42 protein-coding genes, 3 tRNA genes and 2 pseudogenes (1 of these 47 running past the window's edge) are annotated in these 57,671 nt (G+C 55.7%); 17 read left to right on the forward strand and 30 right to left on the reverse strand.

Annotated elements, in window-relative coordinates:
* Window positions 1-100: 100 nt before the first annotated feature.
* The 3 genes from E9531_RS13265 to E9531_RS13275 form a co-directional block, all read right to left on the reverse strand.
* Window positions 101-175 (reverse strand) — tRNA-Thr (locus tag E9531_RS13265).
* Between the two features lie 53 nt (window positions 176-228).
* Window positions 229-302 (reverse strand) — tRNA-Gly (locus tag E9531_RS13270).
* Window positions 303-344: 42 nt separating this feature from the next.
* Window positions 345-430 (reverse strand) — tRNA-Tyr (locus E9531_RS13275).
* Between the two features lie 93 nt (window positions 431-523).
* On the opposite strand from E9531_RS13275, the gene E9531_RS13280 reads away from it, so the two are divergent.
* Window positions 524-3,874 (forward strand): hybrid sensor histidine kinase/response regulator, encoded by a 3,351-nt coding sequence (locus tag E9531_RS13280; RefSeq protein ID WP_136574258.1) that lies wholly within the window; start codon window positions 524-526, stop codon window positions 3,872-3,874.
* 108 nt (window positions 3,875-3,982) lie between these two features.
* Here E9531_RS13280 and ssb read toward each other — a convergent pair whose 3' ends face one another.
* The 9 genes from ssb to E9531_RS13325 form a co-directional block, all read right to left on the reverse strand.
* The gene (gene ssb / locus E9531_RS13285; RefSeq protein WP_136574259.1) at window positions 3,983-4,498 is read right to left on the reverse strand and encodes a single-stranded DNA-binding protein; all 516 of its coding nucleotides are present in this window, start codon (window positions 4,496-4,498) and stop codon (window positions 3,983-3,985) included.
* 284 nt (window positions 4,499-4,782) lie between these two features.
* The gene (locus E9531_RS13290; protein WP_136574260.1) at window positions 4,783-6,456 is read right to left on the reverse strand and encodes a tetratricopeptide repeat protein; all 1,674 of its coding nucleotides are present in this window, start codon (window positions 6,454-6,456) and stop codon (window positions 4,783-4,785) included.
* Window positions 6,457-6,676: 220 nt separating this feature from the next.
* Window positions 6,677-7,897, reverse strand: coding sequence for an MFS transporter (locus E9531_RS13295; protein ID WP_136574261.1), 1,221 nt, complete (start codon window positions 7,895-7,897; stop codon window positions 6,677-6,679).
* 217 nt (window positions 7,898-8,114) lie between these two features.
* Window positions 8,115-8,555 (reverse strand): DUF1841 family protein, encoded by a 441-nt coding sequence (locus tag E9531_RS13300; protein WP_136574262.1) that lies wholly within the window; start codon window positions 8,553-8,555, stop codon window positions 8,115-8,117.
* Between the two features lie 2 nt (window positions 8,556-8,557).
* On the reverse strand, window positions 8,558-14,950 hold the full coding sequence (locus tag E9531_RS17820; protein WP_244610110.1) for a hybrid sensor histidine kinase/response regulator: 6,393 nt from the start codon (window positions 14,948-14,950) through the stop codon (window positions 8,558-8,560).
* 120 nt (window positions 14,951-15,070) lie between these two features.
* Window positions 15,071-17,287: a methyl-accepting chemotaxis protein gene (locus E9531_RS13310; protein WP_136574263.1), complete on the reverse strand. Its 2,217-nt coding sequence runs from the start codon at window positions 17,285-17,287 to the stop codon at window positions 15,071-15,073.
* 20 nt (window positions 17,288-17,307) lie between these two features.
* On the reverse strand, window positions 17,308-17,871 hold the full coding sequence (locus E9531_RS13315) for a chemotaxis protein CheW (RefSeq protein WP_136574264.1): 564 nt from the start codon (window positions 17,869-17,871) through the stop codon (window positions 17,308-17,310).
* Window positions 17,868-18,245, reverse strand: a complete 378-nt coding sequence (locus tag E9531_RS13320) for a response regulator transcription factor (RefSeq protein ID WP_136574265.1) — start codon at window positions 18,243-18,245, stop codon at window positions 17,868-17,870. The genes E9531_RS13315 and E9531_RS13320 overlap by 4 nt, the downstream gene beginning before the upstream one ends.
* A gap of 27 nt (window positions 18,246-18,272) precedes the next feature.
* Window positions 18,273-18,659, reverse strand: a complete 387-nt coding sequence (locus tag E9531_RS13325; RefSeq protein ID WP_136574266.1) for a response regulator — start codon at window positions 18,657-18,659, stop codon at window positions 18,273-18,275.
* Window positions 18,660-19,217: 558 nt separating this feature from the next.
* On the opposite strand from E9531_RS13325, the pseudogene hemL reads away from it, so the two are divergent.
* The 3 genes and pseudogenes from hemL (at window position 19,218) to E9531_RS13340 (ending at window position 22,065) form a co-directional block, all read left to right on the forward strand.
* Window positions 19,218-20,589, forward strand: a pseudogene (hemL, locus tag E9531_RS13330) (glutamate-1-semialdehyde 2,1-aminomutase).
* Between the two features lie 31 nt (window positions 20,590-20,620).
* Entirely contained in the window at window positions 20,621-21,217 is a 597-nt protein-coding gene (locus E9531_RS13335; protein WP_136574267.1) for a Maf family protein, read from the forward strand.
* On the forward strand, window positions 21,214-22,065 hold the full coding sequence (locus tag E9531_RS13340; RefSeq protein WP_136574268.1) for an SAM-dependent methyltransferase: 852 nt from the start codon (window positions 21,214-21,216) through the stop codon (window positions 22,063-22,065). Before E9531_RS13335 ends, E9531_RS13340 begins: the two co-directional genes overlap by 4 nt.
* Before the next feature lie 164 nt (window positions 22,066-22,229).
* Here E9531_RS13340 and E9531_RS13345 read toward each other — a convergent pair whose 3' ends face one another.
* Window positions 22,230-24,080 carry an NAD(P)/FAD-dependent oxidoreductase gene (locus E9531_RS13345; protein WP_136574269.1) on the reverse strand — a complete coding sequence of 617 codons (1,851 nt, stop codon included), beginning with the start codon at window positions 24,078-24,080 and terminating at the stop codon, window positions 22,230-22,232.
* Between the two features lie 426 nt (window positions 24,081-24,506).
* On the opposite strand from E9531_RS13345, the gene E9531_RS13350 reads away from it, so the two are divergent.
* On the forward strand, window positions 24,507-26,678 hold the full coding sequence (locus tag E9531_RS13350) for a sigma-54-dependent Fis family transcriptional regulator (RefSeq protein ID WP_136574270.1): 2,172 nt from the start codon (window positions 24,507-24,509) through the stop codon (window positions 26,676-26,678).
* Between the two features lie 61 nt (window positions 26,679-26,739).
* Here the strand turns inward: E9531_RS13350 and E9531_RS13355 are convergent, their stop codons facing one another.
* The 3 genes from E9531_RS13355 to ybiB form a co-directional block, all read right to left on the reverse strand.
* Complete coding sequence (locus E9531_RS13355) at window positions 26,740-27,258, reverse strand: hypothetical protein (RefSeq protein ID WP_136574271.1); 519 nt, start codon at window positions 27,256-27,258, stop codon at window positions 26,740-26,742.
* Window positions 27,259-27,264: 6 nt separating this feature from the next.
* The gene (locus E9531_RS13360; protein ID WP_158291791.1) at window positions 27,265-27,630 is read right to left on the reverse strand and encodes a serine hydrolase; all 366 of its coding nucleotides are present in this window, start codon (window positions 27,628-27,630) and stop codon (window positions 27,265-27,267) included.
* 78 nt (window positions 27,631-27,708) lie between these two features.
* Complete coding sequence (gene ybiB, locus E9531_RS13365; RefSeq protein WP_136574273.1) at window positions 27,709-28,641, reverse strand: DNA-binding protein YbiB; 933 nt, start codon at window positions 28,639-28,641, stop codon at window positions 27,709-27,711.
* Between the two features lie 272 nt (window positions 28,642-28,913).
* On the opposite strand from ybiB, the gene E9531_RS13370 reads away from it, so the two are divergent.
* From E9531_RS13370 to E9531_RS13390, 5 genes are all read left to right on the forward strand, one after another.
* Window positions 28,914-29,480 (forward strand): carboxymuconolactone decarboxylase family protein, encoded by a 567-nt coding sequence (locus tag E9531_RS13370; RefSeq protein ID WP_136574306.1) that lies wholly within the window; start codon window positions 28,914-28,916, stop codon window positions 29,478-29,480.
* Window positions 29,477-30,604 carry an acyl-CoA dehydrogenase family protein gene (locus E9531_RS13375; protein WP_136574274.1) on the forward strand — a complete coding sequence of 376 codons (1,128 nt, stop codon included), beginning with the start codon at window positions 29,477-29,479 and terminating at the stop codon, window positions 30,602-30,604. Before E9531_RS13370 ends, E9531_RS13375 begins: the two co-directional genes overlap by 4 nt.
* Before the next feature lie 231 nt (window positions 30,605-30,835).
* The gene (locus E9531_RS13380; protein WP_136574275.1) at window positions 30,836-31,645 is read left to right on the forward strand and encodes an ABC transporter ATP-binding protein; all 810 of its coding nucleotides are present in this window, start codon (window positions 30,836-30,838) and stop codon (window positions 31,643-31,645) included.
* Between the two features lie 45 nt (window positions 31,646-31,690).
* On the forward strand, window positions 31,691-32,926 hold the full coding sequence (locus E9531_RS13385; RefSeq protein ID WP_136574276.1) for an ABC transporter substrate-binding protein: 1,236 nt from the start codon (window positions 31,691-31,693) through the stop codon (window positions 32,924-32,926).
* Entirely contained in the window at window positions 32,923-33,714 is a 792-nt protein-coding gene (locus tag E9531_RS13390; protein ID WP_425293595.1) for an ABC transporter permease, read from the forward strand. The genes E9531_RS13385 and E9531_RS13390 overlap by 4 nt, the downstream gene beginning before the upstream one ends.
* A gap of 61 nt (window positions 33,715-33,775) precedes the next feature.
* Here E9531_RS13390 and E9531_RS13395 read toward each other — a convergent pair whose 3' ends face one another.
* Complete coding sequence (locus tag E9531_RS13395; RefSeq protein WP_136574277.1) at window positions 33,776-34,534, reverse strand: SDR family oxidoreductase; 759 nt, start codon at window positions 34,532-34,534, stop codon at window positions 33,776-33,778.
* 251 nt (window positions 34,535-34,785) lie between these two features.
* Between E9531_RS13395 and E9531_RS13400 the strand changes: the two genes are divergently transcribed.
* On the forward strand, window positions 34,786-35,214 hold the full coding sequence (locus E9531_RS13400) for a winged helix-turn-helix transcriptional regulator (RefSeq protein ID WP_136574278.1): 429 nt from the start codon (window positions 34,786-34,788) through the stop codon (window positions 35,212-35,214).
* A 68-nt stretch (window positions 35,215-35,282) separates the two neighbouring features.
* Here the strand turns inward: E9531_RS13400 and E9531_RS13405 are convergent, their stop codons facing one another.
* The 3 genes from E9531_RS13405 to E9531_RS13415 form a co-directional block, all read right to left on the reverse strand.
* Window positions 35,283-36,221: an AraC family transcriptional regulator gene (locus E9531_RS13405; RefSeq protein ID WP_136574279.1), complete on the reverse strand. Its 939-nt coding sequence runs from the start codon at window positions 36,219-36,221 to the stop codon at window positions 35,283-35,285.
* Between the two features lie 107 nt (window positions 36,222-36,328).
* Window positions 36,329-37,621: an MFS transporter gene (locus E9531_RS13410; RefSeq protein WP_136574280.1), complete on the reverse strand. Its 1,293-nt coding sequence runs from the start codon at window positions 37,619-37,621 to the stop codon at window positions 36,329-36,331.
* A gap of 201 nt (window positions 37,622-37,822) precedes the next feature.
* Window positions 37,823-39,328 (reverse strand): DEAD/DEAH box helicase, encoded by a 1,506-nt coding sequence (locus E9531_RS13415; protein ID WP_136574281.1) that lies wholly within the window; start codon window positions 39,326-39,328, stop codon window positions 37,823-37,825.
* A 505-nt stretch (window positions 39,329-39,833) separates the two neighbouring features.
* Between E9531_RS13415 and E9531_RS13420 the strand changes: the two genes are divergently transcribed.
* The 3 genes from E9531_RS13420 to E9531_RS13430 all read left to right on the forward strand — a co-directional run bounded on the left by E9531_RS13420 (window position 39,834) and on the right by E9531_RS13430 (window position 43,539).
* Entirely contained in the window at window positions 39,834-41,369 is a 1,536-nt protein-coding gene (locus tag E9531_RS13420) for a DHA2 family efflux MFS transporter permease subunit (protein WP_136574282.1), read from the forward strand.
* Between the two features lie 154 nt (window positions 41,370-41,523).
* The gene (locus E9531_RS13425; protein ID WP_136574283.1) at window positions 41,524-42,291 is read left to right on the forward strand and encodes a class II glutamine amidotransferase; all 768 of its coding nucleotides are present in this window, start codon (window positions 41,524-41,526) and stop codon (window positions 42,289-42,291) included.
* 270 nt (window positions 42,292-42,561) lie between these two features.
* A complete protein-coding gene (locus E9531_RS13430) occupies window positions 42,562-43,539 on the forward strand; it encodes a LysR substrate-binding domain-containing protein (RefSeq protein WP_136574284.1) in 978 nt (325 codons plus the stop codon).
* A 227-nt stretch (window positions 43,540-43,766) separates the two neighbouring features.
* Here E9531_RS13430 and E9531_RS13435 read toward each other — a convergent pair.
* A pseudogene (locus E9531_RS13435) lies at window positions 43,767-44,345 on the reverse strand (BON domain-containing protein); the annotation flags it as partial.
* A 97-nt stretch (window positions 44,346-44,442) separates the two neighbouring features.
* On the opposite strand from E9531_RS13435, the gene rfbA reads away from it, so the two are divergent.
* Both rfbA and rfbC read left to right on the forward strand, forming a co-directional pair.
* A complete protein-coding gene (rfbA, locus tag E9531_RS13440; protein ID WP_136574286.1) occupies window positions 44,443-45,330 on the forward strand; it encodes a glucose-1-phosphate thymidylyltransferase RfbA in 888 nt (295 codons plus the stop codon).
* 20 nt (window positions 45,331-45,350) lie between these two features.
* The gene (gene rfbC / locus E9531_RS13445) at window positions 45,351-45,899 is read left to right on the forward strand and encodes a dTDP-4-dehydrorhamnose 3,5-epimerase (protein ID WP_136574287.1); all 549 of its coding nucleotides are present in this window, start codon (window positions 45,351-45,353) and stop codon (window positions 45,897-45,899) included.
* A 107-nt stretch (window positions 45,900-46,006) separates the two neighbouring features.
* Here the strand turns inward: rfbC and rsfS are convergent, their stop codons facing one another.
* The 7 genes from rsfS to E9531_RS13480 form a co-directional block, all read right to left on the reverse strand.
* Complete coding sequence (gene rsfS / locus E9531_RS13450; RefSeq protein WP_136574288.1) at window positions 46,007-46,783, reverse strand: ribosome silencing factor; 777 nt, start codon at window positions 46,781-46,783, stop codon at window positions 46,007-46,009.
* A gap of 193 nt (window positions 46,784-46,976) precedes the next feature.
* Window positions 46,977-47,927: an oxygen-dependent coproporphyrinogen oxidase gene (hemF, locus tag E9531_RS13455; RefSeq protein WP_136574289.1), complete on the reverse strand. Its 951-nt coding sequence runs from the start codon at window positions 47,925-47,927 to the stop codon at window positions 46,977-46,979.
* Between the two features lie 270 nt (window positions 47,928-48,197).
* On the reverse strand, window positions 48,198-49,478 hold the full coding sequence (gene purD, locus E9531_RS13460) for a phosphoribosylamine--glycine ligase (RefSeq protein WP_136574290.1): 1,281 nt from the start codon (window positions 49,476-49,478) through the stop codon (window positions 48,198-48,200).
* A 46-nt stretch (window positions 49,479-49,524) separates the two neighbouring features.
* Window positions 49,525-50,244, reverse strand: a complete 720-nt coding sequence (locus tag E9531_RS13465) for a YebC/PmpR family DNA-binding transcriptional regulator (protein ID WP_136574291.1) — start codon at window positions 50,242-50,244, stop codon at window positions 49,525-49,527.
* A gap of 248 nt (window positions 50,245-50,492) precedes the next feature.
* Window positions 50,493-51,620: an ABC transporter ATP-binding protein gene (locus tag E9531_RS13470; RefSeq protein ID WP_136574292.1), complete on the reverse strand. Its 1,128-nt coding sequence runs from the start codon at window positions 51,618-51,620 to the stop codon at window positions 50,493-50,495.
* Window positions 51,608-53,410, reverse strand: coding sequence for an ABC transporter permease (locus E9531_RS13475; protein WP_244610112.1), 1,803 nt, complete (start codon window positions 53,408-53,410; stop codon window positions 51,608-51,610). The genes E9531_RS13470 and E9531_RS13475 overlap by 13 nt, the downstream gene beginning before the upstream one ends.
* Window positions 53,411-53,545: 135 nt before the next feature.
* Window positions 53,546-54,544, reverse strand: a complete 999-nt coding sequence (locus E9531_RS13480) for an ABC transporter substrate-binding protein (protein ID WP_244610113.1) — start codon at window positions 54,542-54,544, stop codon at window positions 53,546-53,548.
* Between the two features lie 314 nt (window positions 54,545-54,858).
* On the opposite strand from E9531_RS13480, the gene E9531_RS13485 reads away from it, so the two are divergent.
* A complete protein-coding gene (locus E9531_RS13485; protein WP_136574310.1) occupies window positions 54,859-56,025 on the forward strand; it encodes a glycosyltransferase in 1,167 nt (388 codons plus the stop codon).
* A gap of 48 nt (window positions 56,026-56,073) precedes the next feature.
* Here the strand turns inward: E9531_RS13485 and E9531_RS13490 are convergent, their stop codons facing one another.
* Both E9531_RS13490 and E9531_RS13495 read right to left on the reverse strand, forming a co-directional pair.
* Window positions 56,074-57,402 (reverse strand): sulfatase family protein, encoded by a 1,329-nt coding sequence (locus E9531_RS13490; protein ID WP_136574293.1) that lies wholly within the window; start codon window positions 57,400-57,402, stop codon window positions 56,074-56,076.
* 129 nt (window positions 57,403-57,531) lie between these two features.
* Window positions 57,532-57,671, reverse strand: partial view of a tripartite tricarboxylate transporter substrate-binding protein gene (locus E9531_RS13495; protein ID WP_136574294.1) — the 3' portion only. Its footprint extends 874 nt past the window's final position; only the last 140 of its 1,014 coding nucleotides appear in the window; its start codon lies off the right edge, out of view; its stop codon occupies window positions 57,532-57,534.

Here is a 57,671-nt window from a genome sequence, read left to right on the forward strand (position 1 = left end):
GGTTTCGTACGTTCGAACTTACCTTTTGCCATTTCTCAAACCTCGAAAGAAATGAAATTACAAGAGATGAAAAACCAGAGACTACCACTTGGCAAATCACTGGTGCCCATGGCGGGAATCGGACCCGCGACCTCTCCCTTACCAAGGGAGTGCTCTACCACTGAGCCACATGGGCACTTATTCAGACACATCAAGACTCAGCGACTACTCACCACAATCTTTATTATTTGGAGCGGGAGACGGGAATCGAACCCGCGTCATCAGCTTGGAAGGCTGGGGTTCTACCATTGAACTACTCCCGCGCAGCTAGCCACTTTCGGAGCACCAATTAGCATTCAACCAGTTGGTGGAGGGAGCTGGATTCGAACCAGCGTACTCGTAAGAGGGCAGATTTACAGTCTGCTGCCTTTAACCACTCGGCCATCCCTCCGAAACGATAGACTATATCACAAGATTTGCGACAGACGAAATTCTAACCCAAAATATCAGGCTCTACACTGAACAAACCATTAAATATTTCCCAATGTCTCCTGCTCACGATTTGACCAGCTCGCAGGAACCTCCGCAGCGAGCCCATGGCGCAGCACTCAAGTTGATTGTGCTCAGCATCAGCGTTGTTTTCATCTTGTGTGCTCTTGTGCTCAGCCTGGCCTCGCTTGCAAGCCAACAAATACAAAACCGCGCAGGCAACGATCAGCAATTACTGCGCGCGATTGCCCTGACTCAACGCGCTCAAGATATTGTGCTGGGCTTGTCATCTTTGCAAATGCCCATTACTGCAATCAGCGCAGAGCAACCTTTGCAGTTGGGATCTGAATGGCTCAATCGCAGTCACCAGCTGGTCTGGACACTGGATGATTTGGTTTTCTTACTTGAGCAAGAGCACATTCAAGTTGAGGATATCGCGCAAGCACAACACCATGCATTTGCCTTGCGCAAAGCAATCCAAGCCACTGCGCCTCAAATCAACAATCAGCCTCCAATCAGTCAAGCGCAGGACATTAAAAATCTCACGCAATCCATCAATTTGAAGCTGGTATCAACGCGCGTTTTTCTTCAAGAACGGCTGGATACAAGCCTTCACACCGGTATGCGCAACTACACCCACGAATTGCAATGGTGGTCGTTAGGACTCACCACTGTGCTGTTGGTTTCATGTGCGGGGCTGTGCATTTTGATTTGGCGTTGGTGGCAGCGCCCATACTCGGCATTAGCCAATGCGCTGCACCATTTGGCTCGCAAAGATCCGGGGGGGCTTATTGAGCAATCGCAAGCAGTCGACATTCCTGCCGCACTTACCGCTGAACTGCTCATTCTGTCTGATTTGATTGCAGATGGTAATCGCCTTGCTCTTCAGGCGGCCCAACAAGCCATTGGATCCCGTGTTTCACAGCAATTGTTTGAGTTAGCCAAAACCATTCCTGGTGTGGTTTTTCAATACGAATACCTCAGCGAAGGCACGCGCATCTGCCATTTCGTCAGTCCAAAAGTACGCGACTTTTTCTCTTCCGAGCTTATCCCAGCAGCACCCACGGCTGCAATTGATACGCATGCAGAATGGGACTTTCCTTTAGTGAGTATGCAAACGCACGATTTACCTGTCCCACTCGGTTTGACGCGCAGCCTTTATGAACAGATTTTTGCGGCTGCACGAACAGACGAGGAATCATTGACCTACGACACGGCCTTGCATACGGACCAAGGCGCGCAATGGGTGCGCACTTTGGCCACTGTGGCACACCATCCCAACGGATCCGTTATTGTCAATGGTGTTTGGCTGGACGTGACTGAAAACATTGAGCAAGCTGAAGCCCTTGCCAGGGCCCGCAATACCGCAGAGCAAATTGCAGAAGAAAAAGCACGACTCTTGGCGGTGATGAGCCACGAGATCCGCACTCCACTCAATGGCATTTTGGGCATGGCCCAGTTGGCTCTGAAAAGCGAGCTGTCAGCGCGCCAATCAGATCGTGTTGAGAAAATCCTCTCCTCTGGCCATCACCTGATGAGCATCGTGAATGATATTTTGGATTTTTCCAAGATTGAAAGTGGCCGCGTTGCACTGGAAAGCACTCCATTCTCTTTGCAGCAAATCGTCGCAGACGTGAGTGATTTACTTGCGCCCCGTGCGGCAGAAAAAGGGCTTGAATTCTGGACGGAAGTCCCATTCCATTTGGAAGACCATTTGCAAGGTGACCCCTACCGCATTCGACAGATTTTGATTAACTTTGTGGCCAATGCGATTAAATTCACCCCTTCAGGAGAAGTCAGCGTTCAAGTGCGATTGATTGAAACAACGCCGCAAACCGTTACGCTGCGATTCGATGTCCGCGACACGGGTATTGGTGTTTCTAGCGAGGATCAGAAAAAACTCTTCCAAGCCTTTCGCCAAGCAGATGTATCCACAACGCGAAAGTATGGTGGTACTGGCTTGGGGTTGGCCATCTCGAGTCACTTTGCGCAATTGCTTGGAGGGCAAACCGGCGTTGAAAGTCAACCAGGGCAAGGGAGTTTATTCTGGTTCTCAGCCGTTATAGATCGGATTGCCCAACCGCCTCAGCAAAGTTTCCCTGCCCTTGAGGCCCAAAAAGTGCTGCTCATTGAAAGCCATACACCAACCAGAAATGCTTTGCGGGATTTACTCGTACAGGCCTTCCACTGCAGCGTTACGGCCGTGCACTCAGGGCAAGCAGCACTGCGTGCATTGGAACAAGAAAATGCCCACCCTCAAGAGCTTGACTTCCAGCTATGCCTGATCGCACCGACCTTGATTGATGGAGAAGCAACACACTTTATCCAATCCTTTAGGCAGCAAGGTTTGTTGCAAGCAACGACTTGGTTGATGGCGCCTGCGGAGAGCATTGAAAACGAAATGGCGCTGGCTCCTTTAGGGGTCACTCGCATACTGCCCAAACCGGTTAACCTCATCACCTTGCAAAAAGCAGCCCACCCAGACAGCCCCCTGGCGCTGCGAAATGATGCGATTTTGCCGCCTTGCCCACAGCCAATCATCCTTCAAACATCTACTACAGCCCCCCTCATTGCAGACACGGATGATGATGTGATTCGCCTGCTTGTAGTAGATGACAATGCGCTCAATCGAACCATCGCTGGAGATCTTTTGCAAGGCAGACAAGACCTCAATATCCATGTTGATTTTGCTGAAGATGGGCAAGCAGCCATCGCTGCGGTAACCACAGAAAAATCACCTCAATATGATGCGATTTTGATGGATTTGCAAATGCCTCAACTCGATGGCTTTTCCGCCACTCAGGCGATTCGGTCTGCATCGTTTGGGCAAACAACCCCGATTTTTGCCATGTCCGCCCACCACGGAGAACCCGAGCAAACAGCAGCAATCAACAGTGGCGTAAATGGGTTCATCCACAAACCCATTATGGAGGCGCAGTTATGGGAGACCTTGGAGCAATGGCAGATTGTGCCTGCACTGTCGGACGCATCCTCACCACAGCCCGCAGCTACGGCAGTCTCGCCAGAACAAACATCAGCCCCATCTATTGATCCACAAGCTTGGCAAGAATTAACACAAAGCTTACCCCTTGCTCGCGCAATAGCGTTAGCCGAGCGCTTTCTCGAACAGTCACAAGAACACATGGCTGCGGCCAAAGTGGCTGCAGCCAAACAAGACTTTCAGCAGGTGCAAAGTCTGATGCATCAAATCAGCGGAACAGCAGGCACATTCGGGTTACTTGAGCTAGGAGCAGAAGCAGGAGCCCTTTCTGATACGTTGCGCAACCACCCAGCACCACCCCCTGACGTTCAGATGCGACTGGAACAGATTGACGCTTGCGCGCTGAGCAGCCATGCGGCTTTGCGTAACTGGATTGCACAAACCACACCGGCCCAAGACACTTGAAACCGTATCACATCCATGTATTAGCTGGCACCGCAGAGTGTTTGAAGTGCACATCGGTGATGCACAACGGTTCCAAGAGCTGACGCGGCTAGGCTTAAAACCTATAGTTCAGAATGGAATATCGTCATCCTCAAAACTGTCACCGAAATTGGAAGCTGGTGCTGCCGGTGGCGCACTACGTGGTGCCGCTGAAGAGGCTGCTGGTGCGGGAGCACGATTAGCCATTGCAGGAGGCGCTGCAGCAGCGGACTCATAGCCACCACCATAACCACCGCTGCTGCCTCCATCGTTACGGGAACTGAGCATCTGCAACACATCAGCACGAATTTCAGTGGTGTAGCGGTCTTGCCCATTTTGGTCTTGCCATTTGCGAGTACGCAATCGCCCCTCAATGTAGACAGAAGAGCCTTTACGCAGGTATTGACCAGCGATTTCAGCAAGGCGGTCATTGAAGACGACGTTGTGCCACTCAGTCAATTCACGCCGCTCACCTGACTGGCGGTCCTTCCATTGCTCGGTCGTTGCAATGCTGATGTTGGCCACTTGCCCGCCACTGGGAAAAGTACGCAACTCAGGGTCACGGCCCAAGTTACCGACGAGAATGACTTTGTTGACTGAAGCCATGATGTATTTCCTTCACTAAACAGCGGAAAGTCTCACATCAGCCCTGACCTGGATCTCCAAGAAAGCCTGACCGAAACGACCCGCGTGCATAAACATATATGGGCACGTATTGTGCACGAGGTCGCATCGCATACCACGGCAATGCTTGCGAAACTCCCAACAGATGGGTTGTTTACACATCCCAAACATCAGCGCAACTGGCGTAACTTGCCGGCCTCCTATTCATACACCCCAGCACGTTTGAGCTGCGTCGTTGCATGCAACGCATGCTGCTTTGCAAAGCCTCAAGCCTGAATCACATATTTTTTTGGGAGGAAATGGGTTGAACGGTTGGCCAACAACGACTGAAAGTGCACACGAACACGTTCGTGCAACCGATCGTAACGCTTCCCCAAAAGCCTGCGCAAATCATCCTCAGTCAGCCCACCAGCCCCCTCCTCTTGGCTCGACCTTTTCGCAGCCATAGCTACACGCCATTGGGATTGGAACTCCTGCAGGCTGTGAGGAACGATCAGGTGTGCCCCCGCATATTGGGCCCAGACGCGCTTTAGTCGCGTTTCATGCTGCGCAAGCATGACTTTCAAGCGCGAGGACTCACCCACCGCGGAAAATCGAAATGACTTGCTGCTCCAATCTACGGCATTATCCCCACCCATTTGGGTCGAGAGAAACACTTCTTGACTGAGCATAGATAACGCGTGCACATGGCGCTGGATGTTCCAGTGCCCGGTCGCAGCCTGAATCAAAGAGGCCACACCACCAGCCCACTGGGGCTGGATCGCGTAGACCCAAACTACGCCTAACGTGGGATGGCGAAACACACGCATCAAGGGTCGCACCCCATGCCCCAATCCTGCAGCATGCGGTGCCACATCCCCCAAACCGATAAAGCCCAAAGCATGCAATTGTTTACTGCGGTGCTCGATGTAGCGTGTCTGGTAAGCAGGGAACTCTGCCACATTGACACCCAGCAGATCAGGACTAGGCTCGAACGCATCACTGAACAATTGCTTGGCCAACTGCAGGGCCAAGGCATCGTCAGTGGGATGTTGCCGCGGGGCCGTGACCACCGCAGGTATGACACGTTTAATAGCACTGACCACGGCTTCTAGACTACCCGATGGAGCAGCCTGGGGCTCAGCCACCTCAGCGGCCAATAAGGTGGAGGGCATTGGCCATGTCTCACCACCCACCGGGTTGTCGCCTGTAGCTATTGTTAGCATGACCCGCTCTCGCAATTTGGAAATAGCTGGTCTGGAGGGGTCTTCATGCGCAACCCGAGCCATCAACGTATCTAGGTAAGGAATGGCCTCTGCAGCACGCCCCAAACGAGCCAGTGCTTTAGCTGCACGCAAAGCGGCACGATCACTATGCGCATGCTCGGCCACGTGCACATAGTCGACTGATGCCTTTTCAAGTGCATCGTGCGCATCATTAAAACCCTGCACGGCCTGCCCATCGATTTGCATAGCCTTAAGGGCCTGACGGTACAGGACCCAATAATAATCTGCACGCCTGAGTCTGGCGCGCAACAAAGTCGGCGCAGCCTCAATACAAGAATCAAGCAGCTGCAATGCCTCTTGTTCTGTCTGCGCATCACCTTTAGCGAGCAACACGTCTGCAAGCCAATACTGGGCTCGCGCACGCTGCGGCTCCAGTAACAAAACACGCCGTAAGAGTCGCTCAATGTCAAACGGCTCAGCATAATCTCGAGCCAATTTCACCCTGAGCATCAAAGCCGGCACAAAGTTGCTGCGCAAGCGTAGAACCTTTTCGACAGCCTCACGCGCCTCTTCGGGGCGTTTAAGTTTTGCCAAGCACTGACAACGACTCCAATGCAAAGAGGCGGAGTTTGAAGGCGTCAATAACAAACGATCTAACACCTCCAGTGCCAGCTGGTAGTCACCCGTTTGCATCAAAGCCGCCACTTGGCCTTCATACTGCCGCTGTTGTTGCATTCCCGTTCCGAAATCTTGATTGTGTCACGTTGTTACCAGTCGATTCTATCGACTTGAACCACAGTCCAAGCCTACGGGAGACGGTATTGATTACTTATTTATTGCTCGCTACAACGCGCAGTCATGGTGCCGTAACGCTAACAAACGCATGCATATGCGCAAATTCGTTTGTTGTCATGACAATGCTGCGTTGTGCACGCATGACGTCAAATGCAAAGGTTTAGTTTTTGCGCTTTTTCCAGCACACAAGCAAGACAAGCCAAACCAGAGTCAAAGCGCCTGTCATAAGGAACAATCCACTAAGCCCTGCCCAGCGTACCATCACCCCGCCCATGACCCCTCCACAGAACAGCCCCAACGATTGCAAAGTGCTGTACATACCCATGATGGAGCCCCGTTTGGCTGGGTCTGCCAACGCAGAAACCAAGCTGGGCTGCAGCGCTTCAAGCGCATTAAAGCCACAAAAAAAAGCAAAAAGCGCGAAACCCAACAACCATAAAACACCATCTGCAGGCAGGACATCCCCCCACCAAAGTGCCCACTGCGAGAGCAGCATCAAGGCGACCCCGAACAACATAGCTGTCTGCGGTTTTCCTTTGCGCTCAAAAGAAAACACCACACCTAAAAATGCAATCGACATCACCACAGCAGGCAAATACAACTGCCAGTGCTGTGCTCGCACCAATCCTGCCCGTTCAAGTAATGTTGGAACACCACTCCAAAGCGCCATCTGCACCATATGCAAAATGAAAACACCAACCAGCAAACTGGGCAAAGACAGCTCAAGCGCCGGCTGCACACTGGCACGATTGGCTGCTGCGCGCTGCGGTGCAGAATGTTGAGAAACCTCATGCTGCAGCGCTGCAACTCCGTCGTCTGAAACTGGGTGGGATGGCACCACCCAATGCACCACTGCCATGGCCGCAATCGCTAAACCCGCGACCAGCCAGAACAGGCCGCCCAACCCCAAGTAAGCCCCCAGTAATGGCCCCAAAATCAGCGCCAATGAAAACGTCGCACCAATGCTGATCCCGACCAATGCCATCGCTTTGGTACGCACCTGCACACGTGTTTGATCTGCCAGTAAAGCGGTAACAGCAGCAGAAATGGCACCTGCGCCTTGCAAAGCACGGCCAGCTACCAAACCCCATACCGTATCAGCACATGCGGCCACAACACTGCCGAGCAAAAAAACAAAAAGCCCAACAATGATCAACCGCCGACGACCAAACCGATCAGACGCTAGGCCAAAGGGCCATTGGAGCAAGGCTTGGGTCAACCCATACACGCCCATAGCAAAACCAACCAACGCAGGGTCATCACCACCAGCATAGTCTTTAGCCGCCAACGAGAAAACGGGCAGCACGAGAAACAAGCCCAGCATGCGCAAGGCAAAGACCGCTGCGAGCGCCAAGCTTGCGCGCAATTCGCCAGAGGTCATTGAATAAGGGGAGTATGTTTTCAAAACGAAATACCGCGCAACGCTAATCGGCAGCCATTCTAGGGCAACACTGCACGCCCGTCTGGCCTGTCATTGCCTCTGGCACTCAAGGCAAAAACCACCTTGCCATACCTCCCAAAACAAACTTCACATTCGCAGCAAAACGTTACATTGCTATTGTTAATTGGGTTGTGCTGCCCAAAGAAGGGGCAGTCTGCTAAAGCCGTCTTGTGGCTCGGCGTTGAATCGCTTCAACATAGGCGGCACCATCAAGTGCCCGCTGATGAACCTGGCCTTGCCAAAGCATCTCCTGCAAGCATTCCATCACTTCATGGTGCGCCTCATGCAATGAATCCAATCGTTTAGTCAATAGCTCGACGGCCTGACGAATCCCTGCTGGTTGGTCAATGCTGCACTGCTCACTGATCGATAAATGCATGGACAGATGCAGGAAGGGATTGCTGCGCCCATCCACAGAGGCATCGTAAACGCGTGCGACAGCAGCGTCGACATCCGCCAAATCGACATAGTACTCTGGGTGCTCGGCAATCCAAAGACTGGCCAACGTCTCAATCGCTTCCATCGGTTGGCCCGTGTGTGACTTTGCATACACACTACAGAAAAAACGGCGAACCTCTTCTTGCGTTGGAGCAAACATGGTCAATGCACCTTCATTTCCTGCGCTTCAGGGGCATGCGCGTATTCGTGCACCAACGCCAGCAACTCGGCATCGGAGTATGGCTTACCCAGATAATGGTTGGCGCCTAACTGCATCGCATGCTCGCGGTGTTTTTGTGCCGTGCGCGATGTAATCATGACCACTGGCAAGCTGGCGTAGCGGGCATCTTCACGCACTTGTTGCAGCAGCTCAAAACCGTCCATCTGAGGCATTTCAATATCAGAGAGCATAACCGCCGGTATTTCCTGCGCCAGCATTTCCAACGCCTGCGCGCCATGAGCAGCCAATGCCACCCGGTAACCTTCCCGCTTGAGTAAGCGCTGGGTCACCCGCCGCACCGTGATAGAGTCATCAACCACCAAGACTAATGGAATTTGCTGCTCCGCGGCTGAGTCCGTCAACAGTCCAGCATCAATCAACGCTGAAGTATCCGAAGCCTCATTACGCTGCAAGTTATGCGCCAATTCGCCATACACACTCGCCAGTGCAATGAAGTTATAGACCAACAAGACAGCGCCCGAAGCCAACACCGACATCCCCGCCAAACCGGGCAGGGCTGAGAGCTGCGAGCCCAGATTTTTCACCACCACTTCCTGGTTACCAAGCACTTCATCAACGTGAACCGCAACGACCTGCGCCGCACTTCGCACCAAGACCAATGGATAGGTTTTAGCTGTCAGCTCTTGTGAGCGAGCACTGTGCTGCAACAATGCACCCGACCAATAAAATGGAATGCGATGGCCATCGATTTCAATGAGTCCGTTGGTATAGGCTTGATCCAAAGCATCCTGGCTAATCCGTTCAATGCCATCAACCAAGTTGGCTGGTACACCGATCGTGAGGCTGCCAGAACGCACCAACAGCACCTGTGTCACTGCAGTTGTTAAAGGCATGATCAAACGGAATGTAGTTCCTGCATCCTTTTGGGTGCTGGTTTCAATACGTCCGCCCAAAGCGCTCACCTCCACGCGTACCACATCCATGCCAATGCCACGACCGGAGATCCCAGTCAACTCATGGGCCGTAGTGAAACCCGGCATGAAAATCAGGTTGGAGAGCTCCCGTTCGGAAACCGTTTGCGCCGCTCCAATCAAGCCTCGTTCAATCCCTTTGTGCTTGATGGCCTCCAAATCCAACCCTGCACCATCATCTCTGAAGGAAATCGACACATCATTGCCTTCATGGTTGACGGTGAGGGTAATCGTGCCCGTCGCAGGTTTACCTTTTTTCGCTCGCTCTTGCGTCGACTCAATTCCATGGTCCACGCAATTGCGCAAAATGTGCTCAAAGCCCCCCATCATCCGGTCCAGCAGCACACGGTCCATTTCGATGCGGCCGTTTTCAATCACCAGCTCAACCTTTTTCCCCGTATCGGCGCTGGCTTGGCGAACCACAGCATGCAAACGCTCTGCCACCGAGTCAAACTCGACCATACGGGTGTGCAACAGATCACGCTGCAATTCACGGCCTTTGCGCTCCTGCGCCACCAAATCATCTTCCGTACCGATCATGGCCGCCTGCAATGTCCGCTGCACCGTGGCCACGTCGTTGACGGTTTCTGCCATCATGCGGGTCAACTCTTGCACCCGCGTAAAGCGGTCCAACTCCAACGGGTCGAAGTTGGCACTGTCCTTGCCCAAAGCCATGCGCGACTGCATCTGGGACTCAGACTGGACTTCTAATTCCCGCAGTTGATGGCGCAGACGATCCAAGTCAACCGTCATGCCATCGAGGGCTGCATTGAGTTGGCGCAGGCGCGACTCTGCACGGCTGCGGGAAATTTGAATTTCACCGGCTTGGTTGATCAAGCGGTTGATATGCGCACTGCGCACCCGTACAGTCTGCTGGCGTTTTTGAGCAGTTTGAATCACCAAAGGCGTTGGGCCAGGCAAATCAGCACCAAACGAAACACCCATGGCAGGAACAAAGTCCACTGGCTGCGCCGTCGCATCCATCGCAGGCTCAGGCACAATCGTCCCCGAAACCAAGCTCGGCTCGGCAGCGGGTTGCTGCCGTGCACGCTCCACTGTGCTGGAGACCAAAGCGTCGACGGCACCGCCTACCACCAATGTCTGGGACTCTTGCTGTGCATTAGCAGCACCGCGCAGTGCATCAAAAGCCTGCTGCAGCTCGTCGTATTGCGTTAATAGCTGACCAATGGCCGATTCATTCGTAGCTTTGGCCTCAATGGCCTCAATGTCGGACTCAAATCGGTGGGCCATTTCGCCAATTTGCCGCGCCCCAGCTAAACGTGAACTGCCTTTCAACGTATGCAGAACACGCAAGGATTCACTACGCGCGTCAAATGACTGTGGATCGCCCAACCAACGCCGTAACGCCCCGACCAAACGCGGCAAAAGATCAATGGCCTCTTCCTCAAAAATGGGGAACAAGTCAGGATCAACTAGGTCTTGTTGTACCGCTGAAGTGGCCCCCTGAAGGGCAGACGATAGCGGCACTGGCTCTAGGTCAGCAACCAACGGTTGGTCAAACACATGTGACTGCCACTGCACAATCAAGTCTTGCAATTGCGCAAACTCAGGCTCATGGATAGAGCCATTGCCGACTCCAGCCACAATACCGTCCATCGCAGTCTGAACCTGCTGCAAACTCTGCGTCAGAGTCCCACACACATCTGCTGGTTTGCTTGCTTGATGAGCGGCAAAAAAAGTCGCCACTTGCTCAATTTTTTCAAGGTAGTGAACAAAGCTCGCATCGACTTGCACATAGGCGCCAGCAGCAACCAACGCACGCGTTTGTGCCACGACTTCTTGCGGTAAGAAAGTCGCCCCATGGTGCTGCATCCATGTCTGCAATTTCTCCTCAAGTTCTTGTGTCAGCTGCAGAATCTGCAGCAACCAATACGTCTCATCGTCTTGCCCCACTTCAATCAAGTCTTGTGCCACTTGCGCGGCTGTCTCAACATCGAAAGACGGCTCTGGCTCCACGGTGCCCTCATCGCCAGCAGCAGTCGTCTCTTTGACTTCCTCAACGAATGCCACGGCCTCTTGGGGCGAAGGCATTGGCTCAATCTCCTCACCCAATGCGTCTAAATCTGCCAGCAAACTGGCATCCGCAGCTAAAGAAATTTCAGGCGTTTTTTTATCCTCTGGCTCCAAGGAGGGTGCAGCTGCAATTTCTGTCTCCTTGAAACTCACCCCCCAACGTACCGCATCGGCCTCAGACCTGGCCAAACTGTTGTCCAAAGAAGCTAACAGATTCTCCGTAGCATCCAGCGCATCCGCTTTGTCGACAGGACGTTGGCTTGGCGCAGGCTGAGGCGTGGTCGATCTGACTTGAGGAACATCAGAAACCTCACCCCCCATGCCAGAAGGCAAGCCGGCCACTTGCGTCTCGTCATTGAGAGGCTCATAAATAGTGCTTTGCCATGACGCATCCACATCTTGCGGCTCAGCGCGCCGATTCTCAGGCAGCGCATCTGCGGGCAACCCACCAATCTCTGTCGCGTTCATCGAATCGAGAAGCTCTGCCAAATCATGGTCGAGCATCTGCGCTTTGGGCTTCGCTGGCACCTCACTGTTACTCGAAGTAGCTCCATCCACATCCAACATGGGAGGCGCCAAATCAGTATCCAGTACATCCCAATCAAGGTCTAAATCAGGCAACTCCAATGCATCAAGGGAGCGAATGGCCTCGGCCAGCTTAGAGGCATCTTGCATCTCAATTTGTGCACTCAATGCCCCTGCCTGAGACGATGACTTCTCAGGAGTGGGCGCAACGTCACCCTTGCTTTCGTTCCAGTCACCCAGATCAATGGCTCGGGTATCCAAGCTCCATTCATCGGTCTTACTTGTATCTTGGTCCAACTCCACAGCATGTGCGGCCTCTACATCAATCGCATTCTCCGATGCGTTGATGCTTGCTACCTCTGCCTCTACTGCGCGCGCATCAGCATCCAGCGACTCATAGCGCTGCTCCGCACGCATCACTTGCGCAGCCCGTTCAAAATCCTGTGCGTTCCAATGCGGCGCTGCAACCTTATTCGCGATATCACCAACCCACAGCTCCAACCGCCCCAACGCTTCAGAACAGAGTTGGTGCATTGGTGCAGTAAACGGCTTTTGTTCGGCCAGCCAACCATTCATCAACTGCTCCATGGCCCAGGCAGCGCTGCCAAACTCTTCCAACCCGACCATCCGGGAACTGCCCTTGAGAGTATGGAATGCACGACGCAAAATAGTCTGCTGCGGAACATCCGAGGCCGCACCTTCTAAAACCGAAAGGGCTTTACGCCCCTCCAAAATAACGTCACGCGCCTCTTCCAAGAAAATCTCTAGCAACTCATCGTCTGATTCATCCAGCACACCTTGCTCGCTGTTGTGTTGCAGTTGACCATTTGTACTCGCCATGGTTGGCGATGACTCACGTGCTTCTTGTGCGGACTCTCCTGCGGCAGCACCTGTTGGCGCCAGCGTTAATCCAGCAGGAGTATGTGCAGGCTCCATCGACTCATCAGCCATTTTTTCGGAGGGCTGCAGGCCATCAACGAAGCTCTCATCCAATTGAATCGGTCCGGTAACATGCTGCGATTCTTGGACATGATCAAAAATGTCGCGACCACCGATTTCGTAAACTTTCAAACGCCCCATCAACGGCTGCAAACGCCCAGTCTTGGCATCAAATACAAACAGCTCTTTGGACAAGTTAGGTTGCGAAGCCAGCATATCAACCTGCAGACCAAGTGCGCCCAAATTGCTGCCTATTTTTTCGAAGCGAGGATCCAACAAGGTCAATGGCGCATCCTGCTCCAACTTACTATGGTCAATCAACTCACGGATATCGGCATTGATCTGCTGTATCGCCTTGGTGGCAGGCACCAGCCCCAATACCGCCAGAACGCCTCTTGCACGTCCTAAGATACCCGGCACATCTTCTAGCACCGTAGCATCGGCAGGATCTCGGAAAAAACGGTCGAGATGGCTTTCTGCTTCACCCAAACTGGCTCTCAACTCGCTCACCACACTACCAATGGTTTCGCTGTCGCTGACCCGGGTATACAGCTCTTCAACCCACACAGGCAGCGCAGAAGCATGGCCTTTTTGTGCCACATCCTTTAATCGCTGCGTCAATTCCTGCATGCGCTCAGGCATCTTTTCTGAGCGAATGCGTACATCTTCCAACAGCGCCTGGAAGTACAAAACCGTCGTTGCCAACTCCATAGCCAGTTCAGGCGAAGGCACTGTTTGCGTTTGCTTAACCTGAGAGACAATCGCCTCCATGGTCTGCACCAAGGGGCTGGCCACCGCCATGTGCTTGCTCACCAACGCCTCAAAATGCCCCAATGCTTGGCGTACCACCTCTACTTGGTTGAGCTGCCCTTCCATCACGGCACTCCATCCATCAGTGGTTTCTTTCAACGCCTGGCGCATGGCCTGCTTTTCTGCTGGTGCAATCAAACTAAAGACGTTGTGGTTGTAATCCACGGGCTGCAAGTTTTCAATGCCAAATGCCTGCCGCACAGCAAACAAAACCGGAGACTTCTGTGGATCTGCATTGCTGGCCTGGCCGCAGAAAAACAGCAAATCCTGCATCCACCGGGCTGTAACTTGTGCATCGCCCTTGACCAAAGAGGCATACTGCACAAGCACACGGGTTGCTGCACGCTTGGCATAGACATCATTAGGAATACGCTGCAACGACAACGCTTCAAAAAAGCCGGCCGCCACTTTCCAGAAAGTGCGCTCTCGAAAGGTTTGATTGGAGAGCGACAATCCCAAACAGAGCTTGACCAGATCGCGTCCGCTTCGCGCTTGATTCTGACCTTTGACTACATCCAAAATAGCATGGTCGAGCAATTGACGCGCACGCTCACTAGGGGCAATGGCCTTGAGAGGCATGTGCAACTCTGGCTCGTGCAAATCCCCTTCCAAATGCCACAAGTCTGCAGGACTTGCTGGTGGCGTGGTCCCCAACAGGGCGTGCACCTTACGATACGTTGGAAACAACAGCACGGGAGAGAGCTCAGGATTGACCAGTAAATTCTCCAAATACTCACCCACTGCCAGCCCCAATTGCGATAAAGCCTGGACAGCGTCATCTGTGCACATGTGGGGACGCTGCACCATCTTGGAGACTGCGTGTTCAGACTGGCGCAAGACAAAGGCAGGAATGAACGCGCCAACCATTTCCAGTGCGCCACACGCCTGATGCACCAGACTTTTGGCCTGTACCAGATCCGCAGCTTGCTCACCCAAATCAACGGCGGTATTGCCTTGATCGGCTACGCTGTTTGCAAATATCTGCAGGCGTTCCATGGCCTGGTCATAGGTTTGGCGCATTTCCCCCAAAACCCAAGCCAAAGGGCCCAAATCTTGTCCCTTGCCCACTTCTTTGCCGTGCGTAGAATTTGTCATAGTGTTCATCACTGCTTGCCTTTGCCGTGCTCCATGGCTAGCAGCCCTGACACCATGAACGACTCGTGATGTGGACTGCCTTGGTCAACGCCTTTATAACGTTTTTGACGCCGTCAATCTTTATTGAATCTTGAACCGCGAGATCGATTGCAGCAATTCCTGCGCAGTCTGTGCCAACTCACGCACTTGATGCGCCGTAGCTCGCGTGCCATCGCTAGTCTGCTCTGTCACTGCGAAAATATGCTGGATGTTCTCGGCCACTTTATTGGCCAACGCCGCTTCATGCGAAGCCACATCCGAGATCTGCTCCACACGCTGTGAAAGCTGGCGTGAAACCTTATCAATTTCCGCCAACTGCGCTCCAGCACGGTCAGCCAAGGTAGCTCCTTCCACCACCCCTTGAGTAGATCGCTCCATCGCGACCACCGCATCTTGCGTGTCACTCTGAATTGCACGTACCAACTCCGCAATTTTGCGTGTCGCATCGGCAGAGCGCTCCGCCAAACGCTGCACCTCCTCAGCCACCACAGAGAAACCCCGACCCGCTTCACCCGCCGATGCGGCCTGAATAGCCGCATTAAGCGCCAGCACGTTCGTTTGCTCAGTAATGTCAGAAATCAGCTCCGTAATTTCGCCAATTTCCTGCGATGACTCACCCAAACGCTTGATCCGTTTGGAGGACTCCTGAATTTGCGCCCGGATGGCATTCATACCGCCAATCGAATCCTGCACCGCTTGCAGCCCGGACTCCGCCGTCTCGCGAGACTGCCGAGCCACTTGGGCAGACTCCTGCGCATTACGGGAAATGGTATTGATGCGCGTGGCCATCTCCAAAATCGCACTGCCCGTGGCCTTGATTTCATGCAGTTGCTCGGTCGATGCGGCCAGCAACTCTGTTGAATTCACATCCACCGCCACCGTGGTTTTAGTCACCTTGTTGACCGAATCCTGCACGTTACTGATCAACTGGCGCAATTCTTCAATCGTGTAGTTCACCGAGTCAGCAATAGCTCCGGTGATGTCCTCGGTCACGGTCGCCTCTTGCGTCAAATCGCCTTCCGCAATCAACAGCAACTCGTTCATCAAACGCAAAATCGCTGCTTGGTTGGCATCATTGAGGCGCTTGGCATCTTTTTCACGCGAAGACGTCGCCATGTGCACCTGCTCTGCCTCCACAAAGCGGGCCTGACCACTGCGGATATAAGCCATGGCAATCAACCAGCCTGCACCAGCCATCAAAGCCACCCCGACCAGAATCATCACCAACTGCCACCACTGCCATCCCACGCGCGCGGCCAAACCATTTTTAATGGCATCAATCGGTTGAATCAAGTACTCTGTTTGGTGATAGAGCTTTTGCACCGCATCGCGTGCGGCATTGGTTTGCTCCAGATTCTCCAACATGGACTCGATCGCACGAATACTGTCTTCCACCTGCGCATTCAAGACGGAAGCCGCATTGAGTGCTTGGGCATTGCCGAGCGTCGCATCAAATTGGGCTGCCGTCGTCTGAGCCATGCGCAAATTGTTCATCAACGCATCAAAATCCTGAGGCTGCAGCGTATTTTTTTCTGACAAGTCGTAAGCAATACCTGATACGGCCTGCATGGTCAGCATCAACTGCTGCACCGCATTGCCACCCAAACTTGCCTTGGGCACGCGCTGAGCAACTGGCGCCAACAACTCTTGCGACTTCGCAGCCAGTCCCGTCATAGAGGTAAAGGCAACGTCTCGTGCCAGCAAGGCGTTACGATTGGCGCGCAAGGTTTCTACGGTATCGCGAATTTGTGTGCGCCGCTGCAAGAGCGCAGGAAAATACTCGTAGGAAGCAGCCACATCCCCCTGCTCCAACACATCAATCTGATTGGCCAGTGATGTCGCAACGCCCATCGCTTCCTGGGACGCTGCCGCGCTTCCATTGAGCGCCAATGCAGACACCGTATTGAGCCGCTGCGTCAGTGCTGTAGCATCTGCGCTGGCTTCATACATGATTTCAGCTTGCCGCGATTGCCAAGCCCCCAACGCCAGCCCCAACACGAACAACACCAAGCCGATCATTAGCAGGAGAGAGAGTTTGCGCACATGCGCGCCTAGGCTGGCCAACCCCAAAAGCGGAATTTTGACGCGGGTGCTGTCCACATTGACATCCAACGCCAAAGTCGATTGCATAGAGCTGGCCGCAGCACTGAATGGCCCCTGGCTTGGTGTGCCTCTTTCGTTGCCCGGAAAGACACTCTGGGCAACTGTGGATTGCCAGACGCTGCCTGAGTGGGCATTAGATACAGAATGGCCAAAGGATTTGTCCTGGGCCGCAGGGCTGTTATGTGGTGCAGTCATCTTAGAACCGGATAGAACGATCAAATTCCAATAGAGAGAAAGCTCTCTTGCGTGGACAAGCTTTGCAAGTTCAATTCTTGCCAAGTCGTACCTTGCTGGTCGGTATACAAATTCCCCAAGAAAGGCCAAGGGTTATCATCCGCAGGGCGATGCGCTTGCACAAACTCAGCCACGCTTTTAAGCCCCGCCACTTGGTCGATCAACAACGCCACATTGATCTCAAGCGCAGGATTTAACGTCAGCAAACGAAAAGAGCTCGTCTGTGCATCAACCCGTTGTTTGGCATGACCAGCGTCCAAAAAGCATGCCAAATCCACCACCCCAGACAATTCACCACGCCACCCCACAATCCCCATGAACCATGGCTTGGTGTAGGGCACGGGCGTAGGTTTTTGCCACGGCACGATTTCTGAGGCGTGGCTCAAGGGAATGAGCAGGGCGCGCTCACCAATGCGTACCCCCATCCATGCAGACAGGGCACGCTCACCAGCATCAACTTGTTTCAACCGTTTGGCTAAACGCCCCTGCAACTCATCATGAGATGGGATCGCCTGTGCCGATTGCTGATCTGAGGCTGAACTCATGCACGGCCCTCGCCCAAGGCTGCAATGGCTTTGTCTAACTCGTCTGGTTTGACTGGTTTAACCAAATATCCCTTGGCACCTTGTCGCATGCCCCACACCTTGTCGGTATCTTGCCCCTTACTGGTGCAAATGATGATTGGAATATCTGCATACACCGGATCTTTGGTAATGGTACGCGTGAGCTGAAAACCATTTTTTCCTGGCATCACCACATCCATCAAAATCAAGTCCGGGCGCTCCACTTGGATGCTCTGCATAGCCTCATCCGCATTGCCTGCGATGCGCACCGTCATGCCCTGCTTTTGCAGCAAGTCAGATAAATACACCTGTTCGGTCCGAGAGTCATCGACCACCAAAACTTTTTGAATCACCATGATCGTCTACCTTAACTTTCTCAATAATCAGTTAGTGGTGCCAAATTCCTGAACGGCTTTGAGCAATTGGTCTTTAGTGAAGGGTTTGGTGAGGTACTCCTCACTGCCCACCATGCGGCCTCTGGCTTTGTCAAAAAAGCCGTCCTTGGATGACAGCATGATGACGGGAGTGGTCGCAAACTTTGGATTGCGCTTGATGATGGCGCAGGTTTGATAACCATCGAGCTTAGGCATCAGAATGTCGCAAAAAATCAAGTCAGGCTCATAGTCGTTGACTTTAGACAAGGCATCAAAACCGTCTTCCGCCAGCAATACTTCATGGCCACCTTGTTTAAGAAAAATCTCGGCACTGCGCCGAATTGTGTTGCTGTCATCGACCACCAATACCTTGGTGGGATTTGTTTGATCACTCATGTGTTATCACCGTCATTGTGAGTTGCCATATGGATCTGTTGACCTGAAGAAATGCAGAACCAAATGCACGCCGGGCAAGCTCAATGGCATATCAGTGCCATTTACGCTCTATGGTCCCTATTCAACATTCCCTTTATCACCTCTTGCCACAGCGCCTTGCGACCTACGCAAAACAAAAGCGTTATTCAATTGCCCCCACCCACTCCCAATTGTATTCATTTGTATCAAACCTAAACATGCCACAACAACAGCCGTACGCACCATCGATCCGACTTCACCATTGTGCGACTGCAGCGCGCCTCCAATACTAACGCGGTAGGATTACAAACTATCACACCAACGCAAGCATTATTGCCTTATATCTGACCTAAGCCTTTGTGAACAACAAAAACAGTTCAAATCAGCCCTAAAAATACTTGATTTCATTGACATTTATCAATTTCAAGAATGTCAATGAAATTTAACAAACTGATATCTATCGAACCTTACCGCAAAATCCTCTGTTTAGAACAAACCAGATTGAATCTGTCGCGTTTACCCGTAGTCTGCATTAGCCTTATGAACCACAACGAATCCCTTTTCAGCCGCGCCCAACGCAGTATCCCTGGCGGGGTCAACTCACCCGTGCGCGCATTCAAAGCCGTGGGGGGCATCCCTGCCTTCATTCAAAAAGCCCAAGGTGCTTATTTGTGGGATGCGAATGGCCAGCGCTACACCGACTACATCGGCTCCTGGGGCCCGATGATTCTGGGCCATGGCCACCCTGAAGTGGTCGCGGCCGTCACCGCCGCCATTCAGGAAGGCCTGTCGTTTGGCGCGCCAACCGAGCGCGAGATCGAGCTGGCCGAAGAAATCATCAAACTCGTGCCCTCGATGGAAATGGTGCGCCTGGTCAACTCCGGCACCGAAGCCAGCATGAGCGCCATTCGCCTAGCGCGCGGCTTTACCGGCCGCAACAAAATCATCAAGTTCGAAGGCTGCTACCACGGCCATGCCGACTCCTTGCTGGTCAAGGCCGGTTCGGGCCTGGCGACCTTTGGCCACGCCACCAGCGCGGGCGTGCCGCAAGAAGTCGTGCAAGACACCCTCGTGCTCGAATACAACAACGTCGCCCAGCTGCAAGAAGCCTTTGCGCAGTTTGGCCCGCAAGTGGCTTGCGTGATCATGGAGCCGATTGCAGGCAATATGAACTTTGTACGCGCCAGTGTGCCCTTTATGCAAGCCGTGCGTGAACTGACCCGCCAAGCTGGCGCGCTGCTGATCATTGACGAGGTCATGACCGGTTTTCGCGTCGCACTGGGCGGCGCGCAAAGCCTGTATGCCGCGCAAATCCACGGCTTCGCTGCCGATTTGACGGTGCTCGGCAAGGTGATTGGCGGCGGCATGCCGCTGGCCGCGTTTGGCGGCCCCAAAGCCATCATGGAACAACTCGCCCCGCTGGGCCCGGTCTACCAGGCTGGCACCTTGTCGGGCAACCCGGTGGCCACGGCCTGCGGGTTGACGACCTTGCGCTTGATTCAACAACCGGGCTTTCACGATCAATTGGGCGGGCGTACCCGGGCCTTGATGCGCGGCCTGCATACCGCGGCCANGCTTTCACGATCAATTGGGCGGGCGTACCCGGGCCTTGATGCGCGGCCTGCATACCGCGGCCACCCAAGCGGGCCTGCCCTTCAGCGTCGACAGCGAAGGCGGCTTGTTTGGTTTTTTCCTGCTGCCCGAATTGCCCAGCAACTACCAGCAAGTGATGCAAACCCAAGGCGCGCTGTTCAACCAGCTGTTCCACGGCTTGCTCCAACGCGGCGTCTATCTGGCCCCGGCCTTGTACGAGGCCGGTTTTGTCAGCGCCGCCCACACCGATGAAGACATTGCCCACACCGTGGCCGCCGCCGCTGAGGTGTTTGCCGAGATCGCCGCAGGCCTGCAATGAGCGCTGCCACCGAATTTTTTGCTGAACTGCCATGACACTTGTGCCCTCCCCCCGCCCTTTGATTTTGGGCTCGACCTCGCGCTACCGCCGCGAGTTGCTGTCCCGCTTGGGCCTGCCTTTTGAGAGCCAGGCCCCGGATGTCGACGAAACCCCGCAGCCAGGCGAGACGCCCCAGCCGCTGGCCAAACGCCTGGCACTGGCCAAGGCCCGCGAAGTGGCCCAGCGTTTTCCAGACGCCATCGTGATTGGCTCGGACCAGGTCGCGGACCTGAACGGCCAGCCCTTGGGCAAGCCGCTGACCCACGAGCGTGCGATTGCACAACTGACCCAAATGAGCGGCCAGACCGTGGTGTTTCACACCGCAGTCGCCGTGGTCTGCCAGGCCAGTGGTTTTGAAACGCTGGAAGTGGCCGAAATCCGCACGCACTTTCGCGCCCTGACATTGGCCGAGATTGAGCGCTATTTGCTGGCCGAGCAACCCTACGACTGTGCAGGCAGCGCCAAAAGCGAAGGTTTAGGCATCAGCCTGCTGGACTCGATCGTCAACGACGACCCGACCGCCTTGATTGGCCTGCCCTTGATCCGAACCTGCCATATGCTGCGCCAAGCCGGGCTGCAAATTCCATGACGACACCCACACCGACTCCACGCCCACGCGGCACTTTGTACCTGGTGCCTGCGCCACTGGATTTTGGCTGCAGCGAACAAGCCCCGCTGACCGATGTACTGCCAGCCGGTACCTTGCAACAAGCGGCGCAACTGCAGCACTGGATTGTCGAGAACGCCAAAACCGCGCGTGCCTACCTCAAACGCATTGACGAACATGTGCCGCTGGCACACCCGCTGCAAGCCATGCAAATGGTCGAGCTGCCGCGCGAAGTGCACAAGGTCGGCGACCATGCCGGGCAAAAAACCAGCCCCGCCGCCAAAGGCGCGAAAAATCCAACGCCCAAACGCACAGACCCACCGGCGTTTGACCCACGCAGCTTGCTCAGACCGGCCTTGGACGGGCACGATATGGGGCTTGTGAGTGAAGCGGGCATGCCTGGCGTGGCCGATCCAGGCTCCTCAATTGTGCGCGCCGCCCACCAATTGGGCCTGCGCGTGGTGCCGCTAACCGGCCCAATCTCGTTGCTGCTGGCACTGGCCGCCTCGGGCCTGAACGGCCAAAGCTTTGCCTTCATCGGCTACCTGCCGCAAGACGACTCGGCCCGCGCCAACGCCTTGCGCATGTATGAAGCCCATGCACGCAAAACTGGCCAGGCGCAAATTGCCATCGAAACGCCCTACCGCAATGCCAAGCTCTGGCAGGCCTGTCTGCAGCACTTGCAGGCCGATACCTGGCTGTCGATTCACAGCGGCATCAGCCTGCCAACTGCACGCAGCCAAAGCCAGTCGGTCAAAAGCTGGCGCAAGCAAGGCGAAGAATGCCCAATGGATGGCAAAACCCCAGCGGTGTTTATTTTTGGCTGTTGAAGGCTAAGATCGTAAAAACGCTATTAGCGCGCTGCGCCAGCGCCCACACGATCAAAGCCGCTTCACGCAGATGAAGCGGCTTTTTTAATTCACCCAGCGCCACCGTTGTCTGTTTCAAACACGGTGGCGGCCTGTGTGGTGTCTGCCCTCAACAAGAGACGGGCTTAGCGCGTATGGTGTACCTGCTGCAAACCATACACCTGCACCGGCAGTTCAGCTTCGCGGGCCTTGAGCTGCAAGGCCAAATACAGCGAGTAATGGCGCGACTGGTGCAAGTTACCGCCATGGAACCACATGGCCTCTTGCTGGGTGGGCTTCCACATATTGCGCTGCTCGCCTTCCCACGGGCCGGGGTCTTTGGTGGTGTCTGAGCCCAGGCCCCAGACTTTGCCGACTTTGTTGGCGACCTCGGGGCTGATCAGGTCTGCGACCCAGCCATTCATCGAACCATAGCCGGTGGCATACACCACCAGATCGGCGGGCAGCTCGGTGCCGTCGTCCAGCACCACGGCGTTTTCGGTCAAATGGCTGATGTCCTTGCCCGATTGCAGTTTGATGCTGCCATCTATCACCAAGTCGCAAGCGCCTACATCGATGTAGTAGCCCGAGGCGCGGCGCAAATACTTCATGAACAGGCCCGAGTCGTCATCGCCAAAGTCCAGCATAAAGCCCACGTCTTCGAGCTGTTGGTAGAACTCGGCATCGCGCTCACGAATGCGGTCGTACAAGGGCACCTGGAAATCAGCCATGATGCGGTAAGGCAAGGAGGCAAAAATCAAATCGGCTTTCTTGGTCGTCACGCCGCTGGCCACAGCGCGCTCAGAGTACAAATCGCCCAGGCCAATGTCCATCAGCGAGTCCGAGCGCACGATGTGGGTCGACGAGCGCTGCACCATCGTCACATCCGCACCGTGCTCCCACAAGGCAGCGCAAATATCGTGGGCCGAGTTATTCGCCCCAATCACCACCACTTTTTTGCCACGGTAGGCATCGGGGCCGTGGTGCTGCGAAGAGTGCTGCTGCTCGCCCTTGAACACGTCCTGGCCTTGGATCGTGGGCACATGGGCTTTGCCCGACATGCCGGTGGCAAACACCAAATGCTTGGGCCGAATCACCAGCTCCTGGCCATCGCGCTGCACCGTCACTTCCCATTCTCTGGCTGCTTCGTTGTACTGGGCTTTCAAGCAATTGGTCGAGGCCCAGTAATTGACCTCCATGACCTTGGTGTACATCTCCAGCCAATCACCAATTTTGTCCTTGGGCGCAAACACTGGCCAGTTGTCGGGAAACGGCATATAAGGCAAATGGTCGTACCAGACTGGATCGTGCAAGCACAGGGATTTGTAGCGGCTGCGCCATTGGTCGCCGGGGCGCGCATAGCGGTCCACGACGATGTGCGAAACCCCCAGCTGGCGCAGGCGTGCGCCCAGTGCAATGCCACCTTGGCCGCCGCCAATCACCAAGACAAAAGGTTGCTCGGTGGTGCCGAGATTGGCCGCTTCTTCCTGCTTGCGGTCTTGCCAGGTTTGGCGGCCACGGCGAATGCCGTGCTCGGCCCCCATCGGCCGGCGCGTGCCCATCGGTTCTTCATGGCCTTTGAGTTCCTGCGCGGTGGTCAGCAAGGTCCAGATGCGGCCCTCTTTGATGCGCACATGGCCATAGCCGCGCATCGCCTTGCTATCAATCGTGATCCAGGCCGAGGTCACGCCATCGGCTTCGTCGGTCAGCTCGTTAGGGTCAATGCCAAACACCGCCGACTCGATTGCCTGCAATTGCGCATCGAGCATGTGTTTGACTGCCACTTGGCCCTCCATGGTTTTGAGGTTCCAGGTGAACAAGACCAGATCCCGCCAGTAGCACTCGGCGGCAAACAAATCGGCCACGGCTTGACTATCACGGCGTGCCAGCGCGTTGTTGAGCTGGTCCAGCAGGGCTTGTACTTGGGCACGGGCGGGTTCTGGCGCTTGAGCTGCCAAGCGCACGGCTTGTTGAGAGGCAGTGGTCGATTGGTTCATTGTTGTCTCCTGTTGTGGTGTGGCATGCGCAGGGGTTTCAAGCGGCAGTGGCATGGATTTGCAATTCCATGCACAGGCCTGAAGCCCCCGCACAACAGTGCTATCAGCAAAGCCTATGCCAACCCATCTGTCATTGGTATTTTTGATTTTTTGTTTTATTTTTCAATAACTTGAAAATACCTAATACGGACAATCCATAAGCCCCCCGGCTGTGCACAGCCTGGCTGTTGCGCCACAGGCGTTGCAGCCGATGCCCCACATGCCGTCGCTGCAACAGGTGTTGCATGCATCCCTGCTGCACTGCAGCACGGCACTTGGGTAATCCTTATTCCCACTGCCAGGCTTTGCCAACACAATGGACTGCACAAGCGTTGCCGCCAAGGCCGCGCCCTTGATCCAGCAACCGCCACGCGCCACGATCAAACCATGCCTTCACAGTCCCACACCGCCCATATTCAGGAGATTGAAGCCTTTGGCCAAGGCTATCCGACGCATGCGCATGAACGCGACCGGGCGGTGCTCAGCAGCTGGCGTCGTTGCATCGACCACCACCAGCTCGATCCGGCGCAAACCTGCGAGGCCTACATCGTGCCCGAAGGCCAGCTGCGCGTGCACCGCGAAGAATCCGAGCCCTTGATTCGCATTGCCCGCAGCGGTTTGGAGCACCTCTACCAGCAACTCAAAGGCCTGGACTATGTGTTGCTGCTGGCCGACCGCCACGGCATTGCGGTGGATTTTTTAGGCCACGAAGCCCAGGCGCAGGACTTGCGCCAAGCGGGCTTGTATCTGGGGGCCGAATGGCGTGAAGACCGCGCTGGGACTTCGGCGGTTGGTGCTTGTTTGGCCAGCGGCGATGCGCTGGTCGTGCATCAAAGCGACCATTTTGACTTCACGCATTCGCAGCTGTCCTGCACCGCCGCGCCTATTTATGACTTGCACGGCGAGCTGGCTGCGGTGCTGGATTTGTCCTTGTTGCAAGCACCCAAGGAGCGCGCCAGCCAAAGTTTGGCCTTGAATCTGGTGATCGCCGCAGCGCGCCGGGTGGAGCTGGCCAACCTGATGGCGCAATCGCGCAGTGACTGGGTGTTGCGCTTTGCGCAGTCGCCGGATTTTCTCGATGTTGACCCCGATGCAGCGATCAGCATTGATGGCAGGGGCCGCATCCGCGCCATGACCCATGCGGGTGCGCACAGCCTGAGCACCATCGCTGGCATCGACTGGCGCCAGCGCCACAGCCTGATTGGCCAGCCGCTGGAGCATTTTTTCGACTGCGACGCATGCCACTTGCCCGAGTTGCGCCGCAACCGCGCCGCCCAAGAGCGCATTCTGCGTGCCCGCGATGGCAGCATTGTGTTTGCCCACGCGATGGAGCCACAACGCACGGTGCCGCGCAGCCCCCGGGCAGCAACTCAAGCAGGTCTTAACACAGGGCCAAACGAGCATCCACCGACCACAGCGCCCCTTACACTCCCAAACGTGTTGGAGACCTTGCACGCGGGCGATACCGCCATACACGCTTTGCTGCTCAAAGCGGCCAAGCTCGCTGCACAAAAACTGCCCATTCTCATTCAAGGCGAAACTGGCGCAGGAAAAGAATACTTGGCCCGAGCACTGCACCAATGCAGTGGCCGCACAGGGGCCTTCATCGCCATCAACTGCGCCGCCATTCCAGAACCACTGCTGGAAAGTGAGCTGTTTGGTTACTTGCCCGGTACCTGGACAGGAGGTACCAGCAAAGGTCGCCACGGCTTAATTGAAGCAGCTCATGGCGGCACCCTTTTTCTCGACGAAATTGGCGATATGCCTCAGGGCTTGCAGGCCAAGCTGCTGCGCGTGTTGTCAGAATCTTGTGTGACACCATTGGGGGCGCACGAAGCCAAACCCGTGGATATCCGCGTGATCTCAGCATCACACCGCACATTGGCCCACAGCGTTGCATCCGGTGAATTCCGCCAAGATTTACTCTACCGGCTCAATGCTGCTGAACTGGTCTTGCCACCGCTGCGCCAGCGCAGCGATGTGCTCGCGATGGTGGAGCGTTTACTGACGCAGCTCAGTGAGCAGCACAACGCCAGCCATACTGACGCTCAAGCAGCCCAACCGCTGCACTACACCTTGAGCGAAGCGGCACGCATCGCACTGCAGTCCTATCCGTGGCCCGGCAACCTGCGGGAACTGCATAACTGCTTGCGTTACGCTACTGCGTTGTGCGACGCGCCTTGCTGCAGCCCTTATTGGCATCAGGATCAGGCCCTAGGTAAAGGCTTGGCCTTGATGGCAACCATCGACCTGCAGCACTTGCCTGAAACCTTGCAAATGTCTACTGCACAATCGCTGAACGGTGGCAAAGTAGTCGCCCACTCGGAAACCACATACCCCACCTCTGCGCAACCATCTGCATGGCCACGTCATCTTGAGGGGCGCGCCAGCTTTTCTGCGCAGCCTGCACAAGAGTTGGAACAATTGCTCGCGCAATGCCAAGGCAACGTGTCTGAAGTAGCACGCATACTGGGTGTCAACCGCTCTACCATCCATCGCCGAATCCAGCGCCTACTTGGGTCGCGTCAAGTGCACTGGAATAGATCGGAGCCTCATTAAAAGCTGCTAAAGCGCCGCAAACACCCAAGCACGGGCTACCACTCTTTCTGAATGGCCATACCTACCCCAACAGGGGGAAACGGAAAAAACCATGGTTCGCAGGCAGCACTGATTGCGCCAGAGAAGCGGCCAAGCGCAAGCCCTTCTCGCCATTGGTCATCAGCACAAAACCATCCCCCGCAGCCACCGACATCATCTCAAAAGCGCGATAGCCTAGATTGTTGCCCCATTGCCAAAGATAAGTACCTGCCTCTGCTTGCTCAACCCCAGCCATGCCCCACGACACCCCAAATTGAGGGTCAACTGCAAAGACATCTGACAGGATCATGTTTAGAAAATCGCGGCGCGCAGTCAACGCACCGAGCAGTTGCACATAATCGCCTGCGGTGGTGTACATGGAAGCAGCCGCATTAGGCTCGGTGAATTCAAAATGCTGGAGACTGCCAAACCAGCCAGTGCCCTGCACCACACCGGCACGAATGTCCTGCGTCAAAAACATCCGCGATGTCGTGCATACCCAGTGGCTCAAGCACCAGCGCGCCACAGTCGCGGCGGTATCCTCACCGGTAACAGCCGCCATAACGGCTTACAGCAGCACATAACCCTCGCCAGAATATTGCCACCGCGTCCCCGGCTCGAACGCCAATGCGAGAATGCCGTCAGACCAGTTTGGCAGACCGGAGCTGTGGTTCAGCAATTGATCCACCGATATACGTGACAAGGTTTGTACAGGCATTTTGTCCGTTTTGCGCTCAGCAACTGCGGCAAACGGGTTTTGCCTGTGTTCATACCCTTGTGGAAGGTAGTCCGAGATCGGTGCCTGCAGATCAATCAGGCCAGTACAGGCCAACTCCAGCAGCGCGAAAGCGATCGCGGGCTTAGTCAGCGATGCCGCCTGCACAATGCCCTCCCACACCAGTGGTTGCGCTGCTCGGCAACTTTGTAATACCACGGGCTCTTGCGCCACTCCTGCACGCAGTGTGGCGCAAACGCGCCCCCGGCCTCAGCAACCACCGCATTTAAGAAACCATCAGTGGCCAGCGCACAGCCCAGGAACTGCATTCACCCAAGCCACCACATGGCGCACTTGCGCAGCAATCGGTGCAGGCACAGGAAAATTCCCGGCCAACACCGCATGGATGTAATCCGCAGTAGCAGCTGCACCTAAATCGGCGGGCCAATCTGGCACATGGGTAATGCGCCCCACTTGGGCTTGCTGCACATTGTGTTTCTGCCCTGCACAGTAAGCATCGATGTGCTGAAAACGTCGACCATCAGCAACGGCTTCCCCATCAATACCGCGCAACAAGAACGCATCGGCACCACTGGCCACGTAAATTGCGTCCATCGCCTCCAAATACTCGGCATGGGTGTAACTGCCGAGCACCAAGGCGCGCCCCATGCATGGGTTCATCAATTTGACCAAACTGTGGGCACTATTGCGAAGCCCTACCACACGGCGCACCGCCAGAAGTTGGGCCACTGCGGGAGACAGTACTTCAATAGGCAGATAGTTCACCACATCGTCACGCACCGCCCCTGCACTGTGCAGCAGCGCATGCCCCATGGCTTGCAAAACGTCTGCACAGGTGGTGCGCGCTGGGTCTTGCACCACCCCATGCACAATCACGCGGCAGCCGGCCTGCACCAACAACTGCGCCAGCAAAGGCGTCAGCACAGGGCACTTGCGCGCGCCGTTGTAACTGGGAATGACCACCGTGGCACGCCCATCCTGTGCAGGAGCAATCAACGGTGTTCGCAAACGCGTGGCTTCCAGAAAACCCAGCATTTCCTCTGTCGTTTCGCCTTTGATGCGCATGGCCAAACAAAAGGCGCCAATTTCTAAATCGGTCACGCTGCGATCGAGGACTTGCGCTAACAAGTCCTGCGCCTGGGCACGGGTAAGCGCGCGTGCACCGTGCTTACCACGGCCAATTTCTTTGATGTAGTGGCTGATGCTCATGAGAAGAAGGACTTGAATACGCGGATGCAGGCTACACCCTCATAGCCCTCAAAAAGAGAGAGATGCAAAACGTCTATTGTTCACCAAAAATGCCATGACAGGCGCATGCACGCATGACGCTGGCACAGAACCCGACAAGGACAACGAGTACGCGAACAGCTGCAGATGGAACGATTGGACATAAGAATGGAGCAGCGTGCTATTGTTTGCTCCATCCACGGGCGAGACAATTCTGAGCGAACTCCCCCAAGAAAATGCAGAGGAACTCCTTGATGTCACGCCTGACGCTCTACACCCAAGAAACCGCCCCAGAGGCAAGCCAAGCCCGCGTTGAAAAAGTGCAAAAGAACATGGGTTTCATTCCCAATTTGATTGGCACGCTGGCAGGCTCTCCACAAGCGATCGAGACCTACCAAACGGTCGGCCTGATCAATGGCCAAACCAGCCTGAACTTGGCTGAGCGTGAAGTAGTGCAAATCACTGCAGCACGCCTGCATGGCTGTGGATTTTGTGTCGCGGGCCATACAGCCACTGTCATCAAAGGCAAGGTATTAACCGACGCACAAGTGCTGGCACTGCATGAGGGCAAGCCTATGGATGATGCACGCTTGCAAGCAGTCGCCACCTTCACCCACGCCATCATCGCTTACCGCGGCGCCGTACCCGACGCCCTGCTGCAAGCCTTTATGGATGCTGGTTATACACAGCAGCAAGCACTGGACGTTGTGCTGGGCGTGAGTCTGGCCACCTTGTGCAACTTCAGCAACAACTTAGCGCAAAACGACATCAATCCCCAACTGCAGCCCTATGCTGCAGGCACATTCAAAGGCAGCGTATGAATGACCGTGCCACACTCGCCCACCAAAGGCAGGCAGGGCTCAAACGCCTGGCAAGCCACGCCGAAGCCCTGAATACGGGCACGTACACAGACTTCACCGACAACGATGTGGTGCCCTTTCTGGCCGAGCAAGGCCTGACACGCATCGGAGTGCCTGAAGCACAGGGGGGCTTGGGTGGCACAACGGTTGATGTAGTTGAAGCATTGGCCGATGTGGCAGAACAATCACTGGCAGCGGCCTTTGTGATGTGGGGCCACCGCTGCATGACTGACATGCTGCTGCAAACAGACAATGCCGCACTGCGTGAGCGCTTGCTGCCCAGTTTGCTGGCTGGCGAGCACGCTGGCGCTACGGGGTTGTCCAACGCCATGAAATTCCTCGGCGGTATTGAAGAGCTGCAACTGCAAGCCACTGCCAACACGGCAGATGGCAACTTGGCTGCAGGTTGGCGCATACAAGGCCGCATGCATTGGGTTACCAACTTGCGCCCGGCTGGTTTTACCGTAGCAGCAGCAGTCCAACCCACACACGAGGCGCCTGCAGCCGTCTTTGCCCTAGACAGCAACCTCCTAGGCATGCAACGTTCAGCCAACCTTGATCTGCAAGGCATGCGTGGCAGCCACACCGCAGCCATTGATGTGCAGCAGGTTCCCGTTGGTCCAGAGCAATTGCTGCATGCCGATGCGAAAGCATTTTTGCCCCGTATTCGCCCCAACTTTCTCAGCCTGCAATGCGGCATGTCAATCGGCTTGGCCCGCGCCAGTTTGGCAGCAGCACAGCGGCATGCCTGCGGCCCCCGAGATGTATTGGGCGAGCGCATCGCTCAAGTGTCCAAACGTTTGCTCGAAAGCACCGCTCAAATGTACGAAGGTTTGCAACAAGGCACCTTCACCACGCAACCAGCGGCGCTGTTCAAGCTGCGTATCGCATTGGCGCACCAGGTTCAAGAAGCCATTGCGCTGGAACTGCAAGCCTGTGGCGGCCGAGCCTACCTGGTTGGCCAAGCTCCCGGCTTTATGCGGCGTTGGCTGGAAGCGGCCTTTATTCCGCTGATCACGCCCAGCCTGTCGCAACTGGAGTTTCAACTGCAGGCGCAGAAAAAAGCCGCTTTATCCCAAGGCTGACACCCCTACCATCAGCCCAAGGCCCCGCACTATCGCCCACAAACAAACCATACAGCTCCATTGCCGCATCCACCGGCATGGGCAGCGTTGGCTGAAAACGCCAAGATGCGGCTGTGCGGGGAAATGGCTGGCCAAGTTTGCCCCTGCATCTGACTCTCTCTACGATAATCGCCCTTTGTTTTATTCCCCCGTGCTATCAGGCCAAGACCTGAGGCACACCACAAATGCCCCATGACTGCCCCAACTGCCACTACAGCCGCTGCCGCAACTGTCCCCGTGTTGAACGGACAAGCGCTAAGTTTCAGCTATGGGGATGGGCAGCCGATTTTTGAAGAGGTGTCGCTCAGCGTGCGTCCACGAGAAATCGTGGCGCTGTTGGGCGGCAGTGGCTGTGGCAAATCCACGCTGCTGCGGGCCCTTTCCGGGCTCACGCGCAGCCACAGTGGCACAGTTGAGTTTTTAGGTGCGAAGCAAACACGTCCCCACCCACGTGCAGCATTGGTATTCCAGCAACCCAGTTTATTGCCTTGGCGCAATGTAGCCGCCAACGTGGCATTTGGCCTGGATTTCAAGCACCAACCCACATTGAGCAAAGAAGAACGGCAAGCCCGTGTGCGCCATGCCATTGCCTCAGTAGGACTGGCTGGGCGCGAGCACAAATACCCCGCCCAACTCTCTGGCGGCATGGCCCAACGCGTTGCCTTGGCACGTGCTTTGGCACGTGAGCCTGCTCTGCTGTTTGCCGACGAGCCCTTTGCCGCCCTGGACGCCATCACCCGCAGCGAAATGCAAATGCTGCTGGTGGATCTTGTGCAGCAATGGAATGCAGCCGTGTTGCTGGTCACCCATGACATTGATGAAGCCATTGTGGTGGCCGACCGCATTGTGCTGATGGGACGACCTGACCCAAAACGCGCTGCACGCATTGTGCGTGAGTGGCAGGTGGATATTCCACGCCCGCGCGAGAACAGCGCAGACGCCGCCTCAGCCTTGCATTTCAACATCCTCAGCGAGTTACGCCGCCTACAGCAGCCGGCTTAGTTTGATTGCTGCTTGTTTCATTTTCCTTTTAATTGGAGGTCCTCCATGACTGCGAAAACATCTTCCTCTTTGCATATTTGCACCAGCAGCAACTGCACATGCCACTTGAGCCGACGCGACGTTTTACGTCTGGGGGCTCTGGCCACTGCCGCTGTAGCGGCCCCACTGCTGAGCATGGGTGACGCACGCGCACAAGCATTCAAAGGCGACGATCAGCCCGTACGCATCGGTTATTTACCGATTACCGACGCAACCCCACTGCTAGTGGCGCACGCCAACAAACTGTATGAAGCCGAAGGCCTGCGCACAGAAAAGCCCACGCTGTTTCGGTCATGGGCACAACTGGTGGAGGCATTCGTCTCCAATCAGGTCAACGTCATCCATATGCTCTCGCCTGCCACGCTGTGGATGCGCTATGGATCCAAGTTCCCTACCAAAGTGGTCGCCTGGAATCACGTCAATGGCTCCGCTATCACGGTCACGCCAGAGGTGAATACCGTGCAGGATTTGGGTGGCAAGATCGTTGCTATTCCGTTCTGGTACTCGATTCACAACATCGTGCTGCAAAGCGTGTTGCGCCACAACGGGCTAGAACCCGTCAGCCGCGCACGCGATGCCAAACTCAAGGCCAACGAAGTCAACCTGATCGTGATGCCTCCGGCGGAGATGGTCTCTGCGCTGGCGACCAAAGCCATCAGCGGCTATATCGTGGCCGACCCCTTCAACGCCAACGCGGAGTTGCTCAAAGTCGGCAAAGTGCTGCGCTTTACAGGCGATGTCTGGAAAAACCATGCCTGCTGCGTTCTTACCGTTGCCGAACGCGACATCCAAGAGCGCCCTGAATGGGTCCAGCGCGTCACCAATGCCAACGTCAAAGCACAGTTATGGGTGCGCAGTCACCAAGCTGAAACCGCCAAAATTCTCTCCAAAGATGGCGAAGGCAAATACACACCGCATGCCATGCCTGGACTGGAAAAAGTGCTTAACACGGCCGACTATCAAAGCTATGTGGACGCTGGCGTCATTCAGCACAAAGACTGGAACAGCCGTCGTATCGACTTCCAGCCGTACCCGTTCCCCAGCTATACAGAGCAATTGGTCAAATCACTGCAGGTCACCCAGCTTGAAGGCGACTCTGCATTCCTCAAAGAGCTGGACCCCAACTTTGCCGCAACCGATCTGGTGGACGACCGCTTTGCCAAAGAAGCCATCGAGCAAGTGGGTGGCATGTCCGCATTCGACCTGCCCAACGGCTGGAGCCGCACTGAGGTTTATGCATGACGCGTGAGAAGCAACGCAGCCAAGGCCTGGCCATGCGCTGGGGCCTAGCCGCCACAGGCCTGTTAGCTGCAGTGGCGTGCTGGGCACTTGGCGTCATGTTGCTGGAGCAGCGAACGCCCATAGCCGCCTCATTTGCACCACTCCCCAGTCTGCAAGCCATGCAACGGCTTCTGGTGGGGGGTGAGCTGTGGCCACACATTCAGGTGAGCATGCTGCGCGTCTTCTGGGGCATGCTGCTGGCTTTGCTGATTGGCGTCCCACTGGGCTTGGCAATGGGTTTATCGGCACTGTTTCGCAATGCATTTGGGCCACTGTTCCAACTCATGCGCATGATCTCGCCTTTGTCATGGATGCCATTGGCTGTGATGATTTTGGGCGTGGGCAATGCCCCAGTGATTTTTCTACTGGTATTCGCCGCCGTTTGGCCCATCATGCTCAACACTGCAGCAGGTGTGGCAGCCCTTGACCGCAACTGGCTCAGTCTCGCCGCGAGTTTGAGTGCTACACGCTGGGAAAGCATTTCGCAAGTCATTCTGCCCGGCGTCATCACCCACGTACTAACAGGGTTGCGCCTGGCCATTGGAATCTCTTGGATTGTGCTGGTGCCCGCAGAAATGCTGGGTGTTTCTGCGGGTCTTGGGTACTTCATCCTGGACACACGTGACCGCCTCTCTTACGACGAGCTGATGGCTACTATCATCGTCATCGGCGTTCTGGGCTACATCCTTGATGCGTTGGCACGCTGGTTGTACCAACGCTGGAGCAAGCAGTCTGCGCACCAAGATTGACGCCGTAAAGCCCCGGCATCCACAATGGCAAATGCATGGTGTGCTTGGGTGCCACGTCTTTTTATCGGCGCTGTGCAATAGCGTTGGCATTGATGCGTTCAAAAACCTGTTCAAAGCGGCCTTCACGCTCCGCCAATCGTTGCAAACGGGCACGCTGCACCACAATCTCATTCGGTGTAGGCTGTGCACACAGCAAGGCCATCACCTCCTCCATGAACACGTTCAGCGGCATATAGCCCTCACGATTGGACTGCCCTGGAGTTAACTCAGTCTGAATGGCAGGAGGAATCAGCTCAATGACCTCGACCTGCCCTGACAACTGTTGGCGCAGACATTGACTGTAAACATGCACTGCTGCCTTACTGGCGCTATACACAGCGGCATCGGAACGGGGCACAAATGCAAGCCCAGAAGATACGGTCACTATTGCGGCATTGGCTTGCAGCTTGAGGTGCTCAACCAATGCATTGGTCATGCGGATAGTTCCCAATAAATTGGTTGTGATTTGCGCTTCGGCATCGCATAAATCACTGTGTTTGCTCAAATCCTCATACCGCATGATGCCGGCATTGTTGATCAGGACATTGAGCTGAGGAAATGTGCCCAACACCTGCTGTGCAAATGCCTCAATGGCATGAATATCATCTACGTCCAGTTCAAGGGCATGCATATGGGGACCCGCAATACCTGCTTGCAGAACCTCAAGACGACGCCCCGTGACAATCACGGTGTTGCCTAGTGCATGTAGGCGCAAAGCCAGCTCTCGGCCAATACCTGAACCGCCGCCAGTAATAAGGATGGTGTTTCCTGTGGTTTGCATGGTTTTCGTCCTTTTAATAATGGGGCACTGCCAATGCGTTAGCGCTACTGCCGCGCTTGTACCCACTGCCCCAAACTATGGTCTGACTATGAAGGAAGCGGAGATTACCTCTTACACTATCTTTTGGAAAGAAGGCACCATAAAGTGCCATACACACCAATAAGTAAAAAATGGATGCATCAATCCAATCACCACTTCATTTTTTCTTGTGCGGCCCATAAAACAAGCACTCTGTGTACGCATCAACATCCATGAACATTGATCTCCTCAAGCACGCCCAAGTACAAGCCCAATTGGCAGCGGAGCCCCCCAAAGATCCTCAGATACAAGCCTTGGTGAACGAACTGATTTCGCGGGTTGCCGATAAATGGACGATGATCATCCTTGACGTGCTGGCCGAACAGGGCGCGCTGCGTTTTACTCAACTGGCCAACAAAGTCACTGGTATCAGCCAAAAAATGCTGACCCAAACACTACGCGAGATGGAGCGAGAAGGTCTGGTCACTCGCACCGTCTACCCCGTGGTGCCTCCCAAAGTGGAATATCGACTGACAGATCTCGGCTTGAGCTTGGGCGCCGCGTTTTGCGGTGTGTGGATCTGGGCTGAGCAGAATTTAGGGGCCATTGAGCAAGCACGCGCGGCCTACAAACTGCGTAATAACCAAGGAAATGGCAAATAGCCGCTCACAAAGCACCGCATCCGTTCGTTGATGCGGCAACGCATTCTTAAAAAATCGGAATCAGGCGCTTATTGCAGCGCCCCATTGCGGCGCCAGCTACCAGGCGCTGCACCGGTGACTTTCTTGAACGCGCGGTGGAACGCAGCATACGAATAGCCCACATAATCAGCGGCACGCTCCACACTCTCTCCGCGCTCCAGACGTTGTGCCGCAATCTTCACGCGCAGCAATTGCAGGAAAGCCGCAGGCGCCTGGCCTGTGGTTTCCACAAAGCGGCGGTAAAACGTCGTCCGCGACATGTGTGCAAAGCGCGCCATTGACTCGGTGCTCCACACATCACCCGGTGCCGCCAACATGGCAGAAAGCAAGGGCTGCAGGTCTGTTGCTCGGGCCAACGCCCACAACCCGTGCACAGCACTGTCGTGCGTGATATGGTGGCGCAGCACGTAGAAAAACAGTAAATCGACCAGCCGCTGCATCAATGGGGTGGAGTGCTCCGGATCACTCCCCGCTTCAGCACGGATCATTGAAAACAGTGGCGCAATAGCCTGCATGCTGGGGTCTTGCGCTCGAATCACTACAGCGTCAGGCAAACCAGCCAACAGCAGCTGGCTGACTGCTCCCTTGAAATGGAAGAAGCCGCAGGCTAACCCTGTGCTACCAGACACACTGGAATCCAAAGGCAGCATGGTGCTGGCCTTCACTCCCACGGCCGCATCTTGCTCATTACAACCTGCGCTTGAATGGTCTTGGGATGACAGGCAGTGCGGTACATCGCGCAAAAACAGTACGCCGTCCTGAGGACCTAGCAGCACGCTCTCTTGTGCCTGCGAATGCAAGAGACATTGGCCATGCAATACCAAATGAAAGCTCCCCACCAAACGCCCTGCTGTAGAACCGCGCCAACTGCCACAGTATTGCCCCACATGGAACACCGTGGTATCGAGCTGAAGACCGCCAAGCAGCCAATTGACAAGGTGGTGAGAGGGTGTATCCAAATCGTGCATGCCAGCAATGTAGAGGCAGCCCCTACAAGAGCCAAAGATGATTTCGTTAGATCGATATAACTCAGGACGTGTTGACGTTCTTAGGTTGCTTGAGCCGCGCGGCACACTCATCCGGCCTCTTCAAACCGCTCAACCCGGCGCAATGAAGGAAAACGCCACATCCACAAGCCCACAATCGCCAACGTGCTCACACTGCCCAAAATAGCTGCGGGTACCGCCCCCACCCATGCAGCACTGGTGCCTGCTCTAAACTCACCCAACTCATTTGAGGAGCCAATAAACAGCATATTGACTGCATTCACACGTCCGCGCATCGCATCAGGTGTCGAAAACTGCACCAAAGCTGAACGAATGTACATACTGACCATATCAGCGGCACCAGCCACCATCAGCGCCACAAACGACAACCAGAAAAACGCGGACAATGAAAAGACCAAGTTTGCCAAGCCAAAAATGGCCACAGCCAAAAACATCCGCATGCCTACATTCTGGTTAAAAGGCTTGCGTGCCAAATAAATGCCCATTGCAATTTCACCCACACCTAAAGCGCTGCGCAACAAACCTAAACCCTCTGGCCCGACATGCAGCACATCTTGCGCATAGATAGGCAGCAGTGCCACCACGCCCCCTAACAGCACGGCAAACAAATCAAGAGAGATGGTGCCCAAAATAATCGGGTGCTTGCGGATGAACGAAATCCCCGCACCAAAACGCACCCACATTTGCGTAAAGCCACCGGCTTGACCAACCTGGGGCGGCTTCATATCTGCATATAACACCGGTACACGCAGCAGCAACAGCAATGCCAATGCGAAACATGTAAAACACACGGCATACGTGATAGGGCCACCATATTTGTACAAGAAGCCACCCACAATGGGGCCCCCAATGGTGGAGGCGCGCATCAACATGCTATTGGTGGCCAGCGCTTGTGCCAACTGCTCGCGAGGCACCAACTGGGGCAATAAACTTTGTAGCGCAGGGCCAGTAAAGGCTCGGCCGCAGCCAAACAGCACCAGTACGCCATAAATCCACACCACTCCATGCTGGGGATTCATGGCGAGCCACCACAGCATGGCGCTGCAACAGCCCTCTAGCACCCAGCTGAGTGCCAGGATTTTTTTGCGATCAAAACGGTCTATTAAATCGCCCGCTGGCACCAACAGCAACAGCATCGGAATGAACTGCGCCAAACCTACATAAGCCAACGACATCGGGTCCTTGGTCATGTCGTACACCTGCCATGCAACCACCACCGCCTGCATTTGCATGGCCAGCACCGAGGCCAAGCGCGCCAGCACAAAAGCTGCAAATCCCGGTGCTTTTAACACCCCTGTGCGTTGAACAGGAGCTGAAGGAGGGGCGCTGGGGGAAGAAGTAGAAACGGGCTCGGCAGGCATAACAGAATTACAGCGGAGGTCATACTGCCCAAGAGATGCAAAGCATGCATCACACAAGCCGCCCCTGAGCCAATCAGGCGGCAGAGTCTAACGCGAAGTCAGAAATGCTGCAGAGGGCGGCGCCCTGAACACAATCACCTGCTAGGCAGTACATGCAACGCATTCACGGCGCACCATGCTGCAGGCGCTCCCTATCAATGCTCAATCAGCAGCCCTGAGCAAGGCAGCAATTTTGGCCTTGGGCTTGATATTGCCCGAGCGGCGATGGGCGCTTTGGGCTGCAACAGGTTTGGCAGTGACTTCCCAAGAGGCCGTTGCATCGCTGGTGCTGGGCACGTACGGCGCATCAAACAGGGGGTCTTTGGGGGCATGACTGGCACGGCGGTATGAAAGGGAGCGATCCGTCGATTCCCGGCGATCACGCTCAGCAAACCCACGGTCGCGATTGCTTTCGCGCCTCTCGCGGCTGTCACCTCGCCCGTCGCGCGATTCACGGCGATCACTGCCACGCTCAACGCGGTCGCTGCGTTCTTTGCGGTCCTCACGTGCCTCACGCCCGCTTGCACCTTGCAGTTGCAAAGTCTCTGCCGTAATCTTCTTACCGATGAGTTTGCCAATTTCTGCCAACTGCCGGTCTTCCGCCCCTGTCACCAAGGTAAAGGCCAAGCCAGATGCACCCCCGCGGCCTGTGCGACCGATGCGGTGCACGTAGTCTTCGGCATGGAACGGTACATCAAAGTTCACCACCGCGGGCACATCCTTAATGTCCAAACCACGGGCGGCAACATCAGTGCAAATGAGTAAATCGACTTCACCCGCTTTGAACGCATCCAAGGCTTTAAGCCGCTCATCCTGGCTTTTATCACCATGCAACGCGGCCGTACGCACGCCATCACGCTCAAGAGAGCGCGCCAAACGGCTACACCCCAAGCGGCTGTTGACAAACACAAACGCTTGTTTACGGCCGTGGGTGTTGAAAAGTTGCAGCAAAGCGCGACGTTTATCGTCTTCACCAACACGGAAAAACTGCTGTTCAATACTGGCATTGGTGGCATTAGGACGGGCCACTTCAATCAATACCGGGTTTTGCAAATAGCTTTCTGCCAAACGCTTGATTTCAGGCGAGAACGTAGCAGAGAACAGCAAGGTCGTACGCTTGGCTGGCAGGTGCGACAAAATGCGCTGCAAGTCAGGCAAAAACCCGATATCAAGCATGCGATCAGCCTCATCAAGCACCACATATTCAACTTGCGCCAAGCTGACTGATTTGGCTTCTAAATGGTCAAGCAAGCGCCCCGGTGTTGCTACCAATACCTCTACACCGCTTTTGAGTTCTGCCACTTGAGGCTTCATGTCCATGCCACCAAACACGACGGCGCTGCGCAATTTGGTGTGTTTGGCAAACTGGGCCACTTGGTCTGCCACTTGGTCTGCCAATTCCCGCGTTGGCAGCAAGACCAAGGCACGCACTGGATGGCGCGCCGGTGATGCCGAGCTGTTTTCGTGCTTGAGCATGCGCTGCAGCAATGGCAAAGAAAATGCCGCCGTCTTGCCCGTACCCGTCTGTGCCGCGCCCATCACGTCTTGCCCCGCAAGCACCACCGGAATGGCTTGCTCCTGAATCGGGGTCATTTCTTGGTAGCCCATATCCGCAATTGCGCGCTGGATAGGCTCGGCCAGCATCAGAGTAGAAAATTGTTTGCTCATGAAATAGTCATTACGCGCTGGATGATGTGGTGCAGCCAATTCAGGTCGCCACCCGCATCGCACCGAACACAATGTTCTGCACAATGTTGGCCGCCTGTCTTGGTGAAAGAAAAGGCCTCAATGCCTCCTCACGCCCCCAGCGACTAACCAGTGTAACCAGTTTGCTTATTTGCTGCGCAGCAGCAAACGGACATTATCAAGCAATAGCAAGGCAATGTGCAATGCTTGGGGCCATTGCCAAGGGACACAAAAGGGCAAGTCGCGCAGAAATAGACCTATTCACAACAAAATAGCGATGCCTTGCTGCTTCTTGCCCCCACTTTTCAATGAGCGCTGCGGGCATGTCATCCAGCGGAAGCAACCGAGGGCCTGCTCCGCAATGAATGATGGCAGCCAAGACTGACTGGATGCCGTGGCAAAACGAATGCCGATATGGTCTTGCGCCAAGACACACGCGCTCAATTGCGTAAAAATGGCGTCTCGCGCCCACTACCCTAGCCCGCACATGACAGAGACGACCGCCCCACCCACGCTTGCGCCAGGCAGTTTGCAAGCCCTCACCGCCCGTTATGGGGAGCACTTTCGCTGGTATTTCTTGCTCAGCCTGATGGTCGGCACCATTGCATCACTGATGTCTGCTACGGTCGTGAATGTGGCGATTCCTGCTCTAAGCCACCACTTTGCACTGGGGCAAGAACGCGCGCAATGGGTCAGCTCAGCCTTTATGGCCGCCAATACAGTGGCCATGTTGACCACGCCTTGGCTGCTGTTTCGCTATGGCTATCGACGCACCTACATTGCCATGCTGGCCTTGCTGGCAATTGGTGGCATCGTCGGTGGCTTAGCCCACAACTTCAGTCTGGTGCTGACTGCGCGCTTGCTCGAAGGCATTGCCGCTGGGGTACTACAGCCCATTCCTGCGATCATTATTTTGTACGCTTTTTTGCCCCACCAGCAAGGCAAAGCCAGTGGCCTGTTTGGTATGGGTGTCGTGCTCGCACCTGCTTTGGGCCCTACCATCGGTGGCATCTTGGTTGATTGGTGGGGTTGGCGTTCGATTTTTTACATGGTGGTGCCTTTTTGTGCAGCAGGGGCATGGTTGGCCCTGCGCTTTGTGCCCACAACAGCGCCAGGCGGGGTGCCTGCGCGTAAAGGCGAAGCACTAGAGTGGCGCAGCCTCCTGATGGTCACGGTGGGAACCCTCAGCCTACTCAATGGCTTGGTGTGGATGCACGATGGGCGACTCCTGCCCGCCGTAGGGCTGCTGAGTCTGGCCTTAGGCTGCTGCCTGCTTTTTACTTGGTGGCAGCAACGTTTGGTCGCACACCAGCATGACCCGTTGATGGATTTTCGGGTTTTTGGCTCGAAAACTTTTTGCATGGGCTGCATCGTAGCTTTTATCTATGGCGCCGCTCTATTTGGCTCGACCTACTTGTTGCCCGTCTTTATGCAAGTCGGGTTGGAGTTTTCCGCCTCTGAAGTGGGCCTGATCATGCTGCCCTCTGGCCTAGTCCTGGCCATCACCATTGCCATCGCTGGGCGCATGGCCGATAGTTTTTCGCCACGCTTACTGGTTGGGCTTGGCCTGTGGATGCTGGCGGGCTCTTTTGGGTTGATGTATTTCATGCGCCTTGGCAGCAGCATTGGCCTGTTGATTGCCATCAGTGCCTTTGGCCGGATTGGCCTAGGCTTTATCTTGCCCTCACTCAACTTGGTGGCCGTGCGGCCGCTAAAGAAGGAGTTGATTTCGCAAGGCTCGAGCATCATCAGTTTTATCCGCATGCTCGGCGGCGTCATCGGTGTGAGTTTGTGCGGCATTGTGCTGGAGTGGCGCGTGGCCGCGCAAGGTGACTCACTCACGAACCCACACAGCAGCCCCGAACGCATTGCCGCTTTTGGAGAAACCTTTGTGCTGCTGGGTGTTGTGTGCGCACTAGCCTACCTTGCCGCCCGGCATTTGCGTGCAGTGCCAACCACTGCGCCACAGCCCACAGCAGATGCCACATCAAGCGATGCAACAACTCCGTCAACCCCACAGTAAAAGCAATAGCCTGCACCACCCTCGCAAAGAGCACTATGGCACATTGCACACAGGAAGGCTGCACACGCATGCTGCAACGCAGTATGATTGGCAACGGCTATCGCGTAGCCCATACTGATATTGCAACATCTCCATCAACCCCCATGTGATTGCTATGTGCCAACTGCTTGGAATGAATGCCAAAAACCCGACTGATCTCACTTTCAGCTTCACCGGGTTTGCGCAGCGTGCGGGCAAGACGGGTGACCACGTCGATGGATGGGGAATGGCCTTTTTTGAAGAACATGGTGTGCGGCATTTCGTGGACCACCAAAGCGCCATCCACTCGCCTGTAGCGGACTTGATCCGCCGCTACCCCATCAAAAGCACCAACATCATTGCCCACATCCGCAAGGCCACCCAAGGCCGCGTCAACCTACCCAACTGCCACCCGTTCATCCGTGAGCTATGGGGCAATTACTGGGTATTTGCCCACAATGGGGACTTGAAGGAATTTCATCCTAGGTTGCATGGGCACTTTCACCCTGTTGGCACGACCGACAGTGAACTGGCGTTCTGCTGGATCATGCAAGAACTGTCCAAGTCGCATGTGGGCGTGCCCAGCATTCGTGAGATGACCTTGACCTTGCGAGACCTATCCAAACGCATTGCCAAACATGGCACCTTCAATTTCCTGCTCTCCAATGGCGACGCCTTGTGGGCCCATGCCACCACGCATTTGTGCTACACCGAGCGCGCCTGGCCCTTCCACAAAGCCACCTTGAGCGATGAAGAGTTGAGTATTGACTTTGCTGAGCGCAATGGCCCCGAAGACAAAACTGCCATCATCGTGACCGCCCCTTTAACCAATGACGAAACTTGGACTTCGTTTGAAAGTGGTGAGCTCAAAGTGTTTGTCGATGGTATGCACCAAGATATCTAAGAACGTGTTTAGGATTTCCTCCCAGTCGCGCAAGACGCAAAAAAGCGGCAGTGCAAGGCGCCTGTTGCCGCGCATACGCCTGTATGCGCAAAACGGGCAACGCTGCAATGCGCTTTTTGGGGGCTTGCCCTTCGGGTTGGAGTCCAAAAGATGCGCTTCTGTGTTAAAAATTCGCCGGGCAGATAGCCCGACTGCGGTTGTTGCCGCGCATCGCATCCTTTTGGACTCCAACGCGGTCTGCGTGGTGATCCTAAACACGTTCTAAGCACCATGACCTTAACGGAGCTGAAATACATCATTGCCGTGGCCCGCGAGCGCCACTTTGGCCGCGCAGCCGAAGCGTGTTTTGTGTCTCAACCCACACTGTCGGTAGCAGTAAAAAAGCTCGAAGACGAACTGGGCGTTAAAGTGTTCGAACGCAGTTCAGGCGAAGTCACTGTGACGCCATTGGGCGAACGTTTGGTTGAACAAGCGCAAAACGTTCTGGACCAGGCACACTTGCTCAAAGAAATCGCGCAAAGCAGTACTGATCCGCTCAAAGGCCCGTTGCGTCTCGGTGTGATCTACACCATAGGCCCTTACCTACTGCCCGAGCTGGTGCGCCAAGTCATCGAAAACACACCGCAAATGCCACTGATGCTGCAGGAGAACTTCACCTCCCGTTTGCTCGAAATGCTGCGCGTTGGTGAAATTGATTGCGCCATCTTGGCCGAACCATTTCCTGACAACAACCTGGCCATTGCCCCGCTGTACGACGAGCCTTTCTTGGCGGCCGTGCCGACCAGCAGCCCGCTGGCCCAGCAAAAAGCTATTACCACCAGCGAATTGAAAAAGCAAAACATGTTGCTGCTCGGTACGGGCCATTGTTTCCGTGACCACGTTTTACAAGTTTGTCCTGAGTTTGCGCGTTTTTCTGACAGCGAAGGCATTCAAAAATCGTTTGAAGGCTCTTCCCTAGAGACCATCAAACACATGGTTGCAGCAGGCATGGGCATTACCCTGGTTCCCCGTTTGGCCGTTCCGCAAGGTATGGCACCAGAAGATGAATCTCCCGGACAAAACAGACCCAGCGAAGCCGCGCACATTCGCTACCTGCCCGTCAGTGACGATGGCCGCTACGCAGCCCCTTCGCGCAGAGTGGTTCTGGCGTGGCGCCGCAGCTTCACCCGCTACGAAGCCATTGCGGCCTTGCGCAACGCCGTCTATGCATGCACGTTGCCAGGTGTTAAACGCGTTCAAGAGAATTGACGCCGCGTAGCCAAAACAACAGCGCCGCTACGGTAATGTCTGCTCTCAAATGATCAGATGTTTGGCCCGCCCAGATCTGCACCGCCAATAGGCCCTTCTGCTGCACGTGCTTCGCGCTCTTGAATGGCTTTTTGCAGTTCGGCCTCAGAAATGGTTTCAAAGATACGAACCACTTTTTCAACACCACTGATCGAACGCACTGTTTGCGTTGCCAGTTCTGCCTCGCGCGGGGTCACAAGGCCCTGCAAATACACGACACCACGCTCCGTAGTGACCTGCATGGACTTAGAGGGAAGGTTATCTGTACGCAAGATCTCTGTGCGTACTTTGCTGGTGATCCAAGTATCGTTGGAGCGTTCGGAATAGGTAGCGGGCGCCGCCACCACGAGCTCATTGAACACCGTACGTACATTCTCCACTTCGGCCGTTAATTTGGCAGCCTTTTGTCGCTCAGCCTCGTTGGCAACCTCACCTGTCAGCAGCACGCGTCGGTTGTAGCTGTTGATGTTGACATGCGCCTGTTCGCTCAACGCTTCATTGAGCGAAGTGCGTGCTTTCAGCTGGATCGCCTTGTCATCGACCTGCGCACCAGCGGTGCGCCGGTCCAGCGCGACCGAAGAAGTCACTACGGCAGCGCCCCCCATCACCAGAGGGACACATGCAGACAGCCCGAAAGTACCCACTAAGGCCACACACACGGCCGTTGCCATTTTTTTTGAAAACATCATCCACCCCATTGTTTGATTGCATTGCCACCAGCCAGTGAACCCATTTTGGTGCCAGTTGCAGCGCTTATGCCATAACATACCATACTCGATTCAACCCAACCGGCTGGTTCTATTGGCCTACAGAGCCGTTTTCATCACGCTGGGTTCCCACTTTTTCAACGCTTTAACTTCTCCCATGACCCTCCTCAAACGCAAGGGCATTATTTTGGCAGGCGGCTCCGGCACACGCCTGCACCCAGCCACACTGGCTTTGAGCAAGCAATTGCTGCCGGTCTATGACAAGCCGATGATCTATTACCCACTTTCCACGCTGATGCTGGCGGGAATTGACGAGATCTTGATCATCAGCACACCGCTTGATTTACCGCGCTTCCAAAGTCTGCTGGGCGATGGCAGCCAATGGGGGTTGAACCTGCATTATGCGGAGCAACCCTCGCCCGACGGTTTGGCCCAGGCCTTTTTAATTGGTGAAGCCTTTTTAAATGGCGCCCCCAGCGCGCTTGTGCTGGGCGACAACATCTTCTACGGCCACGACCTGCCCACCCAGTTGGCCGATGCACACGCTCGCACGCAAGGGGCGTCGGTGTTTGCCTACCATGTGCATGATCCCGAACGTTATGGCGTGGCAGAATTTGACGCCCAGGGTAAAGTCCTGTCGCTCGAAGAAAAACCTGCCAAACCCAAATCCAATTACGCCGTCACCGGTCTGTATTTCTACGACGACAAAGTGGTGGAATTGGCTAAAACCCTCAAGCCATCTGCCCGCGGCGAATTAGAAATCACCGACCTCAATCGCCTGTATCTGGAGCAAGGCGCCTTGAATGTTGAGCTGATGGGGCGTGGTTACGCCTGGCTGGACACAGGCACCCACGAAAGCTTGCTGCAAGCATCCCAATTCATTGCCACACTGGAACTGCGCCAAGGCTTAAAAATAGCGTGCCCAGAAGAAATTGCATGGCGCCATGGCCTGATCGACGATGCGCAGCTACTGCGCTTAGCTGCCCCTTTGCGTAAAAGTGGTTACGGTGCGTACTTAGAGCAGCTCATCCAAAGCCCCCGATAACCCAATAGAAAACCATTGCCATGGAAGTGATTGCCACCCAGATTCCCGACGTTTTGCTGCTCAAACCCCGTGTCTTCGGCGATGAGCGCGGTTTTTTCAGCGAGAGTTTCAACCAGCGTGTGTTCGACGAAGCGGTGGGGCGCCCCGTCACGTTCGTGCAAGACAACCACAGCCGCAGCGGCTATGGTGTGCTGCGCGGCCTGCACTACCAAATCCAGCAACCGCAAGGCAAACTGGTACGCGTTGCGCGCGGTAAGGCCTTTGATGTGGCAGTCGACCTGCGACGCAGCTCTCCCACTTTTGGCCAATGGGTAGGAGCCATGTTGACCGATACCGGTGCCGAACAATTTTGGGTGCCCGCAGGCTTTGCCCACGGCTTTGTGGCGCTGTCAGAAACCGTGGATTTCCTCTACAAAACCACCGATTACTACGCCCCTAAGCATGAACGCGCCATCGCATGGAACGACCCACAACTGGCTATTGAATGGCCCACACTGAACGGCCAACCCACCATTTCAGCCAAAGACGCACAGGCATTGCCTTTTGCCACTGCTGAATGTTTTGAATAAGGCACGCAATCAACAGTACGCGCAATCGGCGCAGACAAACAAAAAGGCCACGGAACATTGCCGTGGCCTTTTTCATGCGCACATGGCGTGCTGCATAGCTTATGCACTTATTTTTTGGCTGCGCCTTTGCTGGATGCGGCCTTTTTAGTTGCGGCCTTCACCGGAGCCTTAGTTGACTTAGTCGAGGTCTTTACAGCCGTTTTAGCGGCGGTTTTAGTAGGGGTTTTAGCAGTCGCTTTGGGGGTTGCTTTCACCGTTGTTTTTGCCGTCGGCTTTTTGGCCACTGGAGCCTTGACCACTACCTTCTTGGATGCTGCCTTGGTTGCTGCCGGTTTGGCTGCGGCAGGGGCCTTCCCTGCTGGCTTCTTGGCCACCGTGCTAGATGCAGCTTTCTTCACGGCCACTTTTTTAGCAGCCGGGGCTGGCTTCTTCGTCGGCTTGGCGCCTGTATCTGCATCTGACGCAGGAGCAGTCTTGGCTGCTTTTGCTGCAGACGCTTTGGCAGCTTTTTTAGCCGCGGCAGACTTCACCGGCTTCTCACCCCAGATTTCTTCCAAACGGTAATATTCACGAATGGCAGGCTGCATGATGTGGGCCACGATCGAGCCACAGTCCACAATCACCCATTCACCGTTCTCTTCGCCTTCCATACGCGGCTTGTCAAAACCAGCGTCCTTGACCTTGTCGCGCACACTGGCAGCCAACGCTTTGGTTTGGCGAGACGAAGTCGCCGAGGCCACAATCACCCGCTCAAACAGCGGCGACAGTGTGGTGGTGTCGAACACCTGAATATTCTGCGCCTTGACATCTTCCAGGCCATCAACAATGGCTGCTTGCAACTTGCTGACGTGGCGTTTGGCGGTGGACTCGCTAATGGTTTTCATGCGGTACTAAAGGGAACTAAAAGGGTGCTTATAAAAAGCAAAAATAGCTGGATGAGCGGCTGCACAGAAGAACAACATGCTGCTTCAATCGCGCTCAAAACAATATCTTGAGATGCTCAATGTCTGCGCAGTGTACCGTAAGAGCGTATGCGTATCTGAGGCTGTAGACAGCTGGCCACACAAGCGCAGCACATCAAAGCCAATCGCGACGAATCAAAAACTGCTGCGTTAACTGAGCTTCTGGAGAGCCTGCTTCGTACGTTTTCTGGTATGCCCAATGGGCTTGTGGAGGCATGGACAACAGAATTGATTCCGTGCGACCGCCGGACTGCAAACCAAAATGGGTGCCGCGGTCAAAAACAAGATTGAACTCCACATAACGACCACGTCGGTAGAGCTGGAAATCGCGTTCACGTTCGCCATAAGGCATGTGCATGCGCCGCTGCACAATAGGCAAATACGCCTTCAGAAAGTGCGAGCCGACAGACTGCATCATGGCAAAGCCACCCGCAAAGCCCAACTCGGTGACATCGTCATAAAAAATACCACCAATACCACGCTGCTCATCGCGGTGTTTGAGGTAGAAGTAGTCGTCGCACCATGTCTTGTAACGTGGGTACAAACTATCGCCAAAAGCTTGCACGCTGGCGCGGCATGTCTGGTGAAAATGCACGGCATCTTCTTCAAACGCGTAGTAGGGCGTCAAATCCATTCCCCCACCAAACCAACTCACGGTCTGGCCTTGCGCCGTTTGAGCCGCAATCATGCGTACATTCATGTGTACCGTTGGCACATAAGGGTTGCGCGGGTGAAACACCAACGAAACCCCCAAAGCCTCAAACCCTGCTCCCGCCAATTCAGGACGTTTTTGGGTGGCCGAGGGCGGCAAGGCTGCCCCGTGGACATGGGAAAAGCCGCAACCGGCCCGCTCAAACACCGCGCCCCCTTCGATGATGCAGGTGATGCCATCGCCTTGCAACGGCTCATGGGCGGCCTTCTGCCACGGTTCACGCACAAAGCCTATGGAGCCTTGCTCAGCCTCTTCCACTTGCTCAAGCGCATCCACAATCGACTGCTGCAGTGCAATCAGCCATGGCCGCACTTGTGCAATCTCACTGCCGGGATGAGAGATGGATTCGTTCATGCGGTGCACTCCTTCAGGCTATTGGCTCATATTGGTGGGGCAAAAAACAAAAGGCGCCGCACCTCAATACAACGCCTTGTGTCTTTAGAGCGGCTAACACACAACCCAGCAAACCAAAGGTTGGCGGTTGAGACTAGGCGCAAAACCGTAGGCAGTACAAGTAGTACGACAAGGTTTTGCTTTCGACTTATCAAGGGTTGTGTTAGTCGCTTTTAGTGGGACTGGCCGTAGTGTGTTGAAACGCACCGCACCTATCCCACTTGTTGAACATCAGTTTTTGATTGCCCTGAAACCAATGTCCTTGCGGTATTGCTCACCGTCGAAATGAATCCAGCTGGCTACTTCGTAAGCGCGTTGCTGGGCTTGTTTAACGTTGTCTCCCAATGCCGTCACACAGAGCACTCGTCCACCACTGGTTTTAACCACCCCATCTTCCAGCACCGTACCTGCATGGAATACCATGGCGTCGTCCATATCGTCTGGCAAGCCCTGAATCGCGTCGCCCTTACGCGGGGACTCAGGGTAGCCGGCAGCGGCCATCACCACCCCCAGTGCCACGCGGCGGTCCCACTCCAGCTCAATCTTGTCGAGCTTGCCGTCCACAGCGGCGGCAAACACTTCGTACAAATCGCTCTTGAGACGCATCATGATGGGCTGGGTCTCAGGGTCGCCCATGCGGCAATTGAATTCCAATGTTTTGGGCTGGCCCTTCTCATCAATCATCAACCCTGCGTACAAGAAACCGGTGAAAGGAATGCCGTCGCGTTCCATGCCACGCACCGTTGGCAAGATGATCTCACGCATGGCTTTGGCATGCACATCGGCCGTCACCACGGGTGCAGGCGAATACGCGCCCATGCCGCCAGTATTAGGGCCCTGGTCGCCATCCTGCAGACGCTTGTGGTCTTGGCTAGTGGCCATCGCAACCACATTTTTACCGTCAGACATGACGATAAAACTGGCTTCCTCGCCGGCCAAAAACTCTTCAATCACCACACGCGCCTCACCCGCGTTGTGCACGGCGCCGTAGCGGTTGTCCAGCAGCATGTCGTCAACGGCCTGATAGGCTTGTTCCACGGTCTCGGCCACCACCACGCCTTTGCCTGCGGCCAAGCCATCCGCTTTGACCACAATCGGTGCACCCAGCTTGTCGATAAAGGCTTTGGCGGCTACCGCATCGGTGAAGGTTTCAAACGCGGCGGTCGGGATGCCGTGGCGCTTCATGAAATCCTTGGAGAATGCTTTGGAGCTCTCCAACTGCGCCGCTTTTTGTGTAGGGCCAAAGATTTTCAAGCCATGCGCACGGAATTCATCGACCACACCAGCCGCCAATGGCGCCTCAGGACCCACTACAGTCAAGGCAATTTTTTCTTTTTGTGCCCACTCGCGCAACACCACCACATCGGTGATCGGCACTTCGCGAAATTTCGGGTTCAACGCTGTTCCGCCATTGCCTGGCGCCACAAACAGCTCCGTCACACGCGGGGATTGGGCCAGTTTCCAGGCCAGTGCGTGTTCACGGCCGCCGCCACCAATCACAAGGACTCTCATACGTAGGATTCAGGTTCGCGCACACAGCGCATTCGTTGTTCGATTGTTACAGTTCTGCGTTGTGGTAGATGTCTTGCACATCGTCCAAATCTTCCAGCACATCCAGCAGTTTTTGCATGCGCTCGGCGTCTTCACCTTCGAGCGCAATGGTGACATCCGATCGCATCGTCACCTCTGCCATCTCAGCTTCCAACCCTGCGCCTTCAAGCGCCGTTTTCACGGACTCGAAGTCATTGGGGTCGCACAGCACCTCAATAGCGCCTTCTTCGTCGGCCACCACATCGTTAGCACCAGCCTCCAAAGCCACCTCCATGACTTTGTCTTCATCCGTGCCCGGCGCAAAAAAGAACTGCCCCACCCGCTGAAACTGGAACGCCACCGAGCCTTCCGTGCCCATGTTGCCGCCATACTTGTTGAACGCATGGCGCACTTCAGCGACGGTACGCTGGCGGTTATCGGTCATCGTATCGACAATGATGGCCGCACCGGCAATCCCATAGCCTTCGTAGCGGATTTCTTCGTAGTTCACACCCTCAAGGTTGCCTGTGGCCTTGTCAATATTGCGCTTGATATTGTCCGCAGGCATGTTGGCGGCCTTGGCCTTGTCAATGGCCAAGCGCAAGCGTGGATTGGCGTTCGGGTCCCCACCACCAGCACGCGCTGCCACAATGATTTCACGGATCAAACGGGTCCAGATACGGCCTCGCTTTTCATCCTGACGCCCCTTGCGGTGTTGGATATTCGCCCACTTACTATGCCCAGCCATGCCGTCACCTCTTTTGTTGAATGAGGCTGTAAACCCGGCACATGCCAAGCCCCAGAGCTCAATTCAATAACAATCGAAAAGTGCGCATTTTACTTTGTCCATTCCACCATCGTGGGCAGGGACTTGTGGTTCGCACCGTATTTCGCCGCCAGCCGTTGCAGGCACGCACACACAGGCCTTGGCCGCCTCCCAGCGGACTCCATAGCCCGAAAATCCATCAGGCATGAAACCGACGCAGTCACGGCCCATTAGGCCGCGCTTTGCAAAGTCCATGCTTGCGCAATGTCTATTGCCACCGGGCTGCCCACTACAAACGGCTGCTGGCTGTATGCCTGCAGCTCCTGCGCCCCTGGCAATGCCAACGCCAGCCGTAATGCATAGCGCTCTCCTTTGAAAATGCAATCAAGTACGCGCGCGGGCAGCCCTGCCCCCTGACCTGCTGCGTGTACATGCACGTGTTCTGGGCGCACGAGAATCTCTGCTTGTGGTTTGCGCGAGTCGGGCAACGCATGTGCAATAGCCATGTGCAGCCAAGCACTGTCCCCTATGCATTGGCCGGTGCCTTGCGCATGGTTGGCAGAAGGCGCTGCAGCCTCCATCTTCAGCACGCTCCCCTGCCCAATGAAACGGGCCAGCCATGCTGTGCGCGGCTGGCGGTAAATGTGTTGCGGCGAAGCACGCTGCACCAACTGCCCTTGGTGCATCACCGCAATTTCATCTGCCAAGGCCATGGCCTCAGCCTGATCGTGGGTGACATAAACAAAGGTCGCCCCACTTTGGCGATGCAACTGGCGAAATGCCGTCTCCATGGTGCTGCGCAAATGCCGATCAAGGTTGGCCAACGGCTCGTCCAGCAAAATCACGCGTGGCTGGGCGGCAATGCACCGCGCCAACGCGACGCGCTGCTTTTGCCCGCCAGAGAGCTGGTGCGGCATAGCATCGCGTTTTTCTGCCAACTCCACTTGCTCCAGCGCTTGGTCAATCGCTCGGGTGTAGTCTGCACCTTTTACGCCACGCAGCTTGAGCGCATAACCTACGTTGTCGCCCACGCTCATGTGCGGCCACAACGCGTACGATTGAAACACCATACCCATGCCCCGTTCTTCGGGAGGCACACTGCGGTGCGCATCGGCCAACAGTTGTTCATCGAGGTAAATACTGCCCGCATCAGGTTGCTCAAACCCGGCAATCATGCGCAGGGTCGTGGTTTTGCCACATCCACTGGGGCCCAGCAGCGCCAGAAACTGCCCTTTGGCAATGTGTAAATCCAAATCTTTGACCACCGTTTGATGGCCGTAGCTGCGGCGCAACTGCTTGAGTTGCAAATGCGGTTTGGCCAACCCAGAGGCAGGCTTGGTGGTTTTCAGTTGCGCCATGGGATGGCTCCACGCGGTAGCTTGCGGCCCAACCATGCCAGCGCGAGCATAGCCAACACCACAAAAAGAACAATCAGCACCGAAACAGCCGAGGCCAGTACGGTTTCGCCACTTTCGTTGAAATTGAATATCAGCACGCCCAAGGTCTCCTTGCCTGCACTCCAAAGCAAGGCAGATACCGTGAGCTCATTCAATGCCGTCAAAAACACCAGCAACCCAGCGGCCCAACACGCAGGCGCAAGCAGGGGGGCAAGAATATGGCTGAGCCGCTGGCGTGGGTTGGCACCGGCCAGTTGAGCGGCCTCTTCAAGAGCAGGGTCCACATCGTGCATGGCACTGAGCAGCGGGCGCAGCGCCACAATCCAAAAGCGCGCCAAATACGCCACCAAAATCAACCACAAGCTGCCATACAAGCCCCAGTCCCACCAAGGAAAAGGACGTGCAAACGCCAAAATACAAGCCACGGCCAACACCACGCCCGGCACGGCATAAGGCAATTCAAGAACGCCTTCAAGCCAGCGCAGTCCGCGCGATGGCCGTCTGGCCATCCACCAAGCCAAGGGCAGGCAAAGGGCCACCAAGACAACAGCAGCCAACACCGATAGCAGCAAACTATTGCCAGCCGCGCGCCAGGTTACGCGTTGACTCAACAGCATTTCTGCATAAGCGCTCAGGCCCATATTGTCCCAGTTCAAACGCACCCCCAGTGCTGGCACCAACGACGCTGCCAGCAAGGCCAGCATAGGCGCAACCAGCACCACCACGAGTACCACCAACAACACGGCCTCCGCCAATGGGCGCGCTTTGCCTAATGACCACTGCAAAGGCTTGCCCACATGGCCCAACAGACGATAACCGCCCGACTGTTGCAGCCATTGCTGCAGCCATACACCCAGCAACGCGATTACCCCTGTCATCACGGAAAGGATGGCCACTTGCGGCAACATAGTGGCGCCCAAACTAGCCATCTTTTGGTAAATCAAGGTAGGCAGCACGTAATAACTGGCGGGAATCCCCAGCAAAGCCGGAATGCCAAAGTTACCCAGTCCAGAAACAAACGCCAGCATGGCTCCTGCGGCCAAACCACGCCGCGCCAATGGCCAGACCACGTCAGCCAACACACGCATGCGGCCCGCACCAGCCTGCTGAGCCGCTTCCACCAAGTCCGCAGGTATCGCCAGCAAACTGGTTCGCACGGCCAAATACACCAAGGCCGCATGCTGAACCCCAAGCAGCAACGCAATTCCGGCGGCGGAATACAACGGTTGCGGGCTGCCCAATGGCGGAGCCATTCCTAAAGCTTGCAGCAAGGCACTGGATGGCCCTGTCATTTGCAACCAGGCCAGCGCCGTCACTTGGGGCGGAATCATCATCGGCAACATCAGGCCAAAGACCCACAGGGCTTTGGCGCGAACGTTGGTGAGCGTCACCAGCAGCGCAAAACTACCGCCCAACACCAGCGACACCAGCATGCCCCCGGTGCTGGTGACCAAGCTGTGCCACAGCGCTTGCCACGTTGCGCGTTGCACCAACACTTGTGCAGCAGCGGATTGGCCTGCACCACTCCAATCGACCACAGCCATTGACGCCAAGCGCACCATGGGCCACAGGCAAACGACCGCAGCCAACACCAGTAGCAGCATGCGCCACCCCATGGGGGGCATAGCACGCACGCCCAAAGTCGCCTTGGTGGGAATGGCAGAAGAAGGGGCTCCTGCACTTGACCGCACGGCAGAAGCTTTCAGCGGCGCAGAAGAAGAGATGCGATTGACCAAAAAATAAGTACCCAAAAATCTAGACCATGCCAAAGCCCCGCACGGGTTCGCACTTGAAAAGCCTGCGCGAGCTGAGCCTGCAAAAAAACCTGAAGACCCGAGGCAACTCGGGCCATCTCACGGTGGCGTGGTGTTTATGCGGGCGCCAGTTTACTTGGCCGCGTCAAAAATTTTTCCGAAACGGGCTTTGTCCGCATCGGTTTCAGCCAAGGCCTTGGCTGCGTTCAACGGCAGAATGTGAATGCTCTCACGCGCAGGAAAGCCTGCAGGCACCGCACTGCCATTGCGCGCAGGGATGTAGCCTTGCTTGAGCACCAACTCCTGCCCTTGTGCAGACAGCAAGAAATCCACCAGTTTGGCCGCTGCTGCAGGTTGCTGGCTGCTCTTGAGAATGGCCACCGGCTCCGTCACCACCGATACCCCCTCGGAAGGGAACACAAACTCCACAGGGGCACCCTTGGCTTTCTCGCGAATGGCCAAGTAATCGGCCAATACACCATACGGCTTGGTGCCGGTCGCTACGGCTTTAAGCACACCACCGTTGCCGCCTTGCACCTGGGCGTTGTTGGCTTTGAGCGCCTCGTAATAGCCCCAGCCAAATTCAGGCAGGTTCACCAGCGTTTGCAAGTGCAGCATCGCCGCCCCTGAATACAAAGGGCTAGGTGCTGCCACCAAATCTTTGTATGCAGGAGTGGTCAAATCTTTCCAGCTGCTGGGGCGCTGGGGCGCAGCGCTGTGGTGGGCAATGCCTGTAGTAATCAGCTTGGTGCTGTAGTAATAACCGTCCTCATCAAACAGATCAGCACTGTAATGCGCGCGTTCATTGCTGAGGTGCGGCTGCAGCAAATCACGCTGCTTGAGCGACTCCAGCGTCACCGTATCGGCAATCAAAAGCACATCGGCTTTCACGGCTTTGGCTGCCAGTTCAGCCTCTAAGCGGGTCATCAGCTGGGTCGTGCCATCGCGTACCCACTCCACTTTGATGCTGGGGTTGGCCGCCATGAACGCATCGACCGTCGCTTGCGCATCACTATTGGGCTGACTGGTGTAAAGCGTAATGGTTTGCGCGTGGGCCATGCCGGCACAAACCACCACAGCGGCAAGGCATGGCGCAAGACGCAAACCGAAAGGAATTGACGACAGGTTCATGGTGTAACAATCAACAAAATAAATCAGGACTTTGACCTGCACATGGAGCCATGCAAGCTCAGGCATATGCAGTCCATCACAAGCAGCGCAATGCTGCAGCGCCACGTAGCGTAGGGGTGATGCATGACGCTTTCATGACATTATTAAGGCAAGCCGCGATAGCGCGCATGAAAGAACCCAGTCGCGAACCTCGCCCACGCCCTGTCATCGTGCAGTCATCCAAACCGTGTCATCTGGTCATCAAGCCGCTCTAGCATGGTTCGCTGGTCGAACGACAGGATGTAACTGTGGCTCCCTCTTTTGCACAAGCCCCCATGGTGGAGTTGATGTACTTCAATGCCGGTGGCGGGCACCGCGCCAGCGCCCTTGCCTTGGAAGCCATTGCACTGGCCCAGCGCAGGCATTGGAATATTCGCCTAGTCAACATCTTTGATGTGCTGGACCCCAGGGGCCATTTTCATGCGCTAACGGGGCTCCACCCTGAAGACCTTTACAACAAACGTTTGGCACGCGGCTGGACACGGGGCATGGCGCAAGAGCTGCGGTTGTTGCAGCAGCTCATACGCCTGAGCCAGACGCGCCTGGCGCAACGCATGCAGCAGCATTGGCAAGGCACACGCCCGGACCTGGTCGTCTCGCTGGTGCCCAATTTCAACCGGGTGATGGCCACAGGCTTACGCGCTACAGGCAGCACAGCGCCCTATGTCACCGTCATGACCGATTTGGCTGACATGGACCACGGCCGCTTCTGGATTGAGCCGGGGCTAGGCATTCACTTAGTATGCGGCACTGCGTACGCCGCCCAACAAGCTAGCCGCCTCGGCTTAACACCAACGCATATTCACACCACCTCAGGCATGCTGGTTCGTCCTGAGTTTTACCAAACACCAACGCAACCACGCGAACAAGCCATGCTGTGTTTGGGGCTTGACCCTGCCCGCCCGACCGCTTTGGCACTGTTTGGTGGCCATGGCGGGCGCGCCATGCTGCACATAGCGCGTGGCATGCCCCAGGTACAAACCATTTTTTTGTGCGGACACAACCACAAGCTGGCGGCACAATTGCAGGCGATGCCGCAACAAGCGCCGCGTTGGGTGCAGGGCTTTACGCCGCATGTGGCCAACTTCATGCATATGGCCGATTTCATGATCGGTAAACCCGGCCCAGGCAGCATCAGCGAAGCACTACGCTGCGGCTTACCAGTCATCGTGATGCACAACGGCGCCACCATGCCGCAAGAACGTTACAACGTGCGTTGGGTACAAGAGCAGGGCGTAGGCTTGGCGTGCACTTCCTTGCGCGCACTCACCGCAGCCGTAGCGCAATTGCAAAGCCAATTGCCGCAGTACCAAGCGCGGGTGCGCGCCATGAACAACCGCGCGCTGTTTGAGGTACCAGACATTCTGGAGCGCCTGCTCCAGCACAATGGCAAACCTACTGGCGTTCAGGCCGATGCGCACTCAGCATGCCACTCCCCATAGCCTGTCCAATAGGTTGTATGCCCAAGAATACATGCCACACGGTTGAACTCAGCGCTGAGGCATGTCCTTCGTGGAATACACCGGGGAAATAGTGGCATCAGCAGGAATGGCGGGCATGCAGGCGTTCCACTCTTGCCAGCGCTGGCGCATTGCGGCCAAGCGTTCTGGCTCGTGGCGGGCATGGTTGGCGCGCTCGCGGGCATCGGCGACCACGTTGAAAAGGTATTCGTGCTGGTCCACCTTTAGGTACTTCCAGTCGCCTTGCCGGTACGCACGCTGATCACGATGGTTCATGCGCCAATACAAGGGACGCTCAAACGCGGGGCCGCCCTGCAATACCGGTACGAGCGAAACACCATCGAGCGGGTAATCATCTGCCGCAGCAGCACCTGCCAACGCCAGCATCGTGACTGACCAATCCATGGTCATGCACTGCTGATCCGTCACGCCACCCGCAGTAATGACCGCAGGCCAATGGGCAATCCATGGCACGCGAATACCGCCTTCGGTCAAGTCCATCTTGCCGCCAACCAACGGCCAGTTGTCGGAGTAACGCTCCCCGCCGTTGTCACTGGTAAAAACGACCAAGGTGTTCTCCATCATGCCATGCTGGGCCAGTGCTGCCATGACTTGGCCAATGCCTTCGTCCATGTGGTGAATCATGCGGCGGTAGGTGTCCACACTGCCGCCAGAAAGGTCAAACAAGTCGTTTTTCAAGGTAGGCGCACGGCTTGCATCGTCGCGCGTTTCCCAAGGCCAGTGCGGCGCGGTGTAGTGCAAACTCAGGAAAAATGGTTTGGCCCCTTCGCGGGTATTGGCCTGCGCCTGGCGGTGCACATAATCAACTGCGCGGCGCGAGAGTAAGTCCGTCAAATACCCGTCTTCGTGCTTGGCCTCTTGCCCTTCCCACCAATCGTGGTTTCCACGTGAATCGGCATGCGTGAAGTAGTCCAACCCGCCAGAGAGTGCGCCATAAAATTCGTCATAACCCGATTGCAAAGGCCCAAAATGGGGCGGATAGCCCAAGTGCCATTTGCCCACCAAAGCAGTACGGTAACCGGCTTGCCGCAGTAGCGAAGGCAATGTGGGGTGTGAGGGCGGCAGGCCCAGCCGATCGTTGCCACGCGCATCGCTGCGAATAGGCTCTTCTGCAGCACCACGCAAACGGTATTGGTAGCGCCCGGTCATCAAAGCAAATCGGGTGGGGGAACACACGGGCGAATTGGAATACCCTTGCGTGAAAAGCAAACCGTTTTGGGCCAAACCATCAAGCACGGGAGACACTGGGCCAAAGCTGGCTTCGCGCCCACCGTAGCAGCCCAAATCGGCAAAGCCGAGGTCGTCGGCCACGATGAAAATGATATTGGGCTGCTGCATCAGCGTGCTCTCTCAAAACCAAAAGGCGCAGTGTACAAACAATCACACCCGCGAATTGCCTGCAGTGCCCAGAAACGGCGCTACGCCATCAAACCGGTAGTACTTACCACGGGAATTGGTGGCTGAAGTTTACGGCTGGTAACCCGAGGTTTTAACCACTGGAGCCCATTGCTGTTCGAATGCGACCAACGTCGCGCGGGTTTGCGCTTGCGTGCTGCCCACAGGGGTAATCTTGGCATCAATAAAGCGCTGGCGCAGTGCAGGCTCTT

Source organism: Lampropedia puyangensis, assembly GCF_004833285.1.
GTDB lineage: Bacteria > Pseudomonadota > Gammaproteobacteria > Burkholderiales > Burkholderiaceae_C > Lampropedia > Lampropedia puyangensis.

Bases quoted from the DNA above. Each gene is read 5' to 3' on its own strand.
- E9531_RS13390 (WP_425293595.1), top strand. From the start codon at position 32,923: ATGACGCGTGAGAAGCAACGCAGCCAAGGCCTGGCCATGCGCTGGGGC.
- E9531_RS13370 (WP_136574306.1), top strand. From the start codon at position 28,914: ATGTCACGCCTGACGCTCTACACCCAAGAAACCGCCCCAGAGGCAAGC.
- E9531_RS13405 (WP_136574279.1), bottom strand. From the start codon at position 36,221: ATGCACGATTTGGATACACCCTCTCACCACCTTGTCAATTGGCTGCTT.
- rfbA (WP_136574286.1), top strand. From the start codon at position 44,443: ATGACCCTCCTCAAACGCAAGGGCATTATTTTGGCAGGCGGCTCCGGC.
- E9531_RS13300 (WP_136574262.1), bottom strand. From the start codon at position 8,555: ATGTTTGCTCCAACGCAAGAAGAGGTTCGCCGTTTTTTCTGTAGTGTG.
- E9531_RS13420 (WP_136574282.1), top strand. From the start codon at position 39,834: ATGACAGAGACGACCGCCCCACCCACGCTTGCGCCAGGCAGTTTGCAA.
- rsfS (WP_136574288.1), bottom strand. From the start codon at position 46,783: ATGAAAACCATTAGCGAGTCCACCGCCAAACGCCACGTCAGCAAGTTG.
- E9531_RS13350 (WP_136574270.1), top strand. From the start codon at position 24,507: ATGCCTTCACAGTCCCACACCGCCCATATTCAGGAGATTGAAGCCTTT.
- E9531_RS13315 (WP_136574264.1), bottom strand. From the start codon at position 17,871: ATGAGTTCAGCCTCAGATCAGCAATCGGCACAGGCGATCCCATCTCAT.
- E9531_RS17820 (WP_244610110.1), bottom strand. From the start codon at position 14,950: ATGACAAATTCTACGCACGGCAAAGAAGTGGGCAAGGGACAAGATTTG.
- E9531_RS13395 (WP_136574277.1), bottom strand. From the start codon at position 34,534: ATGCAAACCACAGGAAACACCATCCTTATTACTGGCGGCGGTTCAGGT.
- rfbC (WP_136574287.1), top strand. From the start codon at position 45,351: ATGGAAGTGATTGCCACCCAGATTCCCGACGTTTTGCTGCTCAAACCC.
- ssb (WP_136574259.1), bottom strand. From the start codon at position 4,498: ATGGCTTCAGTCAACAAAGTCATTCTCGTCGGTAACTTGGGCCGTGAC.
- E9531_RS13325 (WP_136574266.1), bottom strand. From the start codon at position 18,659: ATGAGTGATCAAACAAATCCCACCAAGGTATTGGTGGTCGATGACAGC.
- hemF (WP_136574289.1), bottom strand. From the start codon at position 47,927: ATGAACGAATCCATCTCTCATCCCGGCAGTGAGATTGCACAAGTGCGG.
- E9531_RS13290 (WP_136574260.1), bottom strand. From the start codon at position 6,456: ATGCAACAACAGCGGCAGTATGAAGGCCAAGTGGCGGCTTTGATGCAA.
- E9531_RS13425 (WP_136574283.1), top strand. From the start codon at position 41,524: ATGTGCCAACTGCTTGGAATGAATGCCAAAAACCCGACTGATCTCACT.
- E9531_RS13280 (WP_136574258.1), top strand. From the start codon at position 524: ATGTCTCCTGCTCACGATTTGACCAGCTCGCAGGAACCTCCGCAGCGA.
- E9531_RS13355 (WP_136574271.1), bottom strand. From the start codon at position 27,258: ATGGCGGCTGTTACCGGTGAGGATACCGCCGCGACTGTGGCGCGCTGG.
- E9531_RS13410 (WP_136574280.1), bottom strand. From the start codon at position 37,621: ATGCCTGCCGAGCCCGTTTCTACTTCTTCCCCCAGCGCCCCTCCTTCA.
- E9531_RS13485 (WP_136574310.1), top strand. From the start codon at position 54,859: ATGGTGGAGTTGATGTACTTCAATGCCGGTGGCGGGCACCGCGCCAGC.
- ybiB (WP_136574273.1), bottom strand. From the start codon at position 28,641: ATGAGCATCAGCCACTACATCAAAGAAATTGGCCGTGGTAAGCACGGT.
- E9531_RS13310 (WP_136574263.1), bottom strand. From the start codon at position 17,287: ATGACTGCACCACATAACAGCCCTGCGGCCCAGGACAAATCCTTTGGC.
- E9531_RS13400 (WP_136574278.1), top strand. From the start codon at position 34,786: ATGAACATTGATCTCCTCAAGCACGCCCAAGTACAAGCCCAATTGGCA.
- E9531_RS13470 (WP_136574292.1), bottom strand. From the start codon at position 51,620: ATGGCGCAACTGAAAACCACCAAGCCTGCCTCTGGGTTGGCCAAACCG.
- E9531_RS13320 (WP_136574265.1), bottom strand. From the start codon at position 18,245: ATGGTGATTCAAAAAGTTTTGGTGGTCGATGACTCTCGGACCGAACAG.
- E9531_RS13480 (WP_244610113.1), bottom strand. From the start codon at position 54,544: ATGAACCTGTCGTCAATTCCTTTCGGTTTGCGTCTTGCGCCATGCCTT.
- E9531_RS13345 (WP_136574269.1), bottom strand. From the start codon at position 24,080: ATGAACCAATCGACCACTGCCTCTCAACAAGCCGTGCGCTTGGCAGCT.
- E9531_RS13385 (WP_136574276.1), top strand. From the start codon at position 31,691: ATGACTGCGAAAACATCTTCCTCTTTGCATATTTGCACCAGCAGCAAC.
- E9531_RS13375 (WP_136574274.1), top strand. From the start codon at position 29,477: ATGAATGACCGTGCCACACTCGCCCACCAAAGGCAGGCAGGGCTCAAA.
- E9531_RS13430 (WP_136574284.1), top strand. From the start codon at position 42,562: ATGACCTTAACGGAGCTGAAATACATCATTGCCGTGGCCCGCGAGCGC.
- E9531_RS13335 (WP_136574267.1), top strand. From the start codon at position 20,621: ATGACACTTGTGCCCTCCCCCCGCCCTTTGATTTTGGGCTCGACCTCG.
- E9531_RS13295 (WP_136574261.1), bottom strand. From the start codon at position 7,897: ATGACCTCTGGCGAATTGCGCGCAAGCTTGGCGCTCGCAGCGGTCTTT.
- purD (WP_136574290.1), bottom strand. From the start codon at position 49,478: ATGAGAGTCCTTGTGATTGGTGGCGGCGGCCGTGAACACGCACTGGCC.
- E9531_RS13490 (WP_136574293.1), bottom strand. From the start codon at position 57,402: ATGCAGCAGCCCAATATCATTTTCATCGTGGCCGACGACCTCGGCTTT.
- E9531_RS13415 (WP_136574281.1), bottom strand. From the start codon at position 39,328: ATGAGCAAACAATTTTCTACTCTGATGCTGGCCGAGCCTATCCAGCGC.
- E9531_RS13465 (WP_136574291.1), bottom strand. From the start codon at position 50,244: ATGGCTGGGCATAGTAAGTGGGCGAATATCCAACACCGCAAGGGGCGT.
- E9531_RS13340 (WP_136574268.1), top strand. From the start codon at position 21,214: ATGACGACACCCACACCGACTCCACGCCCACGCGGCACTTTGTACCTG.
- E9531_RS13380 (WP_136574275.1), top strand. From the start codon at position 30,836: ATGACTGCCCCAACTGCCACTACAGCCGCTGCCGCAACTGTCCCCGTG.